This window comes from Congzhengia sp. (genome assembly GCF_037235575.1).
In the GTDB taxonomy this organism is placed as follows: domain Bacteria; phylum Bacillota; class Clostridia; order UBA1381; family UBA9506; genus Congzhengia; species Congzhengia minquanensis.
This window is the reverse complement of the sequence record NZ_JAXUNN010000028.1, coordinates 57672-115342: the sequence shown is the minus strand read 5'-3', so window position 1 is coordinate 115342 and position 57671 is coordinate 57672. Positions and strand designations below refer to the sequence as shown.

The 57671-nt window shown below is 43.8% G+C and carries 48 protein-coding genes and 2 pseudogenes (2 of these 50 cut by a window edge); 18 read left to right on the top strand and 32 right to left on the bottom strand.

All coding sequences use genetic code 11. The features are described 5' to 3' along the window. From WIG73_RS05940 to WIG73_RS05895, 10 genes and pseudogenes are all read right to left on the bottom strand, one after another. Window positions 1–797: the 5' portion of a glycosyltransferase gene (locus tag WIG73_RS05940; RefSeq protein WP_337399686.1), read on the bottom strand. It extends 49 nt beyond the left edge of the window; 797 of the gene's 846 nt are visible here — the first part of the coding sequence; the start codon lies at window positions 795–797; its stop codon lies beyond the left edge, outside the window. Continuing rightward, window positions 794–2029: a glycosyltransferase family 4 protein gene (locus WIG73_RS05935; protein WP_337399685.1), complete on the bottom strand. Its 1236-nt coding sequence runs from the start codon at window positions 2027–2029 to the stop codon at window positions 794–796. Before WIG73_RS05935 ends, WIG73_RS05940 begins: the two co-directional genes overlap by 4 nt. Before the next feature lie 38 nt (window positions 2030–2067). Next, window positions 2068–3144, bottom strand: coding sequence for an aminotransferase class III-fold pyridoxal phosphate-dependent enzyme (locus tag WIG73_RS05930; RefSeq protein WP_337399684.1), 1077 nt, complete (start codon window positions 3142–3144; stop codon window positions 2068–2070). A 21-nt stretch (window positions 3145–3165) separates the two neighbouring features. Continuing rightward, a complete protein-coding gene (locus WIG73_RS05925; protein ID WP_337399683.1) occupies window positions 3166–3981 on the bottom strand; it encodes a glycosyltransferase family 4 protein in 816 nt (271 codons plus the stop codon). A 210-nt stretch (window positions 3982–4191) separates the two neighbouring features. Next, window positions 4192–5496: a nucleotide sugar dehydrogenase gene (locus tag WIG73_RS05920; RefSeq protein ID WP_337399681.1), complete on the bottom strand. Its 1305-nt coding sequence runs from the start codon at window positions 5494–5496 to the stop codon at window positions 4192–4194. 71 nt (window positions 5497–5567) lie between these two features. Beyond that, window positions 5568–6629, bottom strand: coding sequence for a hypothetical protein (locus tag WIG73_RS05915; RefSeq protein WP_337399680.1), 1062 nt, complete (start codon window positions 6627–6629; stop codon window positions 5568–5570). A 1005-nt stretch (window positions 6630–7634) separates the two neighbouring features. Then, window positions 7635–8160 (bottom strand): annotated as a pseudogene (locus WIG73_RS05910) (DDE-type integrase/transposase/recombinase); the annotation flags it as partial. A gap of 33 nt (window positions 8161–8193) precedes the next feature. After that, window positions 8194–8271, bottom strand: a pseudogene (locus WIG73_RS05905) (hypothetical protein); the annotation flags it as partial. A 343-nt stretch (window positions 8272–8614) separates the two neighbouring features. Then, a complete protein-coding gene (locus WIG73_RS05900) occupies window positions 8615–9166 on the bottom strand; it encodes an NADH peroxidase (RefSeq protein WP_337399679.1) in 552 nt (183 codons plus the stop codon). Window positions 9167–9221: 55 nt separating this feature from the next. Next, complete coding sequence (locus tag WIG73_RS05895; RefSeq protein WP_337399678.1) at window positions 9222–9611, bottom strand: transcriptional repressor; 390 nt, start codon at window positions 9609–9611, stop codon at window positions 9222–9224. A 200-nt stretch (window positions 9612–9811) separates the two neighbouring features. On the opposite strand from WIG73_RS05895, the gene WIG73_RS05890 reads away from it, so the two are divergent. Genes WIG73_RS05890 through WIG73_RS05860 form a run of 7 tightly spaced genes read left to right on the top strand, consistent with a single transcriptional unit; the run spans window position 9812 to window position 14474 of the window. After that, window positions 9812–10540 carry a CpsD/CapB family tyrosine-protein kinase gene (locus tag WIG73_RS05890; protein ID WP_337399677.1) on the top strand — a complete coding sequence of 243 codons (729 nt, stop codon included), beginning with the start codon at window positions 9812–9814 and terminating at the stop codon, window positions 10538–10540. An 18-nt stretch (window positions 10541–10558) separates the two neighbouring features. Then, entirely contained in the window at window positions 10559–11269 is a 711-nt protein-coding gene (locus tag WIG73_RS05885) for a CpsB/CapC family capsule biosynthesis tyrosine phosphatase (RefSeq protein WP_337399675.1), read from the top strand. A gap of 34 nt (window positions 11270–11303) precedes the next feature. Then, the gene (locus WIG73_RS05880; RefSeq protein WP_337399674.1) at window positions 11304–11654 is read left to right on the top strand and encodes a hypothetical protein; all 351 of its coding nucleotides are present in this window, start codon (window positions 11304–11306) and stop codon (window positions 11652–11654) included. Window positions 11655–11658: 4 nt separating this feature from the next. Beyond that, on the top strand, window positions 11659–12084 hold the full coding sequence (locus tag WIG73_RS05875; RefSeq protein ID WP_177679760.1) for an ATP-binding protein: 426 nt from the start codon (window positions 11659–11661) through the stop codon (window positions 12082–12084). A gap of 36 nt (window positions 12085–12120) precedes the next feature. After that, window positions 12121–13398 carry a [Fe-Fe] hydrogenase large subunit C-terminal domain-containing protein gene (locus WIG73_RS05870; RefSeq protein WP_177679761.1) on the top strand — a complete coding sequence of 426 codons (1278 nt, stop codon included), beginning with the start codon at window positions 12121–12123 and terminating at the stop codon, window positions 13396–13398. 33 nt (window positions 13399–13431) lie between these two features. Then, window positions 13432–13758 (top strand): DRTGG domain-containing protein, encoded by a 327-nt coding sequence (locus tag WIG73_RS05865; RefSeq protein ID WP_337399673.1) that lies wholly within the window; start codon window positions 13432–13434, stop codon window positions 13756–13758. Beyond that, window positions 13755–14474, top strand: coding sequence for a PHP domain-containing protein (locus WIG73_RS05860; protein WP_337399672.1), 720 nt, complete (start codon window positions 13755–13757; stop codon window positions 14472–14474). Before WIG73_RS05865 ends, WIG73_RS05860 begins: the two co-directional genes overlap by 4 nt. 36 nt (window positions 14475–14510) lie before the next feature. Here the strand turns inward: WIG73_RS05860 and WIG73_RS05855 are convergent, their stop codons facing one another. From WIG73_RS05855 to WIG73_RS05830, 6 genes are read right to left on the bottom strand one after another with little or no spacing between them, the layout of a single operon-like run. Next, complete coding sequence (locus WIG73_RS05855; RefSeq protein ID WP_337399671.1) at window positions 14511–15476, bottom strand: Gfo/Idh/MocA family oxidoreductase; 966 nt, start codon at window positions 15474–15476, stop codon at window positions 14511–14513. A gap of 21 nt (window positions 15477–15497) precedes the next feature. Then, the gene (locus WIG73_RS05850) at window positions 15498–16307 is read right to left on the bottom strand and encodes a sugar phosphate isomerase/epimerase family protein (RefSeq protein ID WP_337399670.1); all 810 of its coding nucleotides are present in this window, start codon (window positions 16305–16307) and stop codon (window positions 15498–15500) included. Window positions 16308–16319: 12 nt separating this feature from the next. Beyond that, window positions 16320–17078 carry a TIM barrel protein gene (locus WIG73_RS05845; RefSeq protein ID WP_337399669.1) on the bottom strand — a complete coding sequence of 253 codons (759 nt, stop codon included), beginning with the start codon at window positions 17076–17078 and terminating at the stop codon, window positions 16320–16322. Further along, window positions 17071–19017, bottom strand: coding sequence for an FAD-binding protein (locus WIG73_RS05840; protein WP_337399668.1), 1947 nt, complete (start codon window positions 19015–19017; stop codon window positions 17071–17073). Before WIG73_RS05840 ends, WIG73_RS05845 begins: the two co-directional genes overlap by 8 nt. A 17-nt stretch (window positions 19018–19034) precedes the next feature. Next, complete coding sequence (locus WIG73_RS05835) at window positions 19035–19790, bottom strand: 3-ketoacyl-ACP reductase (RefSeq protein ID WP_337399667.1); 756 nt, start codon at window positions 19788–19790, stop codon at window positions 19035–19037. Between the two features lie 18 nt (window positions 19791–19808). Continuing rightward, window positions 19809–21140 carry a flavin oxidoreductase/NADH oxidase gene (locus tag WIG73_RS05830; protein ID WP_337399666.1) on the bottom strand — a complete coding sequence of 444 codons (1332 nt, stop codon included), beginning with the start codon at window positions 21138–21140 and terminating at the stop codon, window positions 19809–19811. Window positions 21141–21274: 134 nt separating this feature from the next. On the opposite strand from WIG73_RS05830, the gene WIG73_RS05825 reads away from it, so the two are divergent. Further along, window positions 21275–22075, top strand: a complete 801-nt coding sequence (locus tag WIG73_RS05825) for an AraC family transcriptional regulator (RefSeq protein WP_337399665.1) — start codon at window positions 21275–21277, stop codon at window positions 22073–22075. Between the two features lie 62 nt (window positions 22076–22137). On the opposite strand, the gene WIG73_RS05820 is transcribed toward WIG73_RS05825, so the two are convergent. The 5 genes from WIG73_RS05820 to WIG73_RS05800 all read right to left on the bottom strand — a co-directional run bounded on the left by WIG73_RS05820 (window position 22138) and on the right by WIG73_RS05800 (window position 25459). Then, window positions 22138–22950: a hypothetical protein gene (locus WIG73_RS05820; RefSeq protein ID WP_337399664.1), complete on the bottom strand. Its 813-nt coding sequence runs from the start codon at window positions 22948–22950 to the stop codon at window positions 22138–22140. After that, window positions 22944–23645, bottom strand: a complete 702-nt coding sequence (locus WIG73_RS05815) for an ABC transporter ATP-binding protein (RefSeq protein ID WP_177677374.1) — start codon at window positions 23643–23645, stop codon at window positions 22944–22946. Before WIG73_RS05815 ends, WIG73_RS05820 begins: the two co-directional genes overlap by 7 nt. Beyond that, window positions 23638–24015 (bottom strand): GntR family transcriptional regulator, encoded by a 378-nt coding sequence (locus tag WIG73_RS05810; protein ID WP_249313724.1) that lies wholly within the window; start codon window positions 24013–24015, stop codon window positions 23638–23640. Before WIG73_RS05810 ends, WIG73_RS05815 begins: the two co-directional genes overlap by 8 nt. A gap of 119 nt (window positions 24016–24134) precedes the next feature. Beyond that, window positions 24135–24326, bottom strand: a complete 192-nt coding sequence (locus WIG73_RS05805) for a hypothetical protein (RefSeq protein ID WP_177677370.1) — start codon at window positions 24324–24326, stop codon at window positions 24135–24137. Next, window positions 24323–25459 carry a glycoside hydrolase family 27 protein gene (locus WIG73_RS05800; protein WP_337399663.1) on the bottom strand — a complete coding sequence of 379 codons (1137 nt, stop codon included), beginning with the start codon at window positions 25457–25459 and terminating at the stop codon, window positions 24323–24325. The genes WIG73_RS05805 and WIG73_RS05800 overlap by 4 nt, the downstream gene beginning before the upstream one ends. 231 nt (window positions 25460–25690) lie before the next feature. Here WIG73_RS05800 and WIG73_RS05795 point away from each other — a divergent pair, with 231 nt between their 5' ends. From WIG73_RS05795 to WIG73_RS05785, 3 genes are all read left to right on the top strand, one after another. Then, window positions 25691–28036 carry a SpoIIE family protein phosphatase gene (locus tag WIG73_RS05795; RefSeq protein WP_337399662.1) on the top strand — a complete coding sequence of 782 codons (2346 nt, stop codon included), beginning with the start codon at window positions 25691–25693 and terminating at the stop codon, window positions 28034–28036. A 67-nt stretch (window positions 28037–28103) separates the two neighbouring features. Continuing rightward, window positions 28104–28250 carry a hypothetical protein gene (locus WIG73_RS05790; RefSeq protein ID WP_177677364.1) on the top strand — a complete coding sequence of 49 codons (147 nt, stop codon included), beginning with the start codon at window positions 28104–28106 and terminating at the stop codon, window positions 28248–28250. Between the two features lie 311 nt (window positions 28251–28561). Further along, entirely contained in the window at window positions 28562–29632 is a 1071-nt protein-coding gene (locus WIG73_RS05785; RefSeq protein WP_249313726.1) for a uroporphyrinogen decarboxylase family protein, read from the top strand. A gap of 76 nt (window positions 29633–29708) precedes the next feature. On the opposite strand, the gene WIG73_RS05780 is transcribed toward WIG73_RS05785, so the two are convergent. Together WIG73_RS05780 and WIG73_RS05775 are read right to left on the bottom strand one after the other, a co-directional pair. Beyond that, entirely contained in the window at window positions 29709–31172 is a 1464-nt protein-coding gene (locus tag WIG73_RS05780; protein ID WP_337399661.1) for a peptidoglycan DD-metalloendopeptidase family protein, read from the bottom strand. Between the two features lie 149 nt (window positions 31173–31321). Further along, window positions 31322–33190 (bottom strand): glycoside hydrolase family 13 protein, encoded by a 1869-nt coding sequence (locus WIG73_RS05775; RefSeq protein WP_337399660.1) that lies wholly within the window; start codon window positions 33188–33190, stop codon window positions 31322–31324. A 249-nt stretch (window positions 33191–33439) separates the two neighbouring features. On the opposite strand from WIG73_RS05775, the gene glgB reads away from it, so the two are divergent. The 5 genes from glgB (at window position 33440) to WIG73_RS05750 (ending at window position 41762) form a co-directional block, all read left to right on the top strand. Then, window positions 33440–35422, top strand: coding sequence for a 1,4-alpha-glucan branching protein GlgB (glgB, locus tag WIG73_RS05770; RefSeq protein ID WP_337399659.1), 1983 nt, complete (start codon window positions 33440–33442; stop codon window positions 35420–35422). Between the two features lie 17 nt (window positions 35423–35439). Continuing rightward, window positions 35440–36648 (top strand): glucose-1-phosphate adenylyltransferase, encoded by a 1209-nt coding sequence (locus WIG73_RS05765; protein WP_177678183.1) that lies wholly within the window; start codon window positions 35440–35442, stop codon window positions 36646–36648. 54 nt (window positions 36649–36702) lie between these two features. Next, window positions 36703–37815 (top strand): glucose-1-phosphate adenylyltransferase subunit GlgD, encoded by a 1113-nt coding sequence (gene glgD / locus WIG73_RS05760; RefSeq protein WP_337399658.1) that lies wholly within the window; start codon window positions 36703–36705, stop codon window positions 37813–37815. Window positions 37816–37915: 100 nt separating this feature from the next. Next, the gene (glgA, locus tag WIG73_RS05755) at window positions 37916–39337 is read left to right on the top strand and encodes a glycogen synthase GlgA (protein WP_337399657.1); all 1422 of its coding nucleotides are present in this window, start codon (window positions 37916–37918) and stop codon (window positions 39335–39337) included. A 16-nt stretch (window positions 39338–39353) separates the two neighbouring features. Further along, a complete protein-coding gene (locus tag WIG73_RS05750; protein WP_337399655.1) occupies window positions 39354–41762 on the top strand; it encodes a glycogen/starch/alpha-glucan phosphorylase in 2409 nt (802 codons plus the stop codon). 6 nt (window positions 41763–41768) lie between these two features. Here the strand turns inward: WIG73_RS05750 and WIG73_RS05745 are convergent, their stop codons facing one another. Continuing rightward, window positions 41769–43106: an MATE family efflux transporter gene (locus WIG73_RS05745; RefSeq protein ID WP_337399654.1), complete on the bottom strand. Its 1338-nt coding sequence runs from the start codon at window positions 43104–43106 to the stop codon at window positions 41769–41771. Between the two features lie 259 nt (window positions 43107–43365). Between WIG73_RS05745 and WIG73_RS05740 the strand changes: the two genes are divergently transcribed. After that, window positions 43366–46578, top strand: coding sequence for a GDSL-type esterase/lipase family protein (locus WIG73_RS05740; RefSeq protein ID WP_337399653.1), 3213 nt, complete (start codon window positions 43366–43368; stop codon window positions 46576–46578). Between the two features lie 132 nt (window positions 46579–46710). Further along, window positions 46711–47748: a sialidase family protein gene (locus tag WIG73_RS05735; RefSeq protein ID WP_337399651.1), complete on the top strand. Its 1038-nt coding sequence runs from the start codon at window positions 46711–46713 to the stop codon at window positions 47746–47748. Window positions 47749–47814: 66 nt separating this feature from the next. Here WIG73_RS05735 and WIG73_RS05730 read toward each other — a convergent pair whose 3' ends face one another. The 8 genes from WIG73_RS05730 to WIG73_RS05695 all read right to left on the bottom strand — a co-directional run. Then, the gene (locus WIG73_RS05730) at window positions 47815–51180 is read right to left on the bottom strand and encodes a hypothetical protein (RefSeq protein ID WP_337399650.1); all 3366 of its coding nucleotides are present in this window, start codon (window positions 51178–51180) and stop codon (window positions 47815–47817) included. Between the two features lie 189 nt (window positions 51181–51369). Continuing rightward, window positions 51370–52188: an RnfABCDGE type electron transport complex subunit B gene (locus tag WIG73_RS05725; protein WP_337399695.1), complete on the bottom strand. Its 819-nt coding sequence runs from the start codon at window positions 52186–52188 to the stop codon at window positions 51370–51372. 23 nt (window positions 52189–52211) lie between these two features. Further along, a complete protein-coding gene (gene rsxA / locus WIG73_RS05720) occupies window positions 52212–52796 on the bottom strand; it encodes an electron transport complex subunit RsxA (protein WP_177679787.1) in 585 nt (194 codons plus the stop codon). After that, window positions 52797–53405, bottom strand: a complete 609-nt coding sequence (locus WIG73_RS05715; protein ID WP_177679786.1) for an electron transport complex subunit RsxE — start codon at window positions 53403–53405, stop codon at window positions 52797–52799. 1 nt (window position 53406) lies between these two features. Further along, window positions 53407–53982 (bottom strand): RnfABCDGE type electron transport complex subunit G, encoded by a 576-nt coding sequence (locus tag WIG73_RS05710; protein WP_337399648.1) that lies wholly within the window; start codon window positions 53980–53982, stop codon window positions 53407–53409. Window positions 53983–53985: 3 nt separating this feature from the next. After that, window positions 53986–54960: an RnfABCDGE type electron transport complex subunit D gene (locus WIG73_RS05705; protein WP_337399646.1), complete on the bottom strand. Its 975-nt coding sequence runs from the start codon at window positions 54958–54960 to the stop codon at window positions 53986–53988. Next, complete coding sequence (rsxC, locus tag WIG73_RS05700; protein ID WP_337399645.1) at window positions 54947–56299, bottom strand: electron transport complex subunit RsxC; 1353 nt, start codon at window positions 56297–56299, stop codon at window positions 54947–54949. Before rsxC ends, WIG73_RS05705 begins: the two co-directional genes overlap by 14 nt. Before the next feature lie 190 nt (window positions 56300–56489). After that, window positions 56490–57671 carry the 3' portion of a heavy metal translocating P-type ATPase gene (locus WIG73_RS05695; RefSeq protein ID WP_337399644.1) on the bottom strand. Its footprint extends 657 nt past the window's final position, so the window shows 1182 of its 1839 coding nt (coding positions 658–1839); its start codon lies off the right edge, out of view; it ends in the stop codon at window positions 56490–56492.

Sequence of the window (57671 nt, the reverse complement as noted above, 5' to 3'; positions counted from 1 at the left end):
TTATATGTTACAATGTCAATTTTATTTGAACTGAATTTTTCATACAACCCCACCTCATAATTTGAGTGTTTTTTATAGAACAGATTATAATTTCGTTCTTTTTGCTCTAAAATCATCCGTTTGTGAGAATGAAAAACATGATAATTAATTAATTTCTCATCCAACTTAAATTCTATATTCGGTATTAACTTATATATGCGATAAGCTAATTCTAAATCTTCAAACCCCCACCCCTTAAAACACTCATCAAATCCGTGTGCTTCCAATACTACATCCCTACTCAAAATTGTATTAGAGAATGTGCACATTACCCACGGTATCATGTTTATTTCTACATTAGATAGCGGTTTGACTTTTCTGTAATATCTTTCATATACCGATCTCATTTTTAAATTATTCGTTTCACTTTGTATCATTCGTTTTAACATTTCAAAATTATTAAAATATACTTCTTTTCTTACCCCAATACAAATTTGATTTTTTTTCATACTTATATCTTTTAAAGCATTTTCAAGAAAAAACCGATCATCATCTAAAAAAAGAATATACTTACTATCTGCATATTGTACACCTATATTTCTCGCTGAAGACAAACCGCCATTTTTTTTATACAAATAGTCTAAATTCAAATAGGACTTATAGTTTTCCACTGTGCGTTTCGTGTCGTCAAAGCTCCCATCATCAATAATAAGAATATTAAGTTCTGGAATGTATTCTTTTATAGAAAAGAGAACAATATCCAAATATGAGCTTTTATTATAAGTAGGTATTATTGCTGTAATCTCTAACTGCTTCATTTTTTCCCCAAATACGAATTTATTACATTAGACAATTCTAAAGCAAATCTATCATTATTAAAAATAGTATACGCACGTTCTTTTGCCTTCTTACCTAGACTTCTTGATAAATCCTCATCATTATACAGTATTGAAATATTTTCTGCTAAATTGTTTATATTAATTTGACGTTTATTTTGATTTTCCTCAACAGGACATATCAAACCGCACTCGTTATGAATAATTAATTCATTTAACGAATCAACTCCACTGACCACTATTGGTTTTTCTAATCCCATAAATTCTGCTGCAACATAACAGAAGGATTCCCACAAAGATGGAACCACAGCTATGTCGCATGTATTCATCAATGAAACAACTTTTTTTCTATCTGGTTCATATAATAATTTGATGCTATTTTTCAAATTTAGTTTTACTATCAAATCTTCTAAATACTCTCTCTCTGGACCTCGTCCCAATATACAAAGGAAAGACTCCGGAGCCTGTGAATGTATCAAAGAAAAGGCTTCTATCAATTTATCAAAACCTTTCACTGGTACAAATCGACCAATCGACATGATTAGTTTCCTATCTTCAGCGCAAATTTCTTTTTTTAGTATATTATTTGATTGACTTTGAGCCTCGGTTAATTCTTCTTTATCAATACCTAAATATACTATGTGGCATCTTCTTTCATCAATATTGTAAAAATCACAAATACTCTTATACAATGCCTTACTTATGAAGACATTTGCATCACTATATAAAAGTGACTTTTTTTCTATTTCTAGTAAATGCTTCGGAAAACCATTTACTCCATCGGCCACTTTATGCGTTTCTGCTCTGTCATATATGACCATCTTACGAAAGTCTTGCAACAAAATATTAATTATTGGTATCGAATTCTTTTTAGCAAAAAGATATGCTTCAGGATAACTAAATAAATCAGGAACCAAAACAATATCTGGTGAGATTTTAACTCTATCCTTCAGAAAAGCTAATACTCTCATATGATACTTAATATTGCTATCACTCATTCCTGTATTTTGTTGATAAATATCTTGACCTATAGATATTATATCAACTCCATCCTCATTAATAACAACATCTTTATTTTGACTAGTAACAACAGTAACATGATAACCTAATTTTCTTAATCCCCTAGCGGTTGAACATGCAACCACAGCTGTTCCACCAACCAAATTGGGTGGATATTCTCTAGAAAAGATAATAACACTTTTTTCTTTTTCCATAAAACACCCCTTCTTTAATCATAAACGGTATCAGATTTTCAAATAAAACTACATACATCATGAAATGAATCCATAATTTCGTCAATTTCTTGTACTTCGATACATAAGCTAGGGCTTAGTACAACAACAGTTTTATTCGGATAATTCACCCTAATATTTTTCTTGTTAACCAATGTGAAAAACTTTATTGCTGACCAATTATCAGAAAATTCCATTCCAAATATCATCCCAAAGTTACGCACTTCGCAAATGCATTTATATTTTTTTAATTCTTCTAACCTTTTAATAATATATATGGCCTTTTTGGCAATCTGCGTCATATCCTCAGAAATTTTCTCTACAGTATACATAGCAGATTTGAGAGCTAAGTCTTGTCCTGCAAATGTGGTCTCAATTCTATTATGTAAATTTCTTTTTTCTGTTTCATATAAAGAATTGCCATCATATATAGTAACAGATAAAGGAAAACCGTTGGAGAGTGCCTTACTAATGCATAATATATCCGGAACAATATCATACTGTTCAAAGGCAAACATTTTACCCGTTCGACCTATACCTGTTCTTACTTCATCAAAAATCAACATAACTTTCTTTTCATAACAATACTTCCTTAATTTCAGAAAAAAGTGTATTCCAGCATTAAAAACCATATTTCCAAATGACGGGTCAATAATAACTCCTGCATATTCATTTTCTACAGGTAATTTTTCAAAAAAATCATCCATATCCGGGAATTCACCTATGTCTTTTGTTTCATATGGTGGATGTAAAATATCAAAAACATAATCAGATACTCTTTTTGTCTCCGAATATGTTATATTTAATAGGCAAATAGAACTACCATGATAACATCCACCAAAATGTAAGAATTTTGATTTTTTTGTAATATGCTCAGCAATTATCAATGCATGTTCTATAGCCTCACTTCCTGAAACCCCATAACAATAGGCATTTAATTGTTGCGGAGTAAATTTACTAAAGAATTCTTCAAACTCTCTGCGAACAACTTTGTTATCTATAGTTAAAATTTGATTGTTTTTAATGCAATCATTGATAACATTACAATAACCTTCATCATTTTTTAACACATGAACCCAAGATGTCAAATCAAACATTTAGTAGTTCATCTCCCTTATTTATCGAATAGAAAATACTTTCTCATACAAATTTCTATAATTCTTTATCATGATATCCGATGAAAACATTTTAGCTGCCCTTTGCTTCGCATTTTGAATTATTGTGTTTCGTATCACACTATCTTCTTCCATTTTTTTAATATATAACTGTATTTCGGTTGGTTCATCGAACAAAAAGCCGCTTTCACCATGTTCAATTATTTCAGGTATTGCACCCAAACGTTGGGCAATCACTGGAACACCGCTAAACATAGCTTCAACAATTACCAAACCAAATGATTCGGTCGAGCCCTCTGGAAGCCAATATACAAAATAATCCATTTTAGAATATTTATCCGCAACATATGGCTCAGTATTGATTATTAAATTCAAGTTAGGATAATTCATCTTCTCTTTTTCTAAATAGTCTATAAATTCAGCATCCCCTGTTCCGCATACAAAAAACAATAGTTTTTTTGAAGATATCTCCATTCCACTAAATACCTCAAAGAGATCTTCAGGGATCTTTGACTCAATTATTGTACTTACCCTACCTATAACCAATAATGTTTTGTTATTATCTTCCTGTTTTTCTACAATTGAATTTGTATCTACACCTAAATAAATTACTTGTTTATTTTTCATATGGCTAATATATTGTAAATTGTTATTACTACCAGCAATATAATATACATCATTATACTCGGGCGGTGAACATTGTTCTTGTAATGTTACAATTATAGGCTTATGCTGATTTTTAAAAAAAGTGTACCATATATCCATTTGTGGCCACCAATGATAATGCACAACATCATAATATTGCTCTTTTAAAACCATAAAGATTTTTCTCCAATGTGAAACGACAACACACTTTACATTACTTAGCACAGCAATCTTTTCTGAGTACGCCGCATCTATAGCATAAGTTATAATTATGTGTTCAAAATCGCTCAGACCGCTAACAATATTATATAATGTCCTTTGTGCACCACCAACTCGCATATTATGTATTAAATGTAAAATCTTTATTCTACTCACCTTTTTCACTTATATTTTTATTACATTGCTACTTTGTTTTTTTATAATATTTTTTACATCAATTATTAGTTTTGAATCATCAACTAAATCTTGATAGTTTAAATTGTTCTGTTTATTCATTAAAATCACAACATCATAATATTCCAAACTATGTTTTTTCATCTCCTTAATACTATTTAATGAATAGGATGAACTTTTATAATTCGGGATTAATTCATCATAATAGTCAACTCGGCACCCATACTCAATTAACCTTTTCATTAATTTTATAGATGGGCTCTCCCTTGTATCATTGACAAACTCTTTGTATGCCAACCCAATAATTAATATTTGAGATTCTTCAATAGCAATGTCATTTTCCTCTAAATAAGTAAGTATGAATTCAATAAATTGCTCAAAAAACAATTTAATTATAGACTCAGAGGAATCAACCATTTTAAGTGCTACTCCATTCTGTTGCGCAATCCATTTCAAATAAAACGAATCAACCATTATACAATGTCCCCCCACTCCAATATTGGGATAAAACGGGAAAAACCCCATAGGTTTTGACTTCGCAGCTTCGATAACCTCAAAAACATTTATATTCATTTTTTTACACAACATTGCGATTTCATTAATAAAAGCTATATTTATATACCGAAAAGTATTTTCAAGCAACTTGGACATTTCAGCAACTTCGCATGAACTACATAAATAAACTGGTGCTCTTAAAAATGAATTGTAAAAAAGCAATGCTAATTCAGCAGAATGGGGCTCAACTCCACTTACCAACTTATTGATATCTGCTACACTACAATTCGCTGTCCCAGGTGATATTCGTTCAGGAGAAAATGCCAGAAAATAATCTTTCCCACACTTCAATCTACCTGAGTCAAAAATCTCTTTAATAACGTTCCTAGTTGCTCCAACATAAATCGTAGATTCCACAATTATTAATGTATCTTTAGTTAGATAAGCAGATGCTGATAAACACGCTTGCTCAATCAATGTTAAATCAGGTTTTTTTTCTGATGATAATGGGGTTGGGACACATATAATAACAATATCACAATTTGAAATTATATCATATGAATCTGTAACCAACAAACCCATGTCAAATATTCTCTTAATATCTCCATCGGTAAAATCTGACAAATAGCTTTCTCGGATATTAAGCTTTTTTATTTTCTCTCTATCCCAATCAATTCCTACAACCTTGAAATTATTTTCAAGCAATAATTGAATTAGCGGCATACCTATGTATCCCAACCCAACAACTGCTATTTGCACCGTTTTATTTTGAATTTTTGACCTTAATTCTATATTTTTCACACCTTTTACCTCTTATATCTTTATAGTATATATTCAAAATTAACATAACCTTATATATAGCAACAACTATCCTAATAACTATCGCTTTTTATATGCTCTAAAAATATTGTCAACACCTTTTTTTCTATAGTATAGGAATCATATAGTCGCTGAATTATTTTATTCTTGCTAATGCTTTTTCGTTTTCTTTGCAAAAGGTTTTTTAGAATTCCTAATCTTACAACTTCAAAATTATCTATTATTTTATCATACCGTTCTTCACAATACTCCATAAGTTCACATGGCAACGATAAACATTCAATCTTCTTCTTCATATTTTTCTTATGTTCGTACAAAAAATGTATGTTTCTGTATATAATCCTATCATATTCTTCTATTTGCTTTATATAGTCAATAAATTTTATATATGCATTCATTCCATATGTGAACTTATCTTGAGGACACGGATTAATAGAAGTATAAAATGAATCGTTAAATGAGTCTGTACCATGCAAATAGTCCGATATTCTATCGCAAAATGTCCGTTTTGAAAAGCTATAACTATTATAAAATATTTTCGGTCTAAAGCTTATTATCGAAACCAGTTCTCTGCCATAATCATCATATTTACTTTTTTCTTTTATTTCTAAATCAAATCCCTTTTTTACCTCGTTAAATGAATATATGGTTTTTCTATAACTTCCCATTAAACATTCTATTGAAATCGCATAAAAACACTCTTTATCCAAATCATATCCATAAATCAACGAATCATGACGAAAATGATATTTTTTATAAGCATCCTGGCATTTTAAATGATACTCATCAAAAAACACATATCCATACCAACCCAAATTAATTTGCTTTATAAGAATTGATATTATATCAAAATCTTTATCAAGCATTGAACGATAAATATAATTACATTCAAATACTTCATCAATCTCTCCCGACATTTCATATGGCCATTTAACATACTGAAAATCAAAGTTCTCATTAATTTTAATATTAATAAATCTTTCATTATACCAAGGCAATAACGTATCATATGCCCGTAACACACACATTGGATAAGCTAGAAACATATAGGCTTTAATATCTGTTTGTAAAACTACTGGTAGCATTGTACTTGTTCGAAATTGAAAATTGTTCAATACGCAACCCCTCTTCCCGTAAAACGAGTGCTAAGATACACAAGTTTAAAAGTATAACCATATATTAACCAACACTTCCACACAAAGTGTCTTTATGTGATATAATATATTAAATTTTGTAATATTATATCACATAACAATTATTTTGTAAATATTTTTATGAAAAAATTTATAATAATTATTATAAAATATTAAAAAAATGAATTCAGACAGTATACTTTAGCAACATAACAATTTCATCAAAGAAACATATAAGGATAAAACAATTAACAAGATGTCTTAAAATGAGCAATTACGAATTGATAGATACTAGTTAAGTTAAATTAAAGATTTGTTTCACTAATAACATCAAAATGCTACACCCCCTCGAGACCTAATGCATGCTAAAATATGGGTTATAAGAACAGGAGCGCCGTGGTGTATATTACACGAAAAACATGATCCATGGTACACGGTTTACAATAACTTTTGCAAATGAACAAATACATAAACTATTGGAAAAACCTTGAACTTTTTCGCCAAATACTGGTGATTCAACTGAACTTCAGATAGATGCAACATATATTAAAGGCACATCAACGTAATGATGGTACTAAAAAAAGGGCTACGAGAGAGGCTATTGGTAATTTTAGGTTGCGTAACCAGTAAAATCATTAGGGCGTATTATGGGTGAAATTAAAATATTCAGTAATGAAATGGTAATAAAATGGCGAGTTATAACTTAAGAAAAAACGGTGCCTTTGTCTAAGACAATCCCAAGTTTTGTGTAAAGTGTTGAGCCAACCTCCAAGATGATATATAATAAAAATATCGGTTTTGTAAAGTTAAAATGAAAAAATAGCATAATGATTTCACATAATTCTTCCGATTTTTGCCAAATAGCTTTTAAATGCCCGACTGAAATTTGTCAAGGGTAAAATGAACGTGCAAAAGCACACCTTATGAGACCCTACCCTTGGGGTACAAATCATAGAGCGACCATTTGTATATTAATTAAGGCAAAAGTCAGCTAATGAGCAGCAAAGAGTTTCGCTGCCTTTCTGAACATTTAAAAACGGCAAATTTAGCAGGGGTTAGATTAGAAAGTGAACTATGCGGTCTAATGAAGTTGTTAAAGAAAACAAACATCATAATCATACTGTTAGCACTTTCAAAGGAATTAAAGCCGTAACGAGTTTTATACCAGTATTTGAATTGTTTGTTAAAAGCTTCAATAATGTTATTGGAAATGTCATCTTTAAAGCTGGTGACACGCCAAAAATGGATTTGGTAGGTACTTTGTAGGCTGAATATCGGTCTGAAACAATTGCGTTAGGTCTGCCATAGTTCTTTACACTATCAAACAAAGAGAAAGCTTGAGGTGAATCTCTACTTGAGGTGAATCTCTATTAGGATATAGTTGAAAGCCTAAGACAAAACGAGTTTCACTATAAATTATGAACCATATATAATGCTTTACACCTTTGATTTTAACAACAGTTTCTTCAGCATGCCACTCATCAGAGTTAAAGTCTAAAGCAGGCATAGCTTCCTTTTTGGTTTTGTATCCACTGCGTTCTATTTGACTGCGTTTTCCGTTAATAACACCTAAATCAATTCTGTATGACCATGTTGCACCTTTTTTTCGTACACTTCCTTTCATAGTAAGACCTCCTATGTATATTCTTTATAAATTATTTTATCAAATTAGTAGCAGAGATCTTAAGTTTTGATAGAAAAATTTTTTCCCACGAAAAAAAACATTTTGACACCCCTCAAACCCGCATAAACACTGGGGTTTCAGGGGTTTTTGTGGGAAAAATCAGAAACGCGGTCAATTTTGATAGCTTTTCCCACGGATTTCCCACGAAACAAAAAAATACAGAAAAATATAAAAAAACACGATTAGCGAAAATTTACTAATCGTGTTTCAAGACCAAGTATCATAAAGCCTTATTTTAAGCCATTCTCAGAGTATATCTAATCGTATTTATTTGTATCTACGATTAACCAAAATATCTCTTTAAAAGACCTTCAAAGCCTTTTCCATGTCTTGCCTCATCTTTCGCCATCTCATGAACCGTGTCATGGATTGCGTCGTAGCCAAGCTCCTTTGCCTTTTTTGCAATTTCCAGCTTGCCTGCTGTTGCTCCGCACTCTGCTTCCATTCTCATCTGAAGATTCTTCTTTGTGTCGGCGCAAACAACTTCACCTAAAAGCTCTGCAAATTTTGCAGCGTGCTCTGCCTCTTCCCACGCAGCCCGAATATAGAACTCGCCGATTTCGGGATAACCTTCGCGGATTGCCTGACGGCCCATTGCAATATACATGCCAACCTCTGTGCATTCGCCTTCAAAGTTTGCCTTTAATCCTTCGTAAACTTCAGCGTCGATTTTATCTTTTGCGCCTACGCCAATCACATGTTCACAAACAAAATTTAAGGCTTCATCTTTCATTTCTGTGAATTTAGAACCGGGAACGCCGCACTGGGGACATTTTTCAGGGGGGGTGTTACCTTCGTGAACATAACCGCATACTGGACATACAAATTTTTTCATAATCGTTACCTCCATAATAAAAAATTTATTTAATAATATAAAAAACAAAGTTAATTTATGCGTTTCTCTTTTGCTTTTCGCTGCAATCTTTACATATGCCGTAAACATAGAGCTTATAGTAGTTTGCTACAAAGTTATCGCCGAGGTTTTGGTTTAAAATTTCTTGCGGCAGCTCGAAAAACATATCGGAAACCGTTCCGCACGAGGTGCAGACAAAATGCTGATGGTCTGAGGTATCAGCATCGAAATGGTCGGTTTTATCCCCTGTGGAGAGCCGAATCACCGTTCCCGTTTCGCAAAGCCGGCCCAAATTTCTGTAAACAGTGGCCAGGCTTAAATTCGGAAGCGACGGCTTTAAGTCGGCATAAATGCGCTCCGCCGTGGGGTGCTCTTTGGTATTTCTTAAATAATTCAGGATGGACTCCCTCTGTTTTGAAAAGTTCATAGTTCATCTCCCAAAAACAATAATAATAATTATTTTTAATTTCAAGATTATTATAATGCATACAAATTCTTTTGTCAAGCATTTTTTTAAAATTTTTTTATTTTATTGAAAAATGTCAAATACTCTGCTATAATATAAAGTACTGTAATTATAAAAACTTATATGTAATTATTTTATACTAAGATTAAGGAGTGTATTGTGTGCGATTGCCCGATTTTATGATAAAAAACCACAGAAGGCATGTTTTGTCCGATGCGGACTTAATAACAAAAAACTCCAGCCCTGCATTGTCTGAAGCGTTAAAGGGCGCAAGGACGAATTTAATGTATGCGCTGGCCGACATAGACGGCGGGAAATGTGTGTTTATGACCTCAGCTTTGGCTGCCGAGGGAAAAACAACAACCTGCATCAACCTTGCAGTTTCCCTGGCCCAAACGGAATCCCGCGTTCTTTTAATTGACTCAGACCTTCGCCGCCCAAGAATTCATACTTACTTAAATATTAAAAATAAAGAGGGGCTGGCGAATTACCTGGGAGGGTTTTGCGAACTGGAGGCCATTGTCAACCATCTCAGCGACTTGAACCTCGACTGTATTACGGCGGGCAACCTTCCCCCCAACCCCACAGAGCTGCTTTCATCAAAAAAAATGAAAAGCTTTATTGAATTTATAAAGGGAAAATATGACTATATTTTGTTTGACACGCCCCCTGTCAACATTGTTGCAGATTCTTTGGCCCTGGCACAGCTTGTGGAAAACGTTATTTTTGTCTGCAAATGCGGTGTCAGCTTAACCACAGAAATTCAAAAGGCGCTGTCTGCTTTAAAATTTGCCAATGCAAAGGTGCTGGGCTTTATTACAATTGAAACAAGCCGGAAAAAGAAAAAATCGAAAGACTATTCGGGATATTACTATTACGAGGAGTCTTAAAAACTGAGGGAATGCGTTATGAGGTATATTGATTTTCACACTCACATTCTGCCGGAAATGGACGACGGCGCAAAAAGCGTTGGCGAATCGCTTGAAATGCTGAAAACCGCGCATCTAAGCGGCGCCCAGACTGTGTTACTCACACCGCATTTCCTGACACGGGAGCCGGTTCCAGATTTTTGTGCGCGGCGGAACAGCAAATATTCTTTGCTGAAAAAAGCGATGGAGGAAGACGGCGGCACATTTCCAACGCTGCTTTGCGGAGCAGAAGTGCCCCTTTACGGCGGCCTTTCCGAAAACAACGATTTGGAAAAACTGTGCATTGAAGGAACTGACCTGCTTTTGCTGGAGCTTCCTTTTCCTGCATGGAATAAATGGCACATTCAGGAAGTATATAATATCATAGCCAAACAGAATGTAACGCCGGTTATGGCTCACATTGAACGCTATTTAAACAAACCGAAAGAAATTGAAAAGCTGGACCAGCTCATCTCTGTCGGCGCAAAGTTTCAAATGAACGCGCCCTCGTTTTTAACCTTTTCAGGAAAACGCATCATCAAGGCCCTGGCCCGGGAGGGGCTGATTTGTGCCATAGGGTCAGACTGTCACAACCTGACTTCACGCCCGGCTGATATTTCCCACGCCATGTCGCTAATGACAAAACATCTTGGCGGCTCGTTTCTTCGGGAAATTTTTGAAAAATCGAAACAACTATTAAATTTATCATGACTGAATAACCGATTTTGTGAGGAGAGAAAACGTTATGAAACTAAAAGAAGTGCAGGAAATTCTAAAAGCAAAAGTAATTACCTCCGTAACCGGCTGGGAAGACATTGAAGTGAAATCCGCCTGCGGCTGCGATTTGATGAGCGATGTGCTGGCATTTGTAAAAAACCAGGCGTTGCTGTTAACCGGTCTGGTGAACCCGCAGGTAATCCGCACAGCGGAAATGATGGACATTAAAGTAATTGTGTTTGTCCGCGGAAAAGTGCCCGGGGAAGACGTGATAACGCTTGCCGAAAAACTTGACATGGTGGTTTTTACAACCGACACCCCACTGTATGTGGCCTGCGGAGAACTTTATTCAAATGGCCTTTCCGGCAAGGGGGAATAGAACGATGTCCCAGAACCTGAAGCTTCACTACGACATTAACGGTTCTGATTTTACCATTGCCGGCCAGGCTTCCAGCAATATAAAAAAGGTTCTAAAACAGCTTGGCGTTGCACCGGATATTATCCGGAAAGCCGCAATTTCCATGTATGAAGGGGAAATTAACACCGTAATTCACGGCAAAGGCGGCGCAGCGGATGTTGAAATCACCACCGATAAGCTCATTATTACGTTTACAGACCACGGCCCGGGAATCCGCGATATTGACCAGGCCATGCAGGAGGGCTTCTCCACAGCTACTGACGAGGCCAGAGAGCTGGGCTTCGGCGCAGGCATGGGCCTTCCCAACATGAAAAAATATTCCGACGAGCTCAACATTACCTCCCGTTTGGGGGAGGGCACCACCGTTGAGATTGTGATTTATATTGCATAACGAAAGCACCGATTTAAAACATTGGAGGTGTCATTCATGGGTTTTAGCAATGACCAGCTGTATCATTCCGTCACCCTGGACGAAAGCAGATGCAAAGGCTGTACTGCGTGCCTGAAGCGGTGTCCCACCGAAGCAATCCGGATACGCGACGGCAAAGCAAAAATTATAAAAGAACTGTGTATCGACTGCGGCGAATGCATTCAGGTTTGCCCATACCATGCCAAACAGGCGGTGATGGACACATTTGCTGAGCTGGATAAATTTAAATATAACATTGCCGTTCCTGCCCCTACGCTGTATGGGCAGTTTAATAATCTGAGGGATATTAATTATGTGTTAAACGGCCTTTTGCACATTGGATTTGACGACGTTTATGAAACGGCTAAGGCAACGGAGGCTGTTACCGATTACACCAAAAAACTGCTGGAGGAGGGAAAGCTGGAAAAGCCCATTATTAATTCGGCCTGCCCGGCAGTGCTGCGGTTGATTACGGTGCGGTTTCCCAACCTGATTTCCCATATCCTGCCTGTGATTGCCCCCGTTGAAGCGGCAGCCATTGCCGCCCGGCGTGAAGCGGCTTTAAAAACCGGCATTGCACCGGAAGACATTGGCATATTTTTCATTTCCCCCTGTGCGGCCAAAGCCACCACGGTGCACAATCCCATAGGCCTAGTAGAATCGCCCATCAGCGGCGTGCTGTCAATTAAAGAAGTGTATATGCGTCTTTTGCCGGTTTTAGGAAAGCTGACAGAGGTGAAACCTTTAAGCAACTCCTCGTTAGAAGGCATTAGCTGGGCGCGCATCGGCGGCGAAATTAAGGCGCTGGGCAAAGGGCGGTGTCTGTCTGTAGACGGAATTGACAGCATTATATCACTTTTGGAAGAAATTGAAGACGACGAAACGTTAGACATTGATTTTATAGAAGCGCTTTCCTGCAACGGCGGCTGTGTCAGCGGCCCGCTTACCGTTGAAAATGGGTATGTTGCTAAAATGCGTGTTGTGGAAATTGCAAAGGCGCAGGGCAGGAAAAATATTCCAAGAACACCGGTTTCTGTATGTGAGGAAGAGCTTGACTGGAACAAACCGGTGCTGTATCGGGATATTCTTCATTTAGATGAGGACTTTTCCATAGCCATGCAGAAGCTGGAGCAGATTGAAATGATTTATGCACGGCTTCCGCAGACAGACTGCGGCTCCTGCGGTGCGCCCACCTGCAAGTGCCTGGCAGAGGACATAGTTCGTGGCGTGGCGGAGGAAACCGACTGCATTTATAAAATGCGGGAGCGGTTTTCAAAACTGACACAAAAGGAATAACATAATTTGTAGCGAAAAGGAAGGAGTGCGCGTATGCTGGTTAGCGAATTAAAAGAAAAGCTTGGGCTTGAGGCCGCAAACATGGGAGATACGGACAAAGAAGCCGCCGGATGTTATATCGGCGATATGCTGAGCGTTGTGATGTCCCGGGCAAACGAGGGCGACGTTTGGCTGACGGTGCAGACCAATGTGAATATCGATGCGGTTGCGGTTCTGACAGGCGCCGCCTGCATTGTTGTTGTAGAGGGCATGGAACCTGACAAGGACACGATAGAAAAGGCAAAGATGCAGGACGTAACGGTTTTGAAATCGTCGGACACCGCATATGAGCTGGCCTGTAAAATTTGTAATTTAATATGACCTGTTTTTGCGATTTACATCTTCATTCCGCCCTCTCTCCCTGCGGCGACAACGACATGACGCCCAACAACATTGTAAACATGGCGGTGCTGTGCGGCTTAAACATCATTGCCATAACCGACCACAACAGCATTGGAAACGTTGCGGCCGCCATGAAAGCTGCAGAAAACCTGCCAATTACCGTTGTGCCGGGAATGGAGCTTGAAACGGCGGAGGAGGCCCATTTCGTCTGCCTGTTTCCCACATTGGAAAAGGCAGCGGGCTTTAACAGCTGGCTGGACCGCTATCGCCTGCCAATTAAAAATAAGCCGAAGATTTTTGGCGACCAGCTTTATTTAAACGAAAAGGACGAACTCACGGGAACAGAAGAGCTGCTGTTGGTCACGGCCGCGTCCTGCTCTATTTACGACGCGGCGCCGGCGGCGCGAAGTTTTGGCGCGGTTGTTGTTCCCGCCCATGTGGATAAAACCGCCTACAGCGTAATTTCCAATTTGGGAACCGTGCCGGAGGATTTGGGCTTTACCACCGTGGAGCTTTCAAAAAATACATCGAAAGAGGAAGCCCTTTTAAAGTTTCCCTTCCTTTCGAAGTATCGAATCATTACCAGCTCCGACTCTCACTACCTTGACTCGTTTTATGAAACCCAAAACCCCATTGACCTTGAAGAGCCAACAGCGGCAGCGTTGATTAAAAAGCTTTCATCTCCCCTTGATTAAATAAAACAAAGGACCGCGGTTATCGCGGTCCTTTGTTTACATGTCGTTTAATAACACCTTTTTCTTTTCCCTGTGAGCCCGGTTCGCTGCCTCCACTAAAATGGTGTTCAAAGCACCGTCTGCTGCGTTTGGAAAATAGGGTTCTTTTTTTAATACCTTGTGAATAAAACTTTGCATTTGCACTACAAACACGTCCATGCCGCCGAGAGGCTCAACGGTTTCAACACGGTAGCCTTTTGTGTTCATAACAATTCTGTCAGGCCGTTCAATTCTCATGTAGCCGTTTTCTCCAACAAAGCTTAAGGCTAAATCATATCCTGTCCACACAGTACCGGTCGAATAAGAGCTCATGAGCTGCCCCTTTATGCCGCCGAAATAATCCACAGTGAGATAGGCCTGATTTTCCCGTTCCCAGCCCAAGGAATAATCCAGCTCCGCCCGAACTGCGGCCGGCTCGGTGTTTAAAATCCAATGAATTAAATCATAATCATGAACAGAAAGTTCATACATGCAGCCTGTTTTTTTAATCCACTGTCTGTTGGGATCGTCGTCAAAGGGTTGGTTTTTCACTGCCGATACGGCAAAAATTTTCCCCAGTTCGGGTACAAGCTCTTTCGCTCTCTGAAAAATCGGCTCATAGCGCATTTTAAATCCAATTCCCACCGGAATTTTTGTTTCATTGCTTCTCTTCTCAATTGCTTTTGCCTGTGAAACATCCATGGTCAGCGGTTTTTCACAAAAAACTGCAATGCCTCTGTCCAGCAAATCCATCACAATATCAAAATGCGCTGCAGGCGGTGTGACCACGCTTACAAGGTCCAGCTTTTCCCGCACGTCATCAATTGATAGATAAGCCGTTCCACCAAATTCCGCCGCCAGCGATTCCGCCCGGCCAATATCCGTATCAATCAGCGCACAGAGGTTTGCATCCTTTACTTTGGAATAAGCGTTGGCATGCAGCCGTCCAATTCCGCCGCAGCCTATAATTCCCACGTTTAACATATCAATTCTCCAATCCGCTTTTTACAATAAGCTTTTTATATAATTAACACATTCTTTTACGCCTGTTTCCGCATCGGGCAGCTGGTCAGGATACCAGCGTTTTTCATATTCAAAAGACAAATAGCCCCGATAGCCCGAAAGCAGTTTCATAATTTCACTCCAAGGAACAATTCCCTTGCCTACTACGCAGGCTTTCCGCTCCGTGCCTTCCATATAATAATCCTTAACATGCACATATCTGATGATGTCTTTCTGAACCTCAAAGGTATACTTCCAGTCTTCTTCTGTGTCATGAAGAACGTTCGCCGGGTCATACAGCGCCTTTACACTGTCAAATCCAGCTTCGTTAATCAGCTTATAAGTATTTTCGCCTGTTCTGGTCACCGTTCCTGGATGGTTTTCTACCAAAACGGTAACGCCTGTGCCGCTGGCATATCTGCCGATTTCTTTCATAGCCGCCACCGCATTTTTCCAGTTTTCTTCCCAGGTGCCGCCGGCCTCCTCTTTTCCGCCATAAGCCCGCACAAAGCCTGCACCCATTTTTTTTGCAAGGTCAATGGCCCTTTTCATGCCGCAAATGTTTTCTTCTGCAATTTTTGGGTCAATGTTGTTAATGTCCCAATAGTAAGGCGTAAGCGTTACCACTCCGTCTGGTAATTTCTTTGCTTCGCTTAAAATGGTTTCAATCTTGTCTGCCGGGTCGTCAATTGAAAACGCTCCACCCTCCTGGGCGACGATTTCAATGCCGTCAAGACCAATTGTTTGATAAAGCTTTATTGCTTCTGCCACCGTTAAATTCGGCGTTCCCATTGTGTGCCCCACAAATTTCATCTTTCATTCCTCCTAAATTAATAATGAATTTAACGTCAAAGCGTCATTTATGCACTGCTGTGTGCTGTCATCTTTTAAAAATTCTAACATGAGGCCGTGGTTTTTCCCGTCTTTTTTTATCATGTCTATAAAGCTTTTCCAAAGCGTTTGCCCCTGACTTAGTGGAAACCTGGCTTCGTTTGCATCCCAATAAAACACATGCACATGGTCAAGATACGGCAGCACCATTTTTAAGGCCAGCCGGTTTTCTTCTTCTGTTAATGTAAAGTTCGGCTGCCAATAAAGATACAGATTATCCCGTTCTGCCAGTTTTACGGTATCGACCGCACTGAACCGGTTATCTGTCAGCGTCCAGCCGTGATATTCATAGCAAATTTTCATGTGCCGCTCTTTTGCCATATCACAAATGATTTTTGTGTCCTCCACCACCCTTTTCACATAGGACTCGTCCGCCCGCCAGGACCATTTCGTGCCTGCCCAAACACGAATGCTCGGCGCTCCCAGAACTTCTGCCGCCTGCAAGTAGGGCAAAAAATCCTGTTTTGGATTTTCATTTTCCCCCGCCCGGTAATAAGAGCCGTAGGCAAAGGTTTTAAGACCCGCCCGCTCTGTGATTGCCCGCACCTGCTTTGCACGCTCTAAATCGCCCGGGGGCACATGAACATCGCCTCCCCACTCAATTCCTTCCAACTGTGACGCAACTGCTACTTTTGCAACTTCTTCCGGCGCAAGACCCCGAAACGAAACAGACACCAAGCCTGATTTAAGCATGTTTCCCTCTCCTCTCTAAAAATTCGTTCCAAACCGTTTCAAACCAATTGTCACTTTTAGGAATGGGGCGAACATCTTCCATGCGGCTGTCTGCCCCTGCTTGCCGGTATGTTGTATATATAATTTTGTCACAAAAGGCGTTGCTGCTTTTTGGGGCCAGATGCAAAATATCTGCTGCGCTCCAAAAAGTTTTGCTGTCTTTTAAAACAAGTGCGCCGCCCCTGCTGCCCATTTTTTTGCCCGAAAAAATCATTGCGTCCAACACCGCCGTTTGGGTAATCAGCATATCCCGGTATTTTAAACACGCAGGTATATCGTCAGCAGAAACGCCTTCCGCCGCCTGCCAAAACCTGCAAAGCTCTGAGGATACCGCTTCTTTCAGGCGTTCCATCTCAATCATGTTTCGTATCATAGAAGCACATCTGCTCATTTCCGCCTGTAACGCTTCATACGTTTTTTTAAAGCCAGCATGTCCTCTGCCGGAATTTGCAGCGGTCAGCCTGAAAAAGTCATCCATCCCCTGCTCCATTGCAATTTGCTTATACGCTTCCGTGGCTTTCAAATCTCTTGTTTCTTTAGCATATGCAATATGTTCCGCCGCGCGCAGCGCCCCAACCTGTGCTGCATTCAGCGCTGTGCCGCCCGGCCGGTAAGTCCCAAAAGTACCGGCGGCCTCCCCCACGGCATAAAGCCCTTTGATGTTCGTTTCCCAATTTTCGTCAACGGCAAGGCCGCCGTTTGTATGCTGTGCGGCCACCGTTATTTTCAGTGGCTCACGGCTAAGATCTATGCCGTGACGATAAAAAAGCTCAACAGCTTGGCGGTTCATTTTTAAAAGCCTGTGAATGGGGGTTTTAATCAGCGCGTCGGAATTTTTTAAATAGGTATATGCCTCTTGGGACAAATCGCCAAATCCGTTTAAAAGGGCGGTTGGCTCACATGTAAAATCTAAATAAACGGTTCTGTTTTTATTTACCGTTTCGTTATAAACAATGAAATCAATTACGCTGGAACCACAAATTTTCTCGGTGTCAAAGGGCCACTGATATCCTTTCAAAAACACAAAATTTACGCTGTCGGCCACGGATTTCAAATAGCCGGGCAAAAATTCCCGCTTTGTTCCGTATTCGTCCACTGAAATATAACGAGGCATCACCTGCTGGTAGGTGCCGGAGAGATTCCACTTAAAATCAACAGACGCAATTCCATATTGCCACTCCTGCAAATTTGCGCCTTCGGCACCGGCTTCCAGGGCCATTCCCGTCATTCCAGTCTGTCCCGGCGGATAAACGGTGTTTTTATAAATTTGACAATGCCCGCCGGTTGCAAGCACAATGTTGTTACAGCGAAACATTACAAACTCATTTTTCTTTTTATCAAATCCTGCTGCACCGCTCACCGCACCATCCTCTACCAGCAGTTTAAAAACAATGGTTTCGTCCAGAATTTCAATTTGCTTTCTGCGCACCGACTGCTCTAAGCACTCAGTCATAAATTTTGACGTCAGCGGGCCGGCGGAGGTGGCACGTTTTCTGTTGTCGTGGTCAGTAGTATAACCTACATATTCGCCATAGCGGTTTGTGGGAAACGGAACCCCCAGGTTCACCAGCTTCATAAACGACCGCACCGAACAGGCCGCCTCGGCCAGGGCGGTATCGCCGTTAACACCCCCGCCGGAAAACAGCGTCTGCGCCAGTTCTGACACAGAATCGCTCTCGCCCGACACCAACGACAGTTTGTAGTAGGTTTGCTTATCGCTTCCCGTGTTTCGTGAAGTTCCCATGTTTATTCCCTCGGTCACCAGCGCAATGTCTTGATGGCCAAAATCGAAAAGACTGTCTGCAGCGTTTAATCCTGCGCAGCCGCTGCCAACAATGAGTGTATCAACCGAATACAACGTAAGCAGTTTGCCTGAAAATTCAATCTGTCCGCGCTGCACCTTCATCCCTCCTTCGGTTAAAGACGCCTGATGTGAAACCCGCCGTCAACGTCAATCGACTGCCCCGTTGTGTAGGGGAAGCTCCCGTCTGTCAAAGCATACACTGCTTTTGCAACGTCCTCAGGCCGGCCCCACCGGGCCAGAGGAAGAAGGCCGCTTTTAATTTGTGCATCATATTTATTTGTTACCGGTTTTGTCATGTTGGTTGCAATAATTCCCGGTCGAATTTCATTCACCGTTATGTTAAATTCCGCTAAGCGGTCTGCAAATAGTTTGGTTATCATGGATACCCCGGCCTTTGAAATGCAATATTCACCGCGGCTTGTTGAGCTTGTATAGGCGGACAGCGAGGATATGTTGACAATTGCTCCGTTTGCCTCGTCGGCAGAGCCAGCATTTTGAATCATATGGTTTGCAACCAGCTGCGTTAAGAAAAAGGTGCCTTTTGTATTAATATTCATTACAAAATCATAACTTTCTTCTGTCATCTCCAAAATGTCGCAGCGGTTTTTGGGAGCAACTCCAGCCGCGTTTACCAGCGCTTTAACAACATTTTCGCCGGCCTCCGCTGCTTTTAAAATGTGCCGTCTGCCGTCTTCGTCTGAAATATCGGCCTGAACATGAATAAAATTTGCAAATTGCTGTTTCATTTGCACAATCGTTTCTCTTTCTCTCCGGTCCGCCCCCACTACCCGCCATCCCTTTGCCAAAAACAGGCAGGCGGCAGCATTTCCAATGCCGCTTGCAGATCCTGTAATAATTGCAGTTTGCATGAATCTACCTCCCTTGTTTTATTTCTCTGCGCTGCACGCTTTTTGATACAATTTCAAATAGACTTCCCGGTCGCGTACGGCACAGCCGGAAACTGTTCCCATCCGCATCAGCTGGGTGCATTTACTGCAGGTGATACAGCATTTTTTGGGATCCATCTTTCGGTTTTTCTTTAAATCCGCAATAAACTGCGGATAGGCAAAGGCTGTTCTGCCAAAGCCTGCCATGGTGCACAGGCCGTTTTCTATTGCCCCTGCGGCAGCAAAGGGCGCAAGGTGGCGCAAGTATGAATATCCCGAGCTGACAACGGCCATTTTCGGATATGCCTTTTGAATCTGCCCGGCACAGGCGATTATTCTTGAAACGCCAACGAAAGGATGTTCATCAGGGATATAGCCTCCGCTGTCATACGGCCTGTTTACATGTGGGTTTACATAGGGGTTTCCCGTAGTGATATTTATGATATTTACGCCCAGCTGATTGTGCAGAATTCCCACAAGCTGCACGGCCTCGTCTGCACAAACCTTTGTGCCCTCGCCCTCTTTTACACCAAACCCATAGGGGTAAGGGAAACCGTCATACACGCCCAGCCGAGATGTCACCATGAAATTTCCTGTAACCGCCGCGTTTGCGTTTGCTATGCAGTTTCTAATAAATCTGGTGCGGTTTTCAAAACTGCCGCCATAGGCGCCAGGGCGGGAAAATGCAGAAAGCAGCTCGTTTGCCAGATATCCGTGGCAGCATTTTATGTCCACCCCGTCAAATCCGGCCATCTGCGCCAAATGTGCCGCATATCCGAAACGCTCTTCTAACTTTTTTAAAGCATCATCTGAAATGATGCAATCATGATTCAGCAGATGTTCCTTTTCAAAAACCGGGTTATGGTATGCAATCACCGGGGCGGGGCTGCCGCCAGGTTTCGACTGCCGGCCAGAGTGTGTGGCCTGCAGAATTACCATAGGTTCAAACCCGTTTTGCTTCATGCAGATTTCTTTCACAGACTCTGTAAGCCGTTTAAAGGAGTCCGCCGTTTTGCCGCAGATGTAAAGCTGCCGCGGATTCGCCCTGCCTTCGGCTGCAACAGAAACGGCTTCCATCCAAATAAGGGCCGCCCCGCTTTCGGCAAACCTGTGATATCGCCGCTTTGTCAGTTCGCCCGGTTCGCCTGCGGCCGTTCCGTCGCACCCCTCCATGGGCTGAATAACAAATCTGTTTTTCAGCTCCCAACTGCCCGTTTTCACCTTTTCAAACAAAATATCTGTATTCTCCTGTGCATAAAACGGAAGGGAATATTCATCAAATTTTGCTTTCAGTTCCTTTAAACTTGAATAATGAAATGGTTCATATTTCAACTTGCGTTCACTCCAAACAGTTGACAAGTTTTATTTTTGATGCTATAATCATAGCACATCAAATTTAGAAGTGCAATCATATATTTTGCTTAAAATTCAGTAAAATTTGCTTTTTTTGAAAGGATTGTTTTATAATGCAAAACATTGTGATATCCTCCTACTTTGACGATACCGTCAGCTACCACAAGGAAATTCACTTTCATAACGAATATGAGCTGATTTGCGTTTTAGACGGCGCTGCACAAGTTACGATTAACGGCATGGAATATACGGTGAGTAAAAACAACCTTATTTTTATCAGCAACTTGGAACAACATTCCGTGAAGCAGCTGCATCCATCATATAAGCGGTTTTGCGTAACCCTTCATGTCCCAACCACCGATGCCTGTTTGCAGGACGCCCGCCTGCTGTCTATTTTAAAAAACCATCCTCAAAATTTTGTTCATGTTTTTGATATTACCCCATTTCAAAACGCCGCAGTCCGCATTTTTCAAAACATCATTTCTTATAACACCGGCGATGAATATGCAAACGATTTGGTGCTCGCCTGCATTATGGAGCTTTTGGCACTCATACGAAAGCACAACCCGGAGCGTTTTGCCGGTTCGCACTCTCCCGCAGAAGATAAAATTTTTAAAATTCAGCAGTTTATCGACCAGCACTTTTATGAAGATATTAAAATTGACGCTTTGAGCAAAGAATTTTTCATCAGCAATTTTTATCTTTCTCATAAATTTAAAGCGCTCACCGGCTTAAGCCCCAAACAATATTTAATGTCAGTCCGGCTAAAACAGGCCTCGCTTATGCTGTTAAACACAGATTTGCCGGTTTCACAAATCGCTGAAAAGGCCGGTTTTTCCAATCACAGCAATTTTATTAAAAGTTTTAAAAGCGTTTATCAATTACTGCCAAAAGATTTCCGCTTAAATAAATAAAGCACAGGGCGCAGGCAAAATTGCCTGCGCCCCATGCCTTTTGGATGGAGTGCATTTTTTATTTATTGCAGGTTCAGCCTGCGTTTTAAGAAATATTTTGTAATAAAGAAATATGCCGTGAGATAGGCAATTTCTAACACTAATATCGCCAAAATAGCCGGCTGGGGACGGTATAGCTCACTGAGGGAATAGGATCCCGCAAGGGCGTAAAAGTATGCTCCGCCTGCCAGTAAAAATGAATTGATGATTTGGCTGACGATGTAAAATCCCAGAAATACCGCAACCGATGATACCACCTTGTGGGAATTCATAGAATGTCCCACGCTCATGGAGGCGTAAATCATCATGTTAGAGCCAAACGTGCTAATGAGCATAATTACCAAAATTTCCACTGCGTATAGCCAGAAAACACCGCCCATTTGGCTTAAAATCTCGCGAAATGCGTCAATCACAGAACCAAAAATCTCTACGAAAGACACGTTGGCTCCCACCATTGTGAACGAAAATCCTGCAAACACTGCCACAATGAGGCTAATAATCTGGTAAAGCACTGCGACTATCGCCTTTGCAACAATATTTTGCCAGGTAGAAACCGGCAGAGTGTTCATTAAATATCCCTCTTCGCCCAAAAGGTTCTTTTTAAACCGCAGAATGGAAACAACCAGGCTCAGGCAAAGGGCCGCAAAAATCAGCCCGAAGAACAGGATAATGGAAACCATTGTGAGAACGGTCATAATTGTATTATCCCAGTTCATGTCTGGCGCCGTTCTTAAAAACAGCGATGAAATAATGCCCATCACCAGCACAGCGCCGTAAATGGGAAGCAGCATTCTGCCGCTGGCCTTTAATTCATATTTTAATAATTTCCCTAACATTTGAATACCTCCCGGAATAAAGTGTCCACACTTTTTCCCTGCTCGTCGCGGATATGGTCCACCATGTCCTGCAGCACAATTTCGCCTTTGTTGATGAACAGCACCTCGTCTAAAACCTTTTCCACATCAGAAATCAGGTGGGTGGAAATCACCACAGTGGAGTTTTCGGAATAATTGGATATGATGGTGTTTAAAATATAGTCCCGGGTTGCAGGGTCAACGCCGCCCATGGGTTCGTCCAGCAGATACAGGTCTGCCTCGCGGCTCATCACCAAAATGAGCTGAACCTTTTCTTTTGTGCCCTTTGACAGCGTTTTCAATCGAAGCGATTCGTCGATGTTTAAATTTCTCAGCATGGTATATGCTTTGTCTGCATTAAAGTTGTCGTAAAAATCCTTATAAAATGCAATCAGCTCTGAAACCCGCATCCACTCCGGCAGGCAAACACAGTCTGAAAGATAAGACACCGCCTTTTTGCTCTCAATGCCCACCCGATTTCCGTTTATCAGCAGCTGTCCGCTGGTTGGGGTAAGCAGTCCGTTTGCAATTTTAATCAGCGTTGTTTTTCCGCTTCCGTTGGGACCTAAAAGCCCCACAATGCGCCCCCGCTTTAACTGAAAATCCAGGTTTTGAAGCGCCGGATATTGCCCATAAAACTTGCTTAAATTATTGCAGCTTAAAATAATATCACTCATGTATTTCCTCTCCTTTATCATATTTTTCAATCAACGAGATTGTTTGCGTCTTGTCGTAACCGATTTTTTTCATGTTCTGCAAAAAAACCTGAATGCTTTCTTCTGCCAGTTCCTGTTTTACCTTTAAAATCATGGCGTTATCCTCCGTTATAAATCTTCCGCTTGTTCTGTTGGCATGCATAAGGCCAATGCGTTCCAGCTCGGAAAGGGCCTTCTGCATGGTATTTGGATTCACCTCGGCATCTGCCGCCAGCTCACGGACAGAGGCAAGCTTCGACCCAGCCGCAATTTCCCCGGACACGATAAACAGCTTTATTTGTTCTACAATCTGTGTATAGATTGGCCTGTCATTGTTAAATTCCCAGTTCATGGTATCACCTCCTGTTTTGTACTTCTGTATTAATCGCTTAATACAATAATACTATAATACAATTTGTTTGTCAAGTACTTTTTTAAAAAAAAGCGCAGATTTTTACATCTGCGCTTTTTCTATGAAAACAGGGTGCAGCCCATTTCCTTGAACTGCCTTATTTTTTCTTCCAATCCTTGTTTGCTGACTTGATAATAGGAGGCCAGACAGTCGATGCACAGAAAAGACTGTGCGCCGCGGTTCACCATTTTTTTATGCAGGCCAATTTCATCTCGCGTAAGCTCCCGGCCGCATTTTAAGCACCCACTCATCGCGCGGCAAACTCCGCCGTGAACACTCGGCAGCCGTGAGCCGGCACATTGCAGGAAAATGCATCCTGATCAATTACGCCAATATGCTCCCCGGTGATAGCATCGGTAAAATCAAGGGTTACGCCGGTATAAAACGGAATACCCGCTTCATGCAGGCTAAAGGCCGGATGCATCTCCGTGTCGTGGCCGTTAAAAAATGCAATAGCAAAACGATTGTTTGCAAGGTGCTTAATGTAAACCCTGTCGTTGTCCCAAATGGCATTGGAATGTACCATATAGGGCGGCCTTGCCTCCTCGTCCTGGTCAATGGCGATAAGCCGTTGGTTTTTCAGAAGTTTTTCGCTGAAAGAATTCATATTCCGAATGTCGCCGCCCATCATCAGCGGGGCCCCGGCCATGCACCAGTATGCAAAATGCGCCTCATATTCCGTGTCTGAGCAGCCGCTGTCAATTCCCACATTGCCCTTTCCATACATGCCGACAATGAGCATATCCGGGTCGTTAAAACACCCGGGGGCAGACATGCTCCAGTTGTCCTCCTGACTTAAAATAATATCGGAAAACGATTTGTAAGAGTCGAAAATATCGCCGGTGGAACGATACATATGCACGCCCACAGAGCGCATCCAGTTCCAGGGCTCCCCATGTCCCCAGTTGCAGGCGGAAAACAAAATTTCCCTGCCGGAGGCCTTTAGGGCCATGCTCATGGTTAAATACGCATTTTGTGCATTTCCCGATTTGGGGAAATAACAAAAATCATATTTTAAAAAGTCCACGCCCCAGTCTGCAAAGGTTTTTGCGTCTGCATATTCATGTCCATAGCTGCCGGGGTATCCGCCGCAGGTTTTCATTCCTGCGCAGGAATACATTCCAAATTTTAAGCCCTTGCTATGGACATAATCTGCCACATATTTCATGCCGCGGGGAAATTTCTCCGGGTCGGCAATGAGCTTTCCATCCCGGCTCCGTTCCTTTAAAGACCAGCAGTCGTCAATTACCACATATTCATAACCTGCATCTTTGTAGCCTTTTTCCACTATTGTGTCTGCAATTTCCAGCACAATGTCTTCGTTAATGTTATGTCCGAAGGTGTTCCATGAATTCCAGCCCATGGGCGGTGTTTTTGCCAACATATTCATCTCTCCCTATATCGTTTACTGTAAGGACAGTATATTATAGTTTCCTATTATATAAAATGGAAGAATGTTGATTAAACATGTCAAAATGTTGCTTTTTTGCCTTTGACTCCAAATTAAGAGGGAATTTGTCGAAAAGTTTCTTTTATTTGCTGTCAAATATTTACAATTTTTTCAAATTAAATGGTATATAATGGAAATAAATTTACATTTGGAAGCATACATAAGATGAAAAATGAACTGAACACTTATACCCGGCCGGGGGCGCTCTTTCGAAACACCGGTATCGGCGAGGTTTTTTCCAAGCTCGACAAAATGGAAATAATTGAAAACGTGTTTTTGCTGCTTTTATGCAGAATATGCTTTATGGGATATTTAGTATCCCCCTTTGGAGTGGCTTATTTTGCGGCGGTGTTTTTAAAACGCAGGCGCCCGGCCTATGTGTTGTGTGCGGTGATTGGTATCCTTTCTGTGGGATATACCACATTTTCATTTAAATATGGCGGGACAATTTTAATTATTGCCGCAATTAGCGCCATTTTTTCCAAAGAGCTTTCCGGCAAAAAAATATTTCCCGCCCTTATCTGTTCAGGCGCGCTGTTCATTAACGGCATGATTTATGTGATAGCCGAAGGATTTTTCGCCTACGACACGCTGCTGCTTTTAGCAGAGTGCGGCGGGGCCTGCCTCTCTTATTTTGCTTTTGACAAGGCGGCGCTGTTAGTCCGCACCAGTCCCAGACGGCGGATCTTCGAGTCGGCAGAAACCATTAGCCTGGTAATTCTTTGCGGCACTGTGGTTTTGAGCGTGGCCCTGATTGATAACATGCTTCCGTTTGCCCATGTTTTAGCGATTACCGTAATTTTAGCGCTGAGCGTTTCCTGCGGTTTTTCTGTTTCCTGTCCTGCCGGCGTTGTGTTTGGCCTGTGTTTGGGAATTGCCAGCGTTTATCCGCCGCAAACCGTTTGCATTTACTGTTTGTCTGCCCTGGCCTCAGGCTTTGTCAAACGGTATGGCAAATTTGGAGCGGCGGCGGCTTTTGCCGTTACCAGCTTTGCCGCCACCATGCTCATGTGCCCGGAATCCAACGGAATTATAACCGTATCTTATGTGGCCCTTGCAACGCTGATTTTGTTATTCATTCCCGACAAGTTTTTAAACCGGTTTGGCGCTTTGGCTATTAAGGCAAAAGAGGAAGCAGCTGCCGGCGACCGCATTCGCAATGCGGTGGAAACAAAAATGACCCAGACCATAAACTCCATCGACTCTGTCAGCGTGGTGTTCCGCGATGTGCTGGATTCTCTGCTGGAGCAAAACGGCGAAACGCACGGGGTAATTTTCGACAACACCGCCGACACAGTTTGCAAAAAGTGCACCCTATGCAAGTTTTGCTGGAACAAAAATCGGGACGATACCCTGTCTTATATGAACGCAATGTATAAAACAATGGAACGGAAAAATTCCATCAGCAAGCACGATGTGCCTCAGGAATTTTCAGACATGTGCATCCGGTGCGAACCGTTTGTATCGGAACTGAACAAAAACTATGAGGCCTATAAGATCACCCGCATGTGGGCAGGCAGGGTAATGGAAAGCAAGCGGTTGGTGGCGGAACAGTTTAACAACATTTCTATGATTTTAAAAAACATGAAGACAAGCCTTGCCGAGCAGATGAACTGTGAGCCGGAGCTGGAGCATAAGATTGCCACGGCCTTAGACCGGCGCGGAATTTCAGCAAACAAAATTAATGTAAGCGCCGGCGACGGATTCACCGTTACCATGGACAAAGTGAGCTGCGGGCGGAACTTAGTTTGCTCAACAACGGTGGCCGCCGCCGTGTCGGAGGTGTTGGAGGTTCCTATGCTGCGTGAAAACCGGGAATGCAGCGATGACGTGTGCCATTTAAAATTTTCCCAGCAGACCCGGTTTGTAACCGACATTGCCGTTGCCTCGGCCACACGGGATAAATCCAGCGGCAGCGGGGACGTTGCCCTATCCTTTCCCTGCGGGAACGGAAAAACCGCGGTTATTTTGTCTGACGGCATGGGAAGCGGAGAAAAGGCCCACTTTCAAAGCTCCATTACCGCACAGCTTGCCAAAAATCTGCTTTCAGCCGGATTCGACAAGGAGACCTGCGTAAGGCTCATCAACAACATTCTAATGATGAACGCCGACCGCGACACCTTTGCCACCATTGATTTGTGCATTGTAAATTTATACACCGGTTCCATGGAGTTCGTAAAAACCGGTGCGGCAAACTCCTATATTAAAACCGCCTCCGGCAACGAAACAGTTTATGCCTCGTCTCTTCCTGCCGGTTTGGTGCAGGGACTTGAGCCCGACTATGACATGCGGTATATGAAATCGGGAGATTATCTCATCATGGCGTCAGACGGCATAACAGACGTTTTAGACAGCCCCGACCACAACGAAATCTTTGATATTGCAGAAGGCTTTACCGGCAGTGCAAAGGTTTTGGCGGACAACATTTTAAACGCCGCCCTGTCATACACCGACGGGATCGCATATGATGATATGACGGTTGCTGTTTGCGCAGTTTCAGAAAATATGTAAAAAAAACAATAACACTTTTTCCTCCGCTTCATATAATGTAGTAAAGAAAGTGAAGGAGGCACGGCAGATGCGTTTAAAGTATAAAATTTGGGCGTTGGTTTGCGGTGCGTTCTGTTTGGGAATTTTCGCAGGTCTTCTGCTCCCTCCGTTTTGGCTGGTGGTTATCGAAGGCATCATGCTCATTTTCATTGCATTTTGCAAGATTTGTGGTTAGCTCTCTCCTTATAAATTTATTACATATATCAAAACGCACAGAAAGGGGCGGTGTTCTTGAAGGTGGTTGTCCTACAGTTTCCAAAAGTTATCACAGGAATTTTAAAGTCTATACTTAGGATAAAGAGTTGATACATAACACCCCGCCGGGATGTCCGGCGGGGTGTTTTTATTTTTCTAAAATAAAAATATTTTTTAAAATTTTGTATTATTTTATGTTTGTTTTCATATCGGTTGCAGTTTATTTCCCTGCCTGCTATAATAAAAAACAGTGAAATAACATTGAAATTCTATGAAAAGAGGGCGTTTATTTTGACAGGAAAAGAACGAATTACCCGAATTTTAAATCATCAGCCGGTGGACCGGGTCGGGCTGTTTGAACATTTTTGGGACGATACATACAAGGCCTGGACGGCTGAAGGACATATAAATAACGGCGAACCCTTTGAAGACCATTTTGGCTACGACATACAGACCTTTTGGGCTTTTAATCTTGTTGCTGATTTCAATTTTGAAACAAAAGTCATTTCTGAAAACGAAGATACCGTTACCCTGCTGGACGGGAACGGCGCAATTCTGCGCCGCCACAAGCTGCACGACTCCACGCCGGAGCATGTTGACTTTAACGTAAAAGACCGGGAGGGCTGGGAAAAGCTTAAACCCATGCTCACGCCGGATCCACGGAGAATCAATTTTGAGGGGTATCGGAATGCAAAAAAAGCCGCCGAAGAGGCAGGACGCTTTTTCGTATGGAGCGGCGTTAACGTATTTGAGTGCATACACCCCGTCTGCGGGCACGAAAACATGTTGGTCGGCATGGCGCTTGATCCGGATTGGGTAACAGATATGGTAGACACCTATGCCAAGCTCACCGTTGACCTGCAAAAAATGCTCTTTGAGCAGGAGGGGTACCCCGACGGTATTTGGTTCTATGAAGATATGGGATATAAAGGAAGCCCGTTTATGTCTCCGGACATGTACCGCGAAATCATCAAGCCGGGCCACATCTACACCATTGACTATGCCAAAAGCCTGAACTTGCCAGTTATTATGCACTCCTGCGGTTTTGTTGAGCCCCTGCTTCCGGATATGATTGACGCCGGCATTAACTGCCTGCAAGCGCTGGAGGTTAAGGCCGGCATGGATTTAATAAAGCTGCACGAGCTCTACGGAGATAAAATTGCCTTTATGGGGGGCTTGGATGTTCGTGCTCTTTACAGCAACGACCGGGAAGTTATTTTAAAAGAACTGGAAGCGAAGCTCCCAATTGTGAAACAGGGATTTAACTATATTATACATAGCGACCATTCCATTCCCAAAACGGTGAATTACGAAAGTTATTGCTATTTTGTTGAAAAGGCGTTAGAGCTGGGAACTTATTAAGCCTTTGTGGTTTACACAAATTATACTGTATTTTCGTAAAAAAACCGCTGACTCATGTTGTCAGCGGTTTTTTTATTTACTTTAAATAATTCATGGGATCCTGCGCTTCGCCGTCCGCCCGGACTTCAAAGTGCAGGTGCGGCCCGGTGCTTCTGCCCGTGCTGCCGACTCTTGCAATTAAATCGCCCTTTGCCACCACGTCGCCGGGGGACACTAAAATCTCAGAACAGTGGGCGTAATATGTCACGAATCCATTTCCGTGGTCAATGGAGATAAAGTTTCCATATCCGTTATTTTTAAACTGCGCCTCCGTCACAATGCCGTTGTCCGACGCATAAATCGGCGTGCCGGTAGAAGCGCCCAAATCTATGCCGGCATGCATTCTGCCCCATCTTGCACCATAGGGCGAGGTCAGCGTTCCGCTGGTTGGCACTGCAAATTCTCCCGTTCCTACAGACGGCGGAAGCTCTTTCGTTCCCACCCGCTCTACCTGTGTTACAGGCTCTTTTAAAATGTCGTTTTTCATTACGGTTTCTTCAACGGTAACTCCGTCAATTTTTGTAATATAAGAATCAACAAATTTTAACCCGTTTACACCCTCGGTGTCAACTTCTGTTTTGCCCTGATAGAGGGTGTCGTCTTCATTTGATATGGTTTCAAACGGAATTTCAAACTCCCCGTTAACATGTTCTACGGTTTTAACCGACAAAACTGGCTCGCCGGTATAAATTTTCAGCGTCTGGCCCGCAAGGCTTGTTTGGTCTGAAAGCTGGTTGTCCGCTAAAATGCTCTCAGCTGTGGTATCAAAATTTGCCGCAATGTCTTCTAAGCTTTCACCGTCCTGCACCTCATAGGACACAAATTTGCCCGCCAAAAGCTCTGCATACACGCTGTCTGCCGTTTTAACCGTGTCTTTCACCACATGTGTGGACGTTATTTTCACCTCTTGTGCAAATTCTGCCGTAACGTTTTCGTTGCCTGCGGTAAAGCCCGCCAAATACTGTTCGAGCAAACGCTCCGCATCCTCCTGAGTGGGCAGCGCCGCGAAATATACACCGTCATATGTGATGCTAAAACCTTCTGTCATTTCCTCAGAGGTGGATTTTAAATTCTCCGCAAGCTCTTCCTTTTCCGTAAAGCTGTCCTTTTTAATCAGCTCCACCTGAAAGCTCTCTTTTCCGCTGGGCTCAAACTCCACGTCGGCAATGTCTTTCACCTCGGTTTTCACTTCGTCCAGCACTTCGTAAAACTCGCTTTTCGCCGCCACCGTTCCCACTACCGTGTTGTCCACCTTTACCGTATAGCCCAGTGAAAAGGAGGAAGCAACTACCGCACAGGCTACTGCTGTGCCTGCAATTGCCGCAGTTGTTCCGGCAAAAATTTTTAGCTTCTTTCTGTTAAAAATCCAATTTCTTTTTTGAATTTCTGTATGGTTTGTTCCATTTTTGTCCTTCGCGCCCATTGGTTCGTTTGCGCTGTAATACTTTTTCGGCACCTGTATGACCTTTGTGGTCTGTGCCCGTTCAGTATTCTGAATCATTGAATGAATCACCCTCGTTTTTTTAATTACAGTAACAGTATATGTAATAATAACAAAATTATTACGAAGTTGTTACATATAATATACAATATATTAAATAAAAAATCAAGGGCTATTTTGTAAATTAATTATGAACTCGCAAATTACGTCTATTTTTCTTTATTCTCAACCATATTTTGCCCCTCTTTTTTCAAAGCTACAAAGGTGTGTTCCGGCAGGGCAAGCATGTTATTTTGGAAATTGATGTGTTCTCCCCCATAAATTGTTACAAAATTTGAGCTTAATTTCACACTTTCTTCATAAGAACCCATATTTATCGCAAACAGCAAGGCGCCACGGGTGAAAATTACCGTGTGTTCCCCGGCAGCAAAACATTCTGCGGGCATAGAAAAATCCTCCCGGTATTGTTTTCTTAACTTTCCCAGGCCTTGAAAAAAATCAATCAGCTCAAAATCCTCGCGGCCGTAAGGATAGCCCATTCTGCAATATGGGTCCCGAAAACCGGTAAGCCCTGCCTCGTCACCATAATAAATGCTGGGAATTCCCGGCAGAGCAAACTGCAAAAATGCCGCCGCCATGAAGCCCGCCTTTCCCCGGTTATATTCTTCTTCCGTTAAATGATACTCCGCGGCCTCGCTGTGAGCCACGTTATGGGTAACGCCAAGCACGTTGATAATCCGCTCTGTGTCGTGGGTAGATAAAATGTTCATCAAACAGTTTAGCACCGGCGCGGGGTAATTTTCCATAATTTCTGTAATCCGGCTGCAAAACAGTTTTGCGCCGCCGGTCTTTACATAGTCGATAACGGCGTTTCGCCAGGGATAGTTCATCACGCTGTCCAGCTGGTTTCCCAAAAGATACCGCCGGCGTACACCATACGCAAATTTGTTGGTTGCATCCTCCCACACCTCGCCGATAATCAGTGCGTCGGGATCGGTTTGTTTCAAACGCTTTCGTAAAGCGTCTAAAAATCCGTCCGGCAGTTCATCCGCCACGTCCAGCCGCCAGCCGGAAGCGCCCAGCTTCTGCCAGTAGGAAAGCACCCCCTCTTCTCCGGTGATAAAGTTTAAAAAGTCCGGTTCGGTTTCGTTGACGTTGGGCAGGGTTTCAAATCCCCACCAGCAGTCATAGCCAATTTCAGAGTCATTGAACTGATACCAGTTGTAATAGGGAGATGCGCTTCCCTGCCACGCGCCGATCGAATCGTAATGGCCAAATTTGTTAAAATAAATGCTGTCTGCACCGGTGTGGCTGAACACCCCGTCTAAAATCACGCGGATTCCAGCTTCCCGGAAACGGGAGCATAGCTCTTTAAAATCTTCATTTGTTCCAAGATAGGGGTCGACCTTCGTGTAGTCTGCCGTGCTGTAGCGGTGGTTTTCGGGGCTTTCAAAAATGGGATTTAAGTAAATCACGTCAACGCCTAAGGATTTGATATAATCGATCCGTTCCGCAATCCCTTTTAAATTGCCGCAAAAAAAATCGTTTCCTTTATATTCCGGATTGTCATAAATAAAATCCGGCACTTCAAACCAGGATTCATGAATTTTCCGTTCATTTTTTGGAGTCTGCAGCATATAATTATCACTGCGGCAAAATCTGTCCGGAAAGATTTGATACATCACTGCGCCTTTTGCCCAGTCCGGCGTTTGAAAGCTTTTGTCATAAACCGTCAGCTGCCATTCATCCAGCCAATCTTCTATGAAAGCGGTGCCGTCTTTTTTTCCGCAAAACCGTTTTCCGCCCGGATAAGAAAACTCAAACCGGTAAAAATAAAGACCGCTTGCTGAAAATGAAAGCCGGCAGGAAAAACGCAGATAGTCACCCGTTTCGCAAACATAGTCCATGTTTACATAGCAGGGATCTGCAGCCGCGTCTTTCCGGTACGAAAAAAACACCTCCAGCGGTTCCTCGCTTTTTAAAATGTCGATGGAAAAGGTGCAGCTTTCTTCTGTGGGCAAAGCTCCGAAAGGATTTTTATAAATTTTATTTTTTGAATTGTAAATAATTCGTTCCAAATATCGTCACATCTCTCTAGGATAAAATTTTATATAAAAAGAATACTATTATTATGCCGTTTTGTCAACCATATATGCTGGCACAGAGATTGCGGCTGACAAATTAATTGTTAATTCTTTATAAAAACTATGTAAAATTTTTAATTTAATTATTAATATTCTACAAAAATTACTTTTATTTTAAATTATTTTATGATATACTAAGATATATATATTTGTTGCAGACACACCAAACGGAGGATACAAACTATGAACAACAGCGACAACAGCCTGGCAGAATATCTATTTCACGAAGGGACCAACTTTTGTTCCTATGACTATTTGGGCGCACATTTTGTCAGCGACACCATGTGTGCATTCCGTGTCTGGGCTCCTGCCGCAAGCGCGGTTTTCATAACAGGCGACTTCTGCGGCTGGGCGGAAGACAAATATGAAGCCCACAGAATTACCCAGGGCGGCATTTTTGAATGTATCATCGACGGAATTCAAGAATTTGATTGCTATAAATTTATTATAAAAACACAAAACGGCGACACGCTTTATAAAGCCGACCCCTATGCCGTTCACAGCGAAACCCGTCCGGGCACAGCCTCAAAGGTATATGACCTTTCCGGCTATTGCTGGAAAGACTTAAAATGGATGAACAGCCGCAGGGGCAGCCTGTTTGACAAGCCTGTGAACATCTACGAACTGCATTTTGGTTCGTGGAAGCGGTATCAAGACGGCAGCGTTTTCAGCTACGACAAAATGGCGGACGAAATCATTCCCTATGTAAAAAACATGGGGTTTACCCACATAGAGCTGATGCCCATCAGCGAATATCCTTACGATAAATCCTGGGGCTATCAGGTAACGGGTTACTTCGCCCCCACCTCCCGGTATGGAACGCCAAAAGATTTTATGGCGTTTGTGGACAAATGCCACCAGGCAGGCATCGGCGTTATTTTAGACTGGGTTCCGGCTCATTTTCCGAAAGACGCCCATGGCCTCAGCGATTTTGACGGCACCAGCTGCTATGAATATGAAGATCCTAAAAAGCGGGAACACCCTGACTGGGGCACCCGGATTTTCGATTATGGAAAAAATGAAGTTCGGTGCTTTTTAATTTCCAACGCCTGCTACTGGTTTGAAAAATATCATGTTGACGGCCTGCGGGTAGACGCAGTTGCCTCCATGCTCTATCTGGACTATGGCAAAAAGCAAGGGGAATGGACGCCCAACAAGTTCGGAGGCAACGGCAATTTAGAGGCAAAGGAATTTTTGCAAAAATTAAATTCCCGTGTTTTTGAGATGTTTGGGAACGTGATGATGATTGCAGAGGAGTCTACCTCGTGGCCGCTGATTACCTATCCGGTTGATGTAGGCGGCTTAGGCTTTAACTTTAAGTGGAACATGGGCTGGATGAACGACTCGCTTCTTTACATGGAACAGGACCCGTTCTTCCGCAAAGGCGTACACAACAAGCTTACCTTTTCTATGACATATGCATTTTCCGAAAACTTTATTCTTCCCCTTTCTCACGACGAGGTGGTCCACGGCAAAAAATCGCTGCTTTCAAAAATGCCCGGGGAGGATGACGCAAAGTTTGCAAATCTTAGGGCCTATCTTGGCTATATGTATGCACACCCCGGCAAAAAACTGTTGTTTATGGGTGCGGAGTTCGGCCAGTTCATTGAATGGAACGAAGAGCAGGAGTTAGATTGGAACCTGCTTGCCTATAAAACCCACAAACAGCAGCAAGAATATACAAAAGCGTTGTGCCGGTTTTATTTAGAAACCCCGGCGCTGTGGGAATTAGACGTCACCTGGGAGGGGTTTGAATGGGCCGACGTTGACGACGCGATTAACAATGTCCTTGCCTTTTTCCGGCGGGATAAGGAAGGCAATATGGTTTTGGCTGCTTCAAATTTTTCGTCTGTTCATTACACTGACTATAAAATCGGCGTTCCCAGCCGCGGCAATTACACCGAGGTGTTTACAAGCGACGCAGCTGCGTTTGGCGGCAGCGGAATTCAAAACGGGAAGGTTACGGCGAAAAGCGGCGAAATGCACGGGCAAAAATATTTTATTTCACTAAACCTTGCGCCCTTCTCCACCATTTACCTGTTCAAGAAAAAACCGGTTAATCGGAAAGCAAAGCCGGTTTCAAAGGACTTAGCAAGCGCTTCTGAAAAAAGCTTGAAAGAGCCCGCAAAAAAAACCAAACAAAAAAGAAAGACCAAACAGAAATAAAACAGGAGGTTTTTGTCATGGCAATAAAAAAAGAAATGATCGCAATGTTGCTGGCCGGCGGACAGGGGAGCAGGCTCTTTGTTTTAACAAACAACAGGGCCAAACCGGCAGTGCCCTTTGGCGGCAAATACAGGATAATTGATTTTACGCTGTCAAACTGCTCTAATTCCGGCATTGACACGGTGGGTGTTTTAACGCAGTATAAACCAATGGAGCTAAATGCCTATATCGGCACTGGCCAGCCCTGGGATTTAGACCGCATGAACGGCGGAATTCAGGTGCTCCCTCCCTATGTGACGGGGGACGACGGGCAGTGGTATAAAGGCACGGCAAATGCCATTTATCAGAACATGCAGTTTATTGAGCAATATTCCCCGTCTTATGTGCTGGTTTTATCCGGCGACCACGTTTATAAAATGGACTATGCAAAAATGCTTGCGTTTCACAAAGAGCGGCAGGCCGACGCCACCATCGCCGTGATGGATGTTCCCATTGACGAAGCTTCGGCGTATGGCATTATGAACACGAAAGACGACCTCTCCATTTATGAATTTGAAGAAAAGCCCAAACAGCCGAAGTCCACCAAGGCTTCCATGGGCGTTTATATCTTCACCTGGGAAAAATTGAAAAAATATTTGATAGAGGACGAACAGAGTGAAGGCTCTGCAAATGACTTTGGCAAAAACATCATTCCCGCCATGCTTCGCTGCGGCGAGCGCATGTTTGCCTATCCCTTTGACGGCTACTGGAAAGACGTGGGAACCATTAACAACTTATGGGAAGCAAATATGGATTTATTAAACCCCACCATCTCTTTAAACTTAAGCGACCCCCTGTGGAGAATTTACTGCCGCCATTCCATGACCACGCCGCAGTATGTGGGTTCTCACGCGGTTTTAAAAAATTCCATGATCACAGAAGGCTGTGAGGTAGACGCCATTGTGAACAACTCCATTCTGTTTTCTGACGTAACCGCAGAAGAAGATGCTCAAGTTTGTTATTCGGTTGTAATGCGAAACGCCAAAATCGGCAGGGGTGCTAAGGTGCGCTATGCCATTGTGGCAGACAACGCGGTAATTGAAGACGGCGCCGTTGTCGGCGCTCCGCCGGAAGACTATCCAGACAGGGACAACTGGGGCATTGCCGTTGTCGGCCAGGGTGCAGTGGTGCGTTCCGGCGAGGTCGTGCTTCCGAAACAAATGTTAATGCCCGGCCAGGGGAAATGAAAATAAGCGAAAAATATAGCCGCAGAAAAGAAGCGGCAGAAACGGAGTTTTAGTATGAATGCATTTTGTATATTATTCACTGATACGTATGATAACAGCGACAGCAAAATCAATGAGCTGTCAAATGCAAGAACGCTTGCATCGATCCCGTTTGGCGGAAGATACCGTTTAATCGACTTTATGCTCTCGTCGTTGGTGGGCGCCCGGGTGGGAGATATCGGGATTATCACAAAAAGCAAGTACGGCTCCCTGATGGATCACGTAGGCTGGGGAAAAGACTGGGATTTGAACCGCAAAAACGGCGGGCTTAAAATCCTCACTCCCTTTGCAAACGACTCCATTCAATACAGCGACAACCAGTTTGATATTTTAAGAAGCGTCCACGGCTATATAGACAACATGCTGGAGGAATACTGCATCATTGCGGACTCTAACATGGTAATCAACTTAGATTTTAACAAGGTGTTTGAAGCCCATCAAAAAAACGGCGCGGATTTAACTGTGCTGTGCCAACAGGCTGTGCCGAAGTCCAATGACATGGAGCTGCGGTTAGAAGAAAGCGGAAAAATAAGCGACGTTTTGGTTCACACCGCCAGCGGTTCCAATGAAAAGACGGTTGCTTTAAATATATTTTTATTAAAAAAATCGCTCCTGCGGGAGTTGATCGACTGGGGCGTAACCTATGGCTGGAAAGCGTTTGGCAAAGATGTTATTACGAAAAAATTAAACGAGCTGAACATATTTGGCTATCAGCACACGGGCTACTGCAAATTGATTGACAGCTTAGAGGTATATCTGTCCTCTAATTTAGAAATGCTAAATAGTAGCATAAGACACGAAATCTTTAACGGCGACCAGCCGATTTTAACACGGATTAAAGACACAGTTCCCACAAAATACGGCGACAACGCCAATGTAAAAAACAGTTATATTGCCGACGGGTGCGTAATCGACGGCGAGGTGGAGAACAGCATTATTTTTAGAAACGTTCGGATTGAAAAGGGCGCGCGCATTCATAACTCCGTGGTCATGCAAAACACCATTGTTGAAGAAAATTCATCTCTAAACAGCGTTATATCGGATAAAAACGTGCGGATTACCGCCAATAAAACCTTGTCCGGCTGCGACACGCTGCCGGTGGTAATTCACAAAGGTAAAATTGTTTAATAAACCGCGCTATAAAAACGGTTCTTTGTTTGTTTTTCGAATTGACAGTAAATTGCAATTCACTTAAAATAAAAGTATTGAAATATTGGGAGTGATACCAATGAAAGTTTTGTTTGCAACATCAGAAGCTGCCCCGTTTATAAAAACAGGCGGTTTGGGCGATGTGTGCGGCGCTCTTCCGAAAGCCCTGGCTGAGGAGGGCGTAGACGCCCGCGTGATTCTTCCTTTATACACCTGCATTGACCACACGTTAAAAACCCAAATGAAATTTTTAGGGAGCTTTGATGTGTCCATCAGCTGGAGAAAAACATATTGCGGCGTGTTTACGGCAACCGTGGGAAAGGTTATATATTATTTTATTGACAACGAGCAATACTACAGCCGCCCCAACGTTTACGGCGAATATGACGACTCGGAACGGTTTGCCTTTTTCTCAAAAGCCGTTTTAGATATGCTGAACATGGTAGATTTTTTTCCGAACATCATTCATATAAACGACTGGCAAACTTCGCTTTTGCCTGTTTATTTAAACGCATTCTACCGCAGCGACAGCCGGTATGCATCCATTAAAACTGTACTTTCGATACATAATATCGAATTTCAGGGAAAATATAATCCAATTATATTGGGGAGCATATTTGGGCTGGACATAAATTACCGTTCTTTGCTTCTGTATGACGGCGACATAAATCTGCTAAAAGGCGGAATTGAAGCGGCTGACATGGTGACAACCGTCAGCAAGACCTACGCTGATGAAATTTTAAGCCCGGAATTTTCGTTTGGGCTTCACAATATTCTCCACCCAAGAAAATATAAGCTCCGGGGCGTGGTAAACGGAATTGACACCACGGTTTTTAATCCGGCCACCGACCCGCACATTGCAAGAAACTATACCTACGAAACCATTCGGTTTAAATCCTTTAACAAAAAGCAGCTGCAAAAGGAAATGGCCTTAGAACAGTCCAACGACATTCCCGTAATCGGCATGGTAACCCGGCTTGCATCGCAAAAGGGAATTGATTTGCTCTGCGAGGTAATGAACGAGCTTTCCGGCCTGCCCATGCAGCTCATTGCCCTGGGCACAGGCGAAAGCCACTATGAAAGCTTTTTCTATTCCTGGGAGCACTCCTGCCGGGATAAAGTCCGGGGTTACATCGGCTTTTCTGCCGAAATGGCACAAAAAATTTATGCCGGAGCAGATTTGTTTTTAATGCCGTCGAAAATGGAACCCTGCGGGCTTTCGCAGATGATTGCCATGCGCTATGGCACCATTCCGATTGTACACGCAACCGGCGGCCTGAAGGATACGGTGGAGGCGTTTAATCCGGTCACAAAAACGGGCAACGGCATTACATTTCAAAGCTATAACGCCTATGACATGTTAGACGCCGTTAAGCGCGCCATCGACCTGTTCCACAACAAACCCATGTGGCGCGCGCTCCGCAAAAACGCTATGAGCGGCGACTTTAGCTGGAAAAAACCGGCGCAAGAATATATTGAAATTTATCAACAACTTTTTTAGAAAAGGAAAATAGCCTATGGAAAATCATGTATCACAAAAGCTGAAAACAAGCATTGAAAAGATTATGGAAGTCAACTTTGGAAATAACATAAAAAACGGAAACAAACGCCAGGTTTATGAAGCGGTGCTTACGGCAACCAATGAGATTTTGGCGGAAAAACGGTATGAATACAGCAAAAAGGTAAAAGAGCAGGAAGCAAAACAGGTTTATTATATGTCGATGGAATTTTTGGTGGGCACGTCACTGAAAAATAACCTCTGGAACCTGGAGGCGGAAGACGACATCAAAGCGTTTCTGGCGGAATACGGCTTTGACATTGAGGAATTTTATGAGATGGAGCCGGACGCCGGGCTGGGAAACGGCGGCTTGGGAAGGCTGGCCTCCTGCTATATGGATTCTATGACCACGCTTTCCTACCCCATTACCGGTTTTTCCATCCGCTATGAATTCGGCATTTTTAAACAGGTGATTATTGACGGGTGGCAAAACGAGTTCCCCGACAGCTGGATTGACCAGGCGGGATATTGGCTGAACCCCAGAGCCGACGAGGAGATTGAAGTGCACTTTTTCGGCAACATTAAAGAGCACTGGACGGATAAGGGCTTAACCACCGAGCACACAGATTATGTCAGCGTAATGGCAAAGCCCTATGACCTGTTTATTTCCGGATACGACACGGAAGCCGTGAACACCTTGCGGCTTTGGAGCGCAAAAAGCACCAGCGGCTTTAACATGGACTTGTTTTCCAAGGGCGAATATGTAAAATCCACAGAAAACGAGGCGATTGCAAGCTCCATTTCGAAAGTGCTCTACCCCGCAGATGACAAAATAGAGGGTAAATCCCTGCGCTTAAAACAGCAATACTTTTTTGTCAGCGCGTCTTTGCAGCAAATTACGAAAGAACACTATAAAAAATACGGCACCTTTGAAAGCTTTCCCGATAAAGCGGTGATCCACATAAACGACACCCACCCGTCTTTGTGCGTGCCGGAGCTGATGCGCATTTTAATGGACGACTATGGCTATGTGTGGGACGCGGCATGGGACATTACGGCAAACAGCCTAGCCTACACCAACCACACCGTAATGAGCGAGGCGCTGGAAAAGTGGCCCATAGACCTCGTTAAATCCCACCTGCCCCGCATTTATTCCATAATTGAAGAAATTAACCGCCGGTTCTGCCAGTTTATTTATACAAACCATCCGGAGCTCACCGCGTCGATCGACAAAATGGCCATTATTTCAGAGGGAATGGTGAAAATGGCAAACCTGTGCATCGCAGGTTCTTACAGCGTAAACGGCGTTTCGAAACTGCATTCAGACATTTTAAAGACCGACACGTTTCACAATTTTAATATTGTCTATCCCGACAAGTTCACCAACGTTACAAACGGCATTACCCACAGGCGTTGGCTGTGCCAGGCAAACCCGCTCCTTTCCCAGCTATTAACTGAAAAAATCGGCGGCGGCTTTAAAAAGAGCCTGTCCGACATTGAAAAATTTAACGAATTTTATAATGACGAAGCGGTTCTTTCCCGCTTGCGGGAAATTAAAAAAGAAAACAAAAAGCGTTTGGCAGATTATATTGCCCAAAAAAATGGCATTGAGGTAAACTGCGACTCCATGTTCGATGTGCAGGTAAAGCGGCTGCATGAGTATAAACGCCAGCTTTTGAATGTGCTGCAAATCATCGACCTATACCGGAAAATCAAATTCCAGGGCTTTCGTCCCCTGCCCCAAACTTATATTTTCGCGGCAAAGGCCTCTGCCGGATATTTTATGGCAAAGGAAATTATCCGCTTAATCTGCGCCGTGTCCGACATGGTTGAACGTGACCCGGACGTTCGGGACTTTTTGAAAGTGGTGTTCATTGCAGACTATAAGGTTTCGCTGGCCGAAATTATCATACCCGCGGCAGACATCAGCGAGCAGATTTCCCAGGCGGGCAAAGAGGCCTCGGGCACAGGAAATATGAAGCTGATGATTAACGGCGCAGTGACGCTGGGCACCATGGACGGCGCAAACGTTGAGATTTATGAGGCGGTAGGTCCGGAAAACATTTTTATTTTCGGACTTTCTACCCAGGAAGTAAACGATCTGTATCACAGGGGATACCGTCCGGAAGACTTCTATAACGCAAACCAGTCTATCCGGGACGTTTTAGAATTTATCAAATCCGGCGGAATTGGCGGCAAAAATTTTGACAGCCTGTATCACTATTTAATGTATTCCGACCCCTACATGAACCTGGCGGATTTTGCGTCCTACTGTGACGCTCACAGGCGTGTGGAGGAAGCCTACCGGGATGAGGCGCGCTTTACGCAAATGTCTCTAAAAAACATTGCAAACGCAGGCATTTTTGCGTCAGACCGCAGTGTGACAGACTATGCAAACCATATTTGGCACGTTAAACCGGTGCAATAATCAATTTTAAACCCTACGGCGGAGCAGCTTGCTCCGCCTTTTTTTGTTAAAATACCAGGCAAATCCAATGACGCTTACCATCAGTTCCGTTGCGGGAAAGGCGCACCACACGCCGTCTATGCCAAAAGCCGCCGATAATAAAAACGCCATGGGCAGAATAATGACAAACCCGCGCAAAAGAGAAATTACGTGGGCCGGCCGCGGAACTTCGGTTGAGGTGAAGTAGACAGACAGAATGATATTAACCCCGGCAAACAGGCACCCGGTAAAATAAAGCTTTAATCCCCGCACCGCAATGGCCTGCAGAAGCGCGTTATGTCCGCTGTTAAAAATCTTTGCAATTTGTTCTGCGCCAAAAAACACACCGGCATAAACAACGGCTGAAACCGCTGCCGCAGCGATCAATGCATAGCGCAAAACTACATGCACGCCGGCGCGGTCGCCCACACCGTGACAATTCGCTAAAATGGGCTGAACACCCTGGGCAATTCCTGTGTATATTGCGATTACCACTAAGGACAGATTCGCAACAACGCCATATGCCGCGATGCCGATATTGCCCTGAAGCTTTAAAATAATGATGTTAAAAACAATGATGACAATACCCGAAGAAACCTCTGTAACAAGAGACGGCATGCCGCTTGACAAAATGCCTGAGGCCAGCGCACATGTGCTGCTTAACCTGCTTTTTATCAAACGAAACCGGTTTTGTTTTCGAATGAAAAAGGGCGACAAAATCATTAGGCTCACAACCGGGGCAAGACCCGTTGCCAGCACCGCGCCAAAAATTCCCATGTTAAGCGGAAAAATGAAAATATAGTCTAACACAATGTTCGATAAGCTTCCGCCGAGCATGGCCGCCATTGCAAGGTGCGGCGCACCGTCGTTCCTTACAAAACACAAGAGCAAGTTGTTCAGCATAAACATTGGGGCAAACAGCAAAATAACCTGCAAATAGGTTTTGGTCATATGAAAAACCGCATCGTCTGCGCCTAAAAAACGGGCAGCCGCTCCTGAACAGAAAATTCCCAGCAAAACGAAAAAAATTGACAAAGCCGCCGTTAACTTTGCGGCCGCTGTAAACGTTTCGTCTGCCAAATCCCGAATTTCCTTTCCATTCAAAATTGCATATTTGGTGCCGCCGCCAATGCCAAGCATTAATCCGCTGCCGTGAATAAAGCTGTAAACCGGAATGGCAAGGTTTAACGCGGCCAGCCCGTTTGCACCCAACCCCTTTGAAATGAAAAAGGTGTCGGCCAAAATGTAGCAGGACAGGCCTAACATTCCAAGCACATTGAAAGATGCATACTGAAAAAATTGAAAAAAATATGTTTTGTTATTCATAAAAAACCTCCTGACAAAAAAATAAACGCCTCTGCCTCCATTCCTTCTGTGGCCTAACGGAATGGGCAAGACGTTACCCGGCGGTAAATATTTTATTGACTCTATTGTACCATGTTTTTTTTCAGCTGTCAATATAAACAAAATATTACTAATAAATTTATGCATATTAACCAAACCGCTCAAAATACTACAAATAAATCTATGCAATTATGTTAAATTGTGCTATAATAAAAATACAAAAATTAAGGAGGAGAGAGATTTGAAAACCACAAAAAGACTGCTGACAACACTTTTATCGGTGTTTGTAATCATCACAAGCTGTTCTGCAATGATTTCCTTTGCAGAGGGCGAAACAACCGAAACCCTTATATCAAAAACCTTTCTACGGGTTGGCCTCACGGCAGGGAATCAAACGCTTGAAGCCGAAACGCCAAAAACACTGTCGTTTACCGTGCCGGAAAGCGGCAGCTATGCCATATTTTTAAACCGGGGCGATGCAAATCCAAACGCGTTTTCTGCCATCTTTACCCAAAGCGGCGCACTTACCGGCCAAGAGGAGGATTATTCCGTTTCTGTCGGCGCAACAGACGAGGATGCCGCAAGCTATAAATATAACTATATTCGCGTTGGGGCATCAGCGAAAAAAAGATCCTCCAGCGTGTATCTTTACAAAGGCCTTTGCACGGTTTCGTTAACGGCGGCAAGCGCCACAACCGTTACGTTTTTTGATTTGCGGGGCACCGACATTGAAATTGACGGCACAAAACAGGGAATAAACCCCGTCGACTATAATGACTACGCTTCTGTCACAGCATCAAACCATGTGAACGGCGAACTGAAAGGCGGAAAACCGCTGTCGGAGGGATATGCATATTACAACAGCTTTCCCGATGCGGTAAACACCCGTCAGATCCATGTGGACAGCGGACAAACTGTGACCTATAAATTCAATGTAACGAAAGCGCAAAACTATAAGCTGCAGGCGCGGGCAACAGCCTTTGTTTGGTCAGGTTCCGATGCAGGACAAAAAAATGTATATTTTAAAACGAATCTTGACGGGAACATGCTTTACACTTCCCCTACAGAAACGTTAACAATTATAAAGGGAAGCAATTCCGGTGAAGAAAAATGGAACGATTTGGGCGTAGTCCATCTCACAGAAGGAGAACACACTCTAAACTTCACTCCCACAGGCGGCCTGTATATTCATGACATTCTTATTGAAGGCACGGATGAACCCATCATTGTGAATGCGGAAACACTTCCAAAATCAATACAATACAGTGACTTTTCTACACAAACAGCCACAGTCGAAAACGGAATCGTTTCCATAGACAGCGGCGAATCGGTAACTGCATCCTTTAAAGTGACGGGGGCAGAGGCAATTGACCTTTATATGGCCCATTTGAATGTGTCCGCCCCGGCAGATTTGTCTTATCAGATAGACGAAAATACGCCGCAGGACGTAACGCTTACCGGCCCGGGCAAACTGTTTACAAACGAAACACTGTCTGCCGGCGTGCACACCTTAACCTTAACTTCGAAAACAGACGGCTTTCAGTTTAAGGCGCTGGAGCTCATCTCCCATTCCGATACAGTTCTAGGGGAAAACACGGGAGAAACCATTCAAATCCAGGCAGGCGCTATTGTAACGCCGGTTCCCTTAAAATGCGGAAAATTTGCGGGGTGGTCTGCCATTGAGCCGAAGACCGGCAATTACGCCCTTTCCGGCGGGGGAAGCTTTCGCCTGACATTCCAAATTGCAGACGAGGGCTATTACACCCTTTACACAAACGCCACCATGCCGCAAACTTCATTTACAGTTTATGCAGACGGCGAAGACGTAACCAACGTAATGTATCAGGATACGACGGTTGCGCACAACGTCCAGACAGCGCAGAACCAGATGAACAAAAAGCTGACCCAGGGACTTGTTCACTTTGCGCCGGGCGAACACACGTTCCAAATTGCTGCGAACAGCTATGTGTCCTTCGCCTCCTTTGAACTGCGGCGGGCTGATGCGGTTCTGAAAAATGATATTGCATATGAAACCGTGATTCCCGCATGGGATTTTCAGTCTTACACAAACGTAGGTGCCGCGTGGTTCTTCCCCACACAGTATTGGCAGAGCAACTCGGAGAAAATTCAGTCCTATGCCAGGGGAATATACAAAGACCTAAGAAACGTAATTGCTCATGACAACGGCACCTACACCTACCTTGTCAACGCGGAGGAATCCGGATATTACGACTTTGCGGCATATTTTACGAACAGCAACAACACCGCTGAAATTGAGTTTACGGTGGATGACGTATATCCTTTTTACGCAGTCGGCACGCCGGAAAATTCCGTGGCAGAGGCAAAAAGCACAGAACCCATGTTCTTAACAGAAGGGCTGCATACCATTAAAATTTACCGCAACAAGAGAACGTATAAAGACGGCACCGTGCGGCTGTATGCCATTTCCTTCACCAAAAGCAGTCAAGAAAATATGATCATTGATGCCCAATCAACAACCGTCAATGCAAGCTTTGACGAAGCGGTTTCAGGAACGGCCATTGCCGCAATTTATAAGGACGGAAAGCTCACAGACCTTGCTGAAAAAGCGATTTTAAATGCAAATAATGTTTCAATTGAAATGAAATCTGCCCAGGCGCCGGACAGCGCCAAGGTCTTTGTGTGGGACTCCATTGCGTCAATGAAACCAGTGATTTCTGCAAAGGAAATTACCACGGTAAAATATAAAAAAATCAACGTTTTTCTCATGGGTGACTCCGTTTGTGTGGGATACGGCGCCGACAGCTTCCCGCAGCAGGGCTGGGGCTATTATTTCGGCGAGGAATTTAACGAAAATATAAATATGATTAACAAGGCCGTTGGCGGCACCAGCTCAAAAACCTTTAAAACCAACGGTTTCTGGACTCCTATAGAAAACGCGCTGAAAAAGGGTGATTTTGTGTTCATCAACTTCGGCTTAAACGATTTTTACAACATTTCTGAAACCGGAAAAGGCACTACCATTGAGCAGTATAAGGCAAACCTGACAGAATATTGCGAAGCAGTTAAGGCGAAAGGCGCAACGCCGATTTTAGTCTCCACCATTCCTGAATGCAAAGAATGGTCTGCGGCGGCGCTGATAGAACGGTCTGCAGCAATGCGCGAAACTGCGGCGGCCTGCGGCGTTACGTTCCTTGATTTAAACACCTATTTAACCAACCTCTGGATTTATGAAGACGGTAAATATTCCGAAACGAAAACCACACAAACCTTTGACTATTATTACCTCTCTGAAACAGCATTTCACCGGATTGAAGAGGAAACCGGCAAAACAATTCCCCAGGGTAAATGGGACTATATTGAAAACACACCTGACCGTACCCATGTGAATATCGACGGTGCAAAATTCGTGTCGGAGTCCGTTGCAATGCTGCTTTCTGAAACAGACGTACCTTTAAAATCCTATTTAAAATAAGATTGAAACAAGAAGCCGCGCTAAATAATTTAGTGCGGCTTTTTTCGCAATTTGAACAAAATAATTGGCAATTTAAGCAAAGTTTTTTGTTTTTATTTTGGTATAATGAAGGGCAAAAAGGAGGTTTTGTTGATGCCGATACAAAAATTTACGGTAAGCCGGGATGATTCTGTCTACGAGGCATGGCCGGATGTGATTTTAACCAACGGAGGCAAGCTAATTTGTGTGTTTACGGAATGTACGCACCACGGCGACCGGGAAAACTCCCGTTTGATGTTAACCGAAAGCTGTGACCGGGGAAGAACTTGGTCTGCCAAAAAACCACTGACCGCATTTACACCAAAAGACCACTTCTTTAATTGTGCGCGGATTTCAAAACTCAACGACGGCAGTCTGGCCATTGTCTGCGACAGGATTTTGCAGGAAGAAAACCGGGCTTCAGAAATTTATATCTGGCGCAGCGACACAGAGGGCACCGATTGGGGCGAGCCTGAGATTATTCCCTTTTGCGCAATTGTGCCGGACAGACTTCTTCAATTGAAGTCGGGCCGGTTAATCTTAGGGGGTCAGTTTAAAAGCAGAAAAACAGAAAAGCTGGAACAGTTTTTAATTTATAGCGACGACGACGGAAAAACATGGTCGAAGCCTGTTACGGTCGCGTCCGACCCCAGATACCACTTGTGCGAGGTGTCTATTATTGAGTGTCACGACGGAACGCTGGTGGCCTTTATGCGTGAAAATTCCTTTCTTGGCTACGACTGTATGAAATCTATTTCCCACGACAGCGGTGAAACCTGGGAAGGCGTGTTTAACGTGCCCATTCCCGGCTGCCACCGCCCAACCGCCGGATTCTTAAGGAGCGGCAATATCATGATCACCCATCGGTTTTTGCAGGGAGGAAAGGGTTGGCTGGGCGCCTGGACACAAAACGTATTTGCCGCCTTTTTGGATGAAGAAAGCGCTAAGAACACGGAACGCAGCCAGCAGTCTGTTCGAATTATGCCGTTAGATTATGACAGAAGCAGTGTTTCCGACTTGGGGTACACAGGCTGGGTGCAGTTTGACGACGGCGAAGTTTATGTTGTCAACTACATTGTGGACGACGCGCCAAAAGCACAAATTCGCGGATATAGCTTTTATGAAAGTGACGTGGTCATTGAAACGCATTAATATTTTATTCACACACAAAAAAAGGGGCGGCATGTTGCCGCCCCTTTTTTATAAAACGTAAGTTTTTTATTGAATAATATCTTCTCCGGAAGCTTCAAGTGCCGCTAAAAGCGGTTTTAAGTTTGCATCAAATGCAAAAACCTTAACCTTATTCGGCGCTGATTTCACCATTGCAGAAAGCTTAATTGCCTTTGTTCCGGCTTTTACATCAACCATGTTGATGCCAACCAGTTGGCTTCCGTTATACGCCGCAATGTAAAGAGTTGCGTCTGCCGTTAAGTCCAGCTGCGACGATGCAAAGGAAACGATTCTGTTATCCCTGTCGTACCGCACTTCGGAAATATCCGATACCCATGTAATTTTTGTCATATTCATGCGGACTGCTTGAGCAGAAGGAGCAGATGCATAGATTGTTAACGTGTGCATTCCCTCTGTTAAAAATGCGTAGTCAAGATATATGTTTTCTACAATTTTGTCTCCGCCTTCTCCAATGTATGCAAATTCTGTTTCGCTGGTTTTAATGCCTCCGTCAATGGAATAGCTGCTCATCTGGGTTGCCCCGTCTGGGCCGCATCCAAAATTGGAAATTTTATAAAATCCGCTTTCTGCAACATTAAACTCATAAGTTACTGCAACCTCTCCCATAAACACAATGTTATTATACAATTCGTCACCCTTATAGGTAGAACCCTGATGCACCTGTGCAGGCAAGCTCCAGTAAGGCGGAATGTTAATTGTTTTATAATCCCATGTGCCAAGCTGAATCGGCGCTGTGCTGCTGACCGTTTTGTCCAAGCGTCTTAAATAAATTTCATCTACCTTATGCGTAACGGCTTCGTTGTCTACATCATGGAAAACAATTTTAATCTTATGCATCCCTTTTGTCAGACTGATATTGGTTGCAGCATTCTTTAACATCACGTTATTTTTTGAATTGTTTACACACGATTTATCTTCCGTGTTTAAATATTGGCTATCTGTGTAGTCGACGTCGTCAACATAAACGGTAAATCCTGTCTGTGGAGATTTTGCTTTCATGCGGACCATATAAGTTCCGTCTGCCACCACATTTACATCAAATTCCACAAACTGCTCTGCTGTAAAAGATGCGCTGCCTGCCGCATCGGGCGTTACGCCCTCGGAAATGGTCGACGCACGAAGGAATGAAAGCATGGTATTTCCATTTTCGTTTGACGTGATAACCGTTTCAACCACACTAAACGATTTAAATTTTATTCCTTCTGATTTCGAGGTAATTACAATTTCACTTTCACCTTCAGGCAAAACAATAGTTCCACCGCTTACCTCTCCATTTTTTCCGCCCACTAAAATCTTTTCGTAAAGTGTTTCACCAATTTTAATGTCTAAAGCCGCGTCAGATACAGCTGAAGTATCTACGGCCAGCTTTAATTCATATTCATTTTTGCCTTGGGGGTCTGTATAGGAATTGTTCAGCTTAAAGGACACGGTGTCGCCTGCGTTTAAAACGCGGAATTCCCCCTCCATGCTCGCTTCTGAGTTCATGCCCGACTGCATCACCGTTGCCGAGCCGCCGGAAAATTCATATACAGGGTCGCCCTCCAATTTTTCGGTCGTAAAGCGATATAGGTATATGCCGCCAACCGTACCGGCAAGCTTAATTGTGTGCCGTCCTCCTGTGAGGTAAACTGCATTGTAGGTATATGCCAAGTCCGGCTGGTCACCGGTAAAAGAATAGGTAACCGAGTCAACTAAGTTATCGTCAGCATAAAGCGCCAGCATACCGTTAGATTTATAGGTGTTAATTAAAACGCCGAATTGATACCAGCCGGTCTGTGCAACGTCTACTGTATAGCCTACGGTTGCCCCCTGAGATAAGTGAATCGGAAAATATTTCTGTGCAGGTGTAATTTTACTTGAGAAATAGTCGCCGATTACCGGATAGTCCAATAAAACATGCTCGGTTTTGCCTGAACCGAACTGCTGTGAGCAGTGGGCATCTGTCAGCGCGTTTACATATGAAAAGTCTGCAACAGCAATTGCCTGCTTGCCTCCAGTAAGAGGCAAATCCAAACGGCGGATATCGATGTATTCCACATCACAGTCCTTTGAAACTGCCAGCGTGAACTCTACGCTGCCGTCCGGAACGGTAAAGATGGTGCCTTTGGCATCGCCAACCCTCTCATAAGAAAAACCCTTATTTTTGCTATCGGTGTTGGTTGCCGCCGCAACACTGACATGAGATGCTTCTACACCGCTCTGGCTGAACGTTACATCATAAACACATTCCGAGCCATAAAATTCAACCGGTTTTTTTACAAATACTGCATAGGTGCCGCCAATTAAATCCAAAGTCTTGGTTACAGAAAGGCCGTCGGTGCTGTTTAGCGTTGCACCGTTGTCATTTTTAGCAAATTCAATTCTGGTGAGGTTATCGTCGACCTTAACCACCTTATTAGGGTCTACCTGCTCCGCCGTTATGTAATAAACATATGCGCCGCAGCTGGAATTGTTTGCAAGCTGCAGGGTATGGATGCCTTCCGAAAGATAAACAGTTCTTGACGGAATGAGCTTATCCGGTGTTTCGTTGGATTCTTTGATGTAAGAAAGGTCAGAAACCGTTTTCCCGTCTACATTAACCGTTAGCGTTGTGGTTGTAGGATATGTTTTAGTCCATAAATTTAGAAAAGCAGAAATCTGATAATATCCTGCTGTTTTCACATCCAGCTCATACTGCGCGTCGCAGCCGTTTTTGATATGAATGAACCTGTATTTTCTATAACTGTCCGTTGTGGACTGGTCGAATATGCTGTCGTCTAAATAGTTTCCCACCAGCGTATATTCTTCCGGCGGCGGTGTTTGTTTATAACCGAACGCAACCTGTTCGTTTACATGCATAGGGTCTAAGTTCCCGCCGTTAAAATCGAACGGTGAAATTACATTCTTTTCCTCTGCGATTTGAAGGCGCGTATCGCGCAGCTCAATATAATAAAAGTTAGTTTCTGTTTCAGCTGTTAAATCTAATTTCCAAGTTCCTTCTGTTAAAGCAACGCTCATAGCAATGTTGTTGCCAACACGTTCTACCGGACAGTTAACATGCTCTTCAACGCCGTCGCTCAGCGTGTAATCAAGTACCTGCCCGTCTGGCTCTGCATCCTGATAAAATTTAAGGGACAAAGGAATTCCCTTGTCATATTTGCCTTCTGCGTCTGCTTTCAGCGCCTTGCCCAAAATAACATAATACTCGCCGTCTGCCGGCACATTGAATTCATAGGTGCGGGCAACACCGGCTGCAGCCTCGAGGTGTTCCGCGGCATTTTCAATCCGAATCATGTTGTTTGTGCCTGTTTTAACCGTATATTCGCCTTCGGCAAAAACTGTCATCATGCCACAAACCGATAGCACCATTGCAAGGCTTAACAGCAATGCAATGACTTTTGATGTTCTCTTCATTTTTTACTCTCCCCTTTATTTTATAATTTGATATTCCCTCATTGTTATTATATCACTTAGGGAATTTTTGTCAAGTGTTCACATGAAATGATTTTATTTTTTGTTATTTTTGCACAAAATTATGATGATTTTCCCGTCAATTAGACAAATAAAAAAGAGGCGTGAAAACGAATGTTTTCACGCCTTAGATTAAATTTCTTCTTTTATATAGGGCTTCACACCGTCCGGCCTGGTGAAATCAATAATTTTTCTAGGACATTTGCTCGCGCAAATTCCGCAGTTCACGCAAAGGTCATAGTCAATGCGGGCCACGTTATCCGTAACCTTAATTGCGTTCTTCGGGCAGCTCTTTTCACAAATGCGGCAGCCCAAACAGCCTGCCGAGCAAATGTTTTTTAGGCTCGCTCCCTTGTCGTGCGACTTACATTTTACAAACGTCCGCTGTTTTAACTCCACAAGCTCAATCACGTGCTGGGGACAGATGTCCACACACATGCCGCAGGCCGTGCACTTATCCCTGTCCACCACCGCAACATTGTCCACCACATGAATGGCGTCGAACTGACACACATCTGCACAGCTGCCGTAGCCAATGCAGCCAAAGCTGCAGGCCTTGTCTCCCCCGCCGTAGCGGGATGCGGCAATGCAGTCTGTTATGCCTTCATATTCGCAGTGCAAAACCGCGCTGTTGCAATTTCCGCTGCACATAACCATGGCCACTTTCGGGTCCTCCGCCCCAGTGGAAACGCCTAAAATGGCGGCAATGCGGTCTTTGCTCTCTGCCTTCGTGCTGGGGCAGTCGCTTAAATTTGCTCTGCCTGCGCACAGCGCCTCGGCAAAGGCCCCGCAGCCGGCATAGCCGCAGCCGCCGCAGTTTGCGCCGGCCAAAAGGTCAGACACCTTTTCCACCCGTTCGTCTTTTTCCACTTTAAAGGCTTTTGCGGCCACACCCAGCAAAATGCCGAACGCCGCGCCCATAATTCCTAATATGAAAACCGGTTGAATCATTGCTCCCAATATTGACCCCTCCCTTAAAAGCTCATGCCGGAAAATCCCAAAAATGCCATTGCAATCAGACCTGCTGTGACAAGCGCAATGGGAAATCCCTGCAGAGGCTTTGGAATATCTGCCGTTTCTAACCGTTCGCGCACGCCTGCAAACAACACAATTGCAAGCATGAACGAAAGTCCCGCTGAAAAGCTGTAAACTAAGGTGTACACAAAGTCGTAGCCCTCCTGCACGTTTAAGAGCGCAACGCCCAAAACTGCGCAGTTGGTGGTGATTAAGGGAAGATAGATTCCCAATGCGCTGTAAAGCGCCGGTGAAAACCGCTGAATTGCCATTTCAACCACCTGCACCAGCACGGCGATTACTAAAATAAACGCCACGGTCTGCATATACTCAATTTGAAAATGCACCAACAACTTTTGAATGAAATAGGTTGCGGCAGAGGCCACTGTCATAACAAAGGTTACGGCAACGCTCATGCCCACAGCGGTTCCAACTTTTTTTGAAACACCCAGAAACGGGCAAATGCCTAAAAACTTTACCAAAACATAGTTGTTTGCCAAAATTGTTGTAAGGGAAAGGAGTACCAGCTTTGTTAACAGTTCCATTTATTTGCCGCCCCCTTCTTTATTCTTGTTTGAAATGAGATTAATCACCGCTAAAATCACACCCAGCATAAGAAACGCCCCCGGCGGCAAAATCATAATGGTTGCCGGCTGAAATCCCTCGCCGAACAGATGAATTCCAAAAAATGTGCCGTTGCCCAAAATTTCGCGGAAGGAGCTTAAAATGACCAGCGCCAGCGTAAAGCCTAAGCCCATTCCAATTCCGTCCAAAGCGGATTTGCCCACGCTGTTTTTCGAGGCAAATGCTTCGGCCCGGCCCAAAATGATGCAGTTTACCACAATGAGCGGAATGAAAATGCCCAATGATTTTGAAATTGCCGGTGCAAATGCATTTAATGCCATTTCCACTGCCGTTACGCAGCCGGCAATGACGATAATGTATGCCGCAATGCGGACTTTGTTGGGAATGAAGTTTCGCAAAAGCGAGATTATGATGTTAGATGCAACCAAAACCACCGTGGTGGAAAGACCCATGCCAATGCCGTTGATTACGCTGGTGGTAACGGCCAGGGTGGCGCACATTCCTAAAAACTGGACAAAAATTGGGTTTTCTTTTAAAAGCCCTTTGGTCAGCTCTTTTATGTTGCCCATGTCACACACCCCCGTTCAATTTTTTCACAGCATCAACCGCCGCGTTCACACCGTTTTTCACCGCGTTGCTGGTAATGGTTGCGCCGGAAATCGCCACAATTTCGTTATTCTTTGGCGTACCGTTTTTAATAACAGACAGCGGCTCGTCGGTTTTTTTACCTGTAAACTGAGAAGAAAATCCGCTTTCCGCCGCTTTTGCGCCCAAGCCTGCCGTTTCAGAATGGGAGACCACTTTCATGCCGGAAACGGTGCCGTCGTTTAAAATACCCACCATAATGTCCAGCTCGCCGCCGTATCCGGAAGGGGTGACGTTTACGCACCAGCCAACCGGGCTGCCGCCGGAATCTTTTCCCGCGAAAACAGCTTTTACCAGCCCTGTGTCATCTGTGAATTCCGTCTCGTTAAATTCCGCGGCTGCGGGCAATACCTCCTGCTTTGCCGCGTTTTGTTCTTTTATGGTGTTTTCTTTTATTTTGTCCTTTGTAACTGAATTTGTAAATGCCAGCAGCAGCGCCACCACTAAGGAGATAACCAGCAGCACAGCCGAAAGGACAACGGGATTTTCGTTTTTCTGCATGCCTTACCGTCTCCTTTCCGTTCGTGCGCCAAAGGTTTTTGGCTGCGTCCACCTGTCAATCAGCGGGGTTGCCACGTTCATTAACAGAATTGAATAACTCACACCCTCGGGATAGCCGCCGAACCGCCGGATTACAAAGGTCAAAATTCCACAGCCCAGCCCCATAATGAGCTGCCCGTTTTTCGTTATCGGGGAGGTTACATAGTCTGTCGCCATAAAAATTGCGCCCAGCATCAGTCCGCCGCCCAAAATGTTGTATAACATGCTGTCAACGTTCGTCAGGCCCTGGCTGGGGAACACAAAGGTTAAAACCGCCACGGTTAAAATATATGTAACAGGAATCCTAAGACTGATAACATTCCGAAACACCAGATATGCCCCGCCCAAAAGCAGTGCAATGGCTGAGGTTTCGCCGATACAGCCGCCGATATTTCCGATAAACAAATCGGAAACCGGGGGCAGCGTGCCTGCCGCCGGGCTTTTTAAAATTGCCAGCGGGGTTGCCGAACTCACCACGTCGGCAACATTGAATCCTGTGGAAAACGGCGCGGCCCATTTTGTCATCAGCACCGGCCAGGAGGCCAAAAGAAACGCACGTCCTGCTAAAGCAGGGTTAATAAAGTTGTTGCCCACGCCGCCAAAAAACTGTTTTGCAATGATAATTGCCACAAATGCGCCAATGAGCGGAATCCACCACGGAACGGCAACCGGCAGGTTAAACGCCAAAAGCATTCCCGTTACCACCGCAGTTCCGTCAGAAATGGTAACTTCCTTTTTTGTAATTTTCTGCCACAAAAACTCAAAGCCCACGCAGAAAATGACTGACAGCGCCGTTATAAAAGCAGCACGGACGCCGAAGTAAATGACAGAACAGACCAGCGCAGGAAGGAGCGCAATGCAAACATCACGCATGATGGAGGCCGTTGTTACGTTGGAACGGATATGCGGCGACGATGACACCGTTTTAAAGTGATCCATTTTTTTCTGCCTCCTTTGCCTTTTCTTTTGCCCTGCGGGCGGTTATTCTCTGCTTGCCCATTCGGATAGACTGCACCAGATACCGTTTTGACGGACAGACATAGGTGCAGCTTCCGCATTCCATGCAGTTTAAGATGTTCATTTTTATCAGTGTGTCCAAATCGTTTTTCCGACTGTATAAGTCCAGCGTTGTGGGCATGAGGCGCATAGGACAGGCCGCAACGCATCTGCCGCAGCGTATGCACGCGCTCTCCTTGTCTATGTGTGCCTGGCGCTCTGAGAACACCAACAGGCCGGAGGTACCTTTCACCACAGGAACGTCCAGCGATGCGCTGGCAATGCCCATCATGGGGCCGCCCATAATAATTTTGTGGGGGTCTTTTATAAATCCGCCTGCCGCGTCTGTCAGCTTGCGGAACGGTGTTCCGATTCTTGCATAAATGTTAGACGGGGTTTTCACCGCATCTCCCGCCACCGTAACAATCCGCCTGTGCAGGGCAATCCCCTGGCTTAACGCGCGGTAGATTTCCGCCACCGTTCCGATGTTGATGACAATACAGCCCACATCCATAGGCAGAGCGCCCATGGGAACTTCTTTTCCGGTGACGGCGTTGATAATTTGCTTTTCCGAGCCCTGGGGATATTTTTGTTTCAGCTCTAACACGTTTACACCAGGCGTTGCGCTTGCCTTTTCGCACATTTTTGCAATGGCGTCTTTTGCATTGTCCTCAATTCCGATAAAACACTCGTTTAAATCAAGCAGGCGCATAAGGTATTTTAAACCGCCCATTACATCGTCCGGCATTTCCAGCATAACACGCCTGTCCGACGTTAAATAGGGTTCGCACTCCGCCCCGTTTACAATGAGATGTGTAATTTTTTTATCCGGCGGGGGGGATAGCTTTACATGGGTGGGAAATCCTGCGCCGCCCATGCCCACAATGCCCGCCTCGCGAATTATGCGCCGCATTTCTTCCGGCGACATATTGTCGGGGTTTTTGTTCGTTAACGGCTCCGCCGGGGTATCCTGCCCGTCGTTTTCAATCACAATTGTGGGCACCTTGGTGTTGGTGTGGTTTAAGTAAAGGCCAATGTCCTTCACGCGGCCGGAAACCGACGCGTGGAGAGGCGCAGACATGTAGCTTTTCGTGTCTGCTATCTTCTGCATTCTCAAAACCGTGTCCCCCACCTTAACGGTTGGCGTCAGGGGCGCGCCAATGTGCTGCCCCAGCGGGAAATATAAAAGTTCGGGCGGCTTAAGCTCCATCAGTGGCATTCTTTCTGTTCCAGACTTGTTGCCAGCCGGATGGATTCCGCCCGAAAAGGTTAATTGCTTCATTCCGTTACTTCCTTTCCGCAGCTTTTATGTATCATTGCTAAATTCCTTTTTCATCATACCATAATCCTATGCAAAAATCAAATAAAAAAGCCAAACTTTTTCACTTTTTCTGTTTCTTTATTTTGAAACAAAAATTGTTAAAAATTCGACAAGTTATAAAAAAAGCGGGGATTCTGCTCCCCGCTTTTCCTTAAAGTTTTGTAAGCCGTTTATTCATAATCCGCATGGCGTTTAAAATGGCGATTACCGCCACGCCCACATCTGCAAATACCGCCGCCCACATGTTGGCAAATCCAAAAGCGCTTAAAATTAATACCGCAAATTTTACGCCGATTGCCAGCACCACATTTTGTTTTACAATTGCCACCGTTTTGCCCGCAAGCTTTATGGCGGCGGGAATTTTCATTAAATTATCGTCGGTTAAAACAATGTCTGAGGCTTCTATGGCGGCGTCTGACCCCAGCGCCCCCATGGAGATGGCAACGTCTGCCATGGCCAGCACCGGCGCGTCGTTAATGCCGTCGCCTACAAAAATCACCTTGCCGTTTGTTTCCGATATTATTTTGCTCATCAAGGCAACTTTATCCTGGGGTAATAGCTCAGCATGATATTCCGAAATGCCAATTTCTACTGCCGCGGCCTTTGCGGCGTTTTCCCGGTCGCCGGTAAGCATTACCGTTTTGTGAATTCCTAAGTCGTTTAACCGCTGAACCAGTTCTTTTGCGTTGTCCTTCACTTTGTCTGCAACCGCAATGCTGCCTAAGAACTGCCCGTCTTGAGCAACGTAAATTACCGTTCCTACAGCGCTGCTTTCTTTATATTCAATTTTATATTCTTCCATTAACTTTTTGTTTCCGGCTAAAACCTGTTTGCCGTTGATTTTAGCCGAAACGCCCCTGCCCGCCAGTTCTGCCACGTCCTCTGCCTGCAAAAGTTCCCCTGCATAGGCCTCTTTCACAGCGGCAGACACCGGGTGGTTTGAAAAGCTTTCGGCAGATGCCGCAATTTTTAACAGCTCCTCCTTTTGGATACCCTCAGGGTTCACTTCGGTGACAAAAAAACCGCCGGACGTAAGGGTACCGGTTTTGTCAAACACAATGGCACGGCATTTTTTTAATGCTTCCAGATAGTTTGATCCCTTAATTAATATCCCCATGGAGGACGCACGGCCCAGTCCGCCGAAAAAGGACAGCGGCACAGAGATAACCAGTGCACAGGGACAAGATACCACCAAAAAGGTGAGCGCGCGCGCAAGCCACATGGTGAAGCTGCCGCCAAGTACCGGCGGCACAATTGCTAAAAGCACTGCGCAGGCCACAACCACAGGGGTGTAGATAACTGCAAACCGGTGAATGAAGCTTTCATATTGGCT

Bases quoted from the DNA above. Each gene is read 5' to 3' on its own strand.
- WIG73_RS05935 (WP_337399685.1), bottom strand. From the start codon at position 2,029: ATGGAAAAAGAAAAAAGTGTTATTATCTTTTCTAGAGAATATCCACCC.
- WIG73_RS05930 (WP_337399684.1), bottom strand. From the start codon at position 3,144: ATGTTTGATTTGACATCTTGGGTTCATGTGTTAAAAAATGATGAAGGT.
- WIG73_RS05925 (WP_337399683.1), bottom strand. From the start codon at position 3,981: ATGGTTTTAAAAGAGCAATATTATGATGTTGTGCATTATCATTGGTGG.
- WIG73_RS05900 (WP_337399679.1), bottom strand. From the start codon at position 9,166: ATGAAAAAATTTGTATGTCCAGTATGCGGTTATGTTCACGAAGGTAAC.
- WIG73_RS05895 (WP_337399678.1), bottom strand. From the start codon at position 9,611: ATGAACTTTTCAAAACAGAGGGAGTCCATCCTGAATTATTTAAGAAAT.
- WIG73_RS05885 (WP_337399675.1), top strand. From the start codon at position 10,559: ATGAGGTATATTGATTTTCACACTCACATTCTGCCGGAAATGGACGAC.
- WIG73_RS05880 (WP_337399674.1), top strand. From the start codon at position 11,304: ATGAAACTAAAAGAAGTGCAGGAAATTCTAAAAGCAAAAGTAATTACC.
- WIG73_RS05875 (WP_177679760.1), top strand. From the start codon at position 11,659: ATGTCCCAGAACCTGAAGCTTCACTACGACATTAACGGTTCTGATTTT.
- WIG73_RS05870 (WP_177679761.1), top strand. From the start codon at position 12,121: ATGGGTTTTAGCAATGACCAGCTGTATCATTCCGTCACCCTGGACGAA.
- WIG73_RS05865 (WP_337399673.1), top strand. From the start codon at position 13,432: ATGCTGGTTAGCGAATTAAAAGAAAAGCTTGGGCTTGAGGCCGCAAAC.
- WIG73_RS05860 (WP_337399672.1), top strand. From the start codon at position 13,755: ATGACCTGTTTTTGCGATTTACATCTTCATTCCGCCCTCTCTCCCTGC.
- WIG73_RS05855 (WP_337399671.1), bottom strand. From the start codon at position 15,476: ATGTTAAACGTGGGAATTATAGGCTGCGGCGGAATTGGACGGCTGCAT.
- WIG73_RS05850 (WP_337399670.1), bottom strand. From the start codon at position 16,307: ATGAAATTTGTGGGGCACACAATGGGAACGCCGAATTTAACGGTGGCA.
- WIG73_RS05845 (WP_337399669.1), bottom strand. From the start codon at position 17,078: ATGCTTAAATCAGGCTTGGTGTCTGTTTCGTTTCGGGGTCTTGCGCCG.
- WIG73_RS05835 (WP_337399667.1), bottom strand. From the start codon at position 19,790: ATGCAAACTGCAATTATTACAGGATCTGCAAGCGGCATTGGAAATGCT.
- WIG73_RS05825 (WP_337399665.1), top strand. From the start codon at position 21,275: ATGCAAAACATTGTGATATCCTCCTACTTTGACGATACCGTCAGCTAC.
- WIG73_RS05820 (WP_337399664.1), bottom strand. From the start codon at position 22,950: ATGTTAGGGAAATTATTAAAATATGAATTAAAGGCCAGCGGCAGAATG.
- WIG73_RS05815 (WP_177677374.1), bottom strand. From the start codon at position 23,645: ATGAGTGATATTATTTTAAGCTGCAATAATTTAAGCAAGTTTTATGGG.
- WIG73_RS05810 (WP_249313724.1), bottom strand. From the start codon at position 24,015: ATGAACTGGGAATTTAACAATGACAGGCCAATCTATACACAGATTGTA.
- WIG73_RS05805 (WP_177677370.1), bottom strand. From the start codon at position 24,326: ATGAGTGGGTGCTTAAAATGCGGCCGGGAGCTTACGCGAGATGAAATT.
- WIG73_RS05800 (WP_337399663.1), bottom strand. From the start codon at position 25,459: ATGTTGGCAAAAACACCGCCCATGGGCTGGAATTCATGGAACACCTTC.
- WIG73_RS05795 (WP_337399662.1), top strand. From the start codon at position 25,691: ATGAAAAATGAACTGAACACTTATACCCGGCCGGGGGCGCTCTTTCGA.
- WIG73_RS05790 (WP_177677364.1), top strand. From the start codon at position 28,104: ATGCGTTTAAAGTATAAAATTTGGGCGTTGGTTTGCGGTGCGTTCTGT.
- WIG73_RS05780 (WP_337399661.1), bottom strand. From the start codon at position 31,172: ATGATTCAGAATACTGAACGGGCACAGACCACAAAGGTCATACAGGTG.
- glgB (WP_337399659.1), top strand. From the start codon at position 33,440: ATGAACAACAGCGACAACAGCCTGGCAGAATATCTATTTCACGAAGGG.
- WIG73_RS05765 (WP_177678183.1), top strand. From the start codon at position 35,440: ATGGCAATAAAAAAAGAAATGATCGCAATGTTGCTGGCCGGCGGACAG.
- glgD (WP_337399658.1), top strand. From the start codon at position 36,703: ATGAATGCATTTTGTATATTATTCACTGATACGTATGATAACAGCGAC.
- glgA (WP_337399657.1), top strand. From the start codon at position 37,916: ATGAAAGTTTTGTTTGCAACATCAGAAGCTGCCCCGTTTATAAAAACA.
- WIG73_RS05750 (WP_337399655.1), top strand. From the start codon at position 39,354: ATGGAAAATCATGTATCACAAAAGCTGAAAACAAGCATTGAAAAGATT.
- WIG73_RS05745 (WP_337399654.1), bottom strand. From the start codon at position 43,106: ATGAATAACAAAACATATTTTTTTCAATTTTTTCAGTATGCATCTTTC.
- WIG73_RS05735 (WP_337399651.1), top strand. From the start codon at position 46,711: ATGCCGATACAAAAATTTACGGTAAGCCGGGATGATTCTGTCTACGAG.
- WIG73_RS05730 (WP_337399650.1), bottom strand. From the start codon at position 51,180: ATGAAGAGAACATCAAAAGTCATTGCATTGCTGTTAAGCCTTGCAATG.
- WIG73_RS05725 (WP_337399695.1), bottom strand. From the start codon at position 52,188: ATGATTCAACCGGTTTTCATATTAGGAATTATGGGCGCGGCGTTCGGC.
- rsxA (WP_177679787.1), bottom strand. From the start codon at position 52,796: ATGGAACTGTTAACAAAGCTGGTACTCCTTTCCCTTACAACAATTTTG.
- WIG73_RS05715 (WP_177679786.1), bottom strand. From the start codon at position 53,405: ATGGGCAACATAAAAGAGCTGACCAAAGGGCTTTTAAAAGAAAACCCA.
- WIG73_RS05710 (WP_337399648.1), bottom strand. From the start codon at position 53,982: ATGCAGAAAAACGAAAATCCCGTTGTCCTTTCGGCTGTGCTGCTGGTT.
- WIG73_RS05705 (WP_337399646.1), bottom strand. From the start codon at position 54,960: ATGGATCACTTTAAAACGGTGTCATCGTCGCCGCATATCCGTTCCAAC.
- rsxC (WP_337399645.1), bottom strand. From the start codon at position 56,299: ATGAAGCAATTAACCTTTTCGGGCGGAATCCATCCGGCTGGCAACAAG.